The following is a 56,650-nucleotide window of genomic DNA, read 5'->3' on the forward strand; positions in this document are numbered from 1 at the left end:
CGACACCCCGATCCTGGTTCCGCCGCAGGCGGCCATGCTCGGCACCGGCGCGATCGTCAAGCGCCCGGTGGTGGTGACCGACGAGGCCGGTAGCGAGTCCATCGGCGTGCGCTCGATGGTGTACCTGCCGCTGACCTACGATCACCGGCTCATCGACGGTGCCGACGCGGGCCGCTTCCTCACCACCATCAAGAACCGGCTCGAAGACTCGGCGTTCGAGGCCGATCTCGGCCTGTAACCGGGGAATCCGACTCGATGAAGGTGGTGATCGCCGGTTCGTCCGGACTGATCGGGACGGCGCTCGTCGCGGCATTGCGCCGCGACGGGCACCAGGTCTCCCGGCTGGTGCGCCGCGCGGCCGCGGCACCGGACGAGTTCACCTGGGATCCCGCGCGCGCCCAGCTCGACGAGCGGGCGTTGCGCGGGGCCGACGCCGTGGTGAATCTGTGCGGCGCGAGCCTGGGCGGGCGCCGCTGGAACGGCGGCTACAAGCAGTTGCTGCGTGACAGCCGGATCACCCCCACCGATGTCCTCGCGGTCGCCGTGGCCGCCGCCGGAGTGCCGACGCTGGTCAACGCCAGCGGCTCGCACTACTACGGCGGCGGCACCGGCGACGCGATCGTCGACGAGACCGCCCCCGCCGGAACGGGTTTCCTGGCCACGCTGTGCCGCGACTGGGAAGCCGCCACCGAACCGGCCCGGGCCGCGGGCGCCCGGACAGTACTGATCCGCAGCGCGGTGGTGCTGGCCCGCAACGGCGGCATGCTGAGCATGCTGCATCCGCTCTACTGGCTCGGCCTGGGCGGACGCCTGGGCAGCGGCCGCCAGTACACGCCGTGGATCTCCCTCGACGACGAGGTCGGCGCCATCGTGTTCGCCTTGACCAACCCCGAGATCTCCGGCCCGGTCAACGCCGCGGGTCCCGCGCCTGTCACCAACGCGGAGTTCAACCGCGCCCTGGGCCGGGCCCTGCACCGGCCGACGCCGATCGTCGTCCCCGGTTTCGCGCTGCGCGCCCTGGTGGGCGAGCTCGCCGACGAGGCGCTGCTGCGCGGTCCCCGGGCCATCCCCGCCGCCCTGGAACAGGCGGGCTATTCCTTCCAGCACCCGACCATCGGTGCCGCCCTGGCCGCCGCCGTCGGCCGATCGTGAGGTCCGCCATGCTGATTCGCGAGGCCGACAAGGACGACCTGCCCGCCGTGCTGGTCATCCACAACACCAATATCGCCGAGTCGACCGCGATCTGGGACACCGACGAGGTCGACCTCGACGACCGCCTCACCTGGTTCGCCGACCGTGCCGCGGCGGACATGCCGATCCTGATCGCCGAGATCGACGGCGAGGTCGCCGGTTACGCCTCCTACGGCCGCTGGCGCCCCAAGTCCGGCTACCGCTTCACCGTCGAGAACTCCGTCTACGTCGACAGCCGCTTCCAGCGCCGCGGCGTCGCCACCGCCCTGCTCACCGCCCTGATCGAGCGCGCCGCCGAGTCCGGCCGCGTCCACGTCATGGTCGCCGCCATCGAATCCGGCAACACCGGCTCGATCACCCTGCACGAACGCTTCGGCTTCCACACCGTCGGCGAACTGCCCGAGGTCGGCCACAAGTTCGGCCGCTGGATGGACCTCACCCTCATGCAGCGCGTCTTCCCCCTGGAACCCTGATCCCGTCAGGCGGACAGTCCCGGCTCGCGGGCCAGGTCCTCGGGATGCCAGGGATTGATCAGCTCGGCCCCGACCCAGACCAGGTCGTCGCCGCGGTAGCCCAGGATCACCGCGTAGCGCTCGGTATCGGCCCCGGTGGCGATCCCGACCGTCAGCGCCCCGTCGGGTTCCTCGAGCACCTTCGCCCTCTCCCGCCGATCGAACCTCCCGCCGAGCCAGGCCCACTGCGCGCGCGAGTCGAAGGCGGGGTCGGCGATCATCGCGTCGACGGCGTGGGCGTCGGCGATCAGGACGGTGAGCGTCTCCATGCCGATCAGCGCCAACCGGCCGTCGGGACGGGTCACGTATTCCGCGCGGTCCGGATCGCGACCGGACAGGGCGATACCGAAGTGGCACTGCCGCTCGTCGTTGTTTATCAGCAGCAGATCGTGCACGCCCGGCGGCACATCGACCTCGACGATCGCCGTGTCGCCGCGCACGATCACGCCGTCCCGGAAGGTGACCCGCCCGTGCGGAACCGGCAGCTTGCCCACCTCGTGCACGGTCGCGCCCGGCCAGAGCAGCGCGAAATGGGCGGCGGATCGAGTCACGGTGGGCACCTTCCGGTCGGTCGTCACGAGTTCTGCGTGTCCGGGTCAGCATCCCACCACCTACCGACACGTTCGCTGCGGCCGTCTGCGCTCGCGCCGCCGTCTGGGCGTAACGTCAGGACCGTGAACACCACGCGCCGCACCGCGTCCGCACGGTTCGATTCGACCCCGATCGTGGTCGAGAACCTGGGACTCATCGATTACCACGCCGCCTGGGAGCTGCAGCGGCAGATCGCCGAGGAGCGGGCCGGGGGCACCGGCAACGACCGGCTGCTGCTGCTCGAGCATCCCTCGGTCTACACCGCCGGCCGCCGCACCGAGGAGACGGACCTGCCGGTCGACGGCACGCCGGTGGTGCAGGTCGACCGGGGCGGCAAGATCACCTGGCACGGGCCGGGACAGCTGGTGGGCTATCCGATCGTGCGGCTGGCCGAGCCGGTCGATGTCGTGCAGTACGTGCGCAGGCTGGAAGAGGCGCTGATCCAGGTGATCACCGGTCTCGGCGTCACCTGCGGACGCGTCGAGGGCCGCTCCGGCGTGTGGCTGCCGGCCACCGGGCTCCTCCCCGAACGCAAGGTCGCCGCGGTCGGGGTGCGCGTGCAGCGCGGGGTCGCCCTGCACGGCATCTCGCTGAACTGCAATTCCGCCCTCGACGGCTTCGACGCGATCGTGCCGTGCGGCATCCGCGACGCCGGTGTCACCACCCTGACCCGCGAACTCGGCCGCGAGGTCACCGTCGCCGAGGTGGAGCCGCTCGTCGCGGCCGCCATCATCGCCGCCCTGGACGGGGAAATTCCCGTCCGCGAACATGACATTGATCGCACCACCGGCCCGGCGAACGCGCAGGCCCCGAGCGTAGAGTCGGTCCAGTGAGCCCCGTAGACGCCTCTGCCCCCGCCGGACGCAAGCTGCTGCGCATCGAGGCGCGCAACGCCGAGACCCCGATCGAGCGCAAACCCAAGTGGATTCGCACCCGCGCCACCATGGGCCCCGAATACACCGAGCTCAAGGGCCTGGTGAAACGCGAAGGCCTGCACACGGTCTGCGAGGAAGCCGGATGCCCCAACATCTTCGAATGCTGGGAAGACCGCGAGGCCACCTTCCTCATCGGCGGTGAACAGTGCACGCGGCGCTGCGACTTCTGCCAGATCGACACCGGCAAGCCCGCCGCCCTCGACCGCGACGAGCCCCGCCGCGTGGCCGAGAGCGTCCAGGCCATGGGCCTGCGCTACTCCACCATCACCGGCGTGGCCCGCGACGACCTCGACGACGGCGGCGCCTGGCTCTACGCCGAGACGGTCAACGCGATCAAGCGGCTCAATCCGAACACCGGCGTCGAACTGCTCATCCCCGACTTCAACGCCGACCCCGATCAGCTCGCCGAGGTCTTCGCCGCGCGCCCCGAGGTGCTGGCGCACAACCTGGAGACGGTGCCGCGCATCTTCAAGCGCATCCGCCCCGCCTTCCGCTACGAGCGCTCGCTGGCCGTCATCACGGCCGCCCGCGAGGCCGGCCTGGTCACCAAGTCCAACCTCATCCTGGGCATGGGCGAGACCCCCGAGGAAGTCACCGAGGCCATGCGCGACCTGCACGAGGCGGGCTGCGACATCCTCACCATCACCCAGTACCTGCGCCCCTCCCCCCGCCACCACCCCGTCGACCGCTGGGTCAAGCCCGAGGAGTTCGTCGAACACTCCAAGTTCGCCGAGAACCTCGGCTTCGCCGGCGTCATGGCAGGCCCACTGGTCCGCTCCTCCTACCGCGCCGGCCGCCTCTACGCCCAGGCCATGACCCACCACGGCCGCGAAATCCCCGAAGCCATGACCCACCTGGCCCAGGAAGGCACCGCCTCCCAGGAAGCCAGCTCCGTCCTGGCCCGCTTCGGCAGCTGAGGCGCCCGCTAGACTCGGAAGCAGTCGTACCCTCGAGGAGGCGAGATGGCGATCGATTTCGACACCCTGATGCCGAGGTTGCGGGCGCTGTGCGAGAAGTACGACGTCATCGAGCTCTCGGTGTTCGGATCGGTCGCCCGCGGCTCGGATGGACCGGACAGCGACGTCGACCTGCTCTACCTGCTGAAGCCGGGCACCGACATCGGCCTGGAGTTCTTCGGGTTCCAGGAAGAGCTGGAGGAACTGCTGGGCAGAAAAGTCGATGTCGTACCGAAGAAGTACCTGCATTGGTTCATTCGCGACGCTGTTCTGGCGGAAGCGAAGGACCTGCATGTCGCGGCGTGAAGACCTGTACCTCGCCGATATCGTGCTCGCTCACTACCGCATCGCCTCCTACCTCCAGAACCTGACCTTCGCCGATTTCGGCGAAGACGATCTGCGCCAAGACGGGGTGATCCGCCAACTGTCGATCATCGGCGAAGCGGCGTCGTCACTGGCGCCCGAGACCCGGGACGCGCAGCCGGAGATTCCGTGGAAGCTGATCCGGGGTATGCGGAACATGCTGGTCCATCAATATTTCGAAGCGGACTTGACCATCGTCTTCAACGCCGCGACGAAGAGCGTGCCGGAGCTCGCCGCCCGCGTCCTCGCGACCCTGGCACAGCGCGACCCCGCCGAAGCCGACCGTGTACGCGTGCACAAACCTGCCTGGCTAGACTGAGCCTTCCCTAACATCGTGGAAGGACCCATGTCGAAGTTCGAGAATGTCTCCGTCACCAAGCAGGCCAATGTCTACTTCGACGGGAAGTGTGTCAGCTACAGCCTGGAGCTGGCCGACGGGACCAAGAAGTCGGTCGGTGTCATCCAGCCGTCGAGCCTGACCTTCGGCACCGCCGCGCCCGAGGTCATGGAGCTGGTCGCCGGCGAAGCCAAGGTGACGCTGGCCGGGTCGGCCGAGACCGTCACCTACCGCGCGGGCGAGTCGTTCTCGATCCCCGGTGACAGCTCCTTCGACATCGAGGTCGTCGACACCGTGCACTACATCTGCCACTACGGCTGATCGCCGCGACCGGGGCGCACCGCGCCCCGGTCGACGCCCCCGGCAACCACCGAACGTTCTGCGTTACGACGATTCGCGCCGAGCGACCAGTCTGAGCTCACCTGCACGCGGATCCAGGCTGGGAAGGCACTCGACCCAGGGAGTTCGCGATCGATGCGCGTCCCGTACGAAGTCTGGTTCAAACCCGAGCACCTCGACACGCCGCTTCTTCCCACTTCCGCGGACGAACTGATCGACGCCGTCGACGAGATGGCGACCTCGGAAGATATCTGCCTGAAGTACATGTATGTGCTGCCGAGGGAACCGAATACCTCCGCGCTGTTCGTGGGTGTCTCCGGGACGCAGGGCGTAGGCAGCCTGTACTACGCCAGTCCGGTTGAAGCCCGGTACAGCAAAGGCGACCGATGCTGTGGCCAGCCGGTCTGCTACCTCGACTTCGGCAATCCCCGCTATTTTCCGTCGGATTCGATGGTTCCGCTCGAGATCCTGAAGTCGGCCGTCGGGTCCTTCTACGACACCAGGGGGAAGCGACCAGACGTCATCGAGTGGCAGGAGTGGTCGGACGAGGGCGCCGACGAGACCGACCGGTCGTGTCTCGACCCGTGGGGAGAATGAACAAGGTCTCCGTCTTCAGGCCGTGCGCGCGAGGCGTTGCAAGCAGCTGTGGCCAGTTCTACAGGAACGCCGACAGATACGCGCCGATCAGGGCCCAGGCCGCGCCCAGGATGCCGACGGTGGCGATCACGGCCAGTATCCAGTAGGCGATTTCGCGGGCGGTGATCGGTTCGCGGGGTTCGGTCGTGGTGGCCACCACCGTGTCGGCTTCGCGCTCGCGGGCGGGCATCGTGAGCGCGGGTGAGGTGCGGGGGCCGGGCGGGGTGGGGGCCTGCGGGGTGACCGGGGGTAGCGGGCGGAGCGAGAAGCGGGCCGCCGTGGCGAAGTCGTTGCAGTTCGGGTAGCGGTCGGCGGCGTTCTTGGCGGCTGCCCGGGCGAGCACCTCGTCGAGTTCCCTGGGCAGGTCGGCGCGCTGCTCGGTGATGCGCGGCATCGGCTGGCTGATGTGCCCGGTGATCACCCGCCCGGGATGGGTGGCGCGGTAGGGCGGCGAACCGGCCAGCAGCGAGTACAGCGTGCAGGCCAGGGAGTACTGGTCGCTGCGTTCGTCGACGGTGTCGCCGAGCAGTTGTTCCGGAGACGCGTAGGCCAGCGTCGCCGACACGGTGCCCGCCGGGGTGAGCCGCGAGGAGTCGACGACCCGGGCGATGCCGAAGTCGGTCAGGACCGCGCGTTCGGGGCGGCCGTCGCCCGCCGCGGTGAGCAGGATATTGGCGGGCTTCACGTCCCGATGCAGGACGCCGTGGCGGTGGGCGTAGTCGAGCGCGTCACCGATCTCGGTGATGATCCGGGTGGCCCGCTGGGCGGAGACCTCGTCCGCGCGCAATCTGCTCGCGTCGGTGCCGCGGATGAACGGCATCGAGATCCACAGCTGATCGTCGTCTGTGCCGCGATCCAGAATCCCGACGATGCTCGGATGTTCCAGTCCGGCAACGATATCGGCTTCGCGTTCGAAGCGGCGCCGCACGTCGGGGTCGGCGGAGAGTTCACGGTGCAGCAGTTTGAGCGCGATCGAGCGCGGCAACCGGGGATGCTTGGCCAGGTACACCGTGCCCATCCCGCCGTGGCCGAGCACTCGTTCGATGACGTGACCGGCAAACGAGTCGCCGACTGCGACCATCTGTGTCCCCCTCTGAAACGCGCCGAACAGCGGACAGCAGTGTTCAGCACGCCCACACGATCGAATTTCTACCGAGCCACGGCGTCTACTGCAACCCGGGCTCCCGGGCCAGGCGCGTGACCTGGGCTGATCGCCGAAATGTCCACTATGGTGGGATGTTTCGGCTCACGGCATCTCGGGGGCACCGAATCGCCGAGGTAAACGATGCGCAATCGTTTCATCCAATCACCGGGAGAGCTACAGTCGAGAGATGGGCATCGACTGTTCGATCGTTGTCTCCGCACCCCGCGACGAGGTGTTCGCCTGGTTCGCGCGCCCCGGGGCCTTCACCCGGCTCGCGCCACCGTGGCAGCCCGTCCGGCTGCTGAGCGAGTCCGACGACCTGGCCCGGGGCAGCGCCGTACTCGGCCTGCCGGGCGGTCTGCGCTGGGTCGCGCGGCACGACCCGGCCGCCTACGACCCACCACACCGTTTCGCCGACGCCGTCGCCGCCGACGGACTCGCCTCGGCGCCGGTCGGCCGCCTGCTCCCCTGGCGGCACACCCACGAGTTCACCGCCGTCGACGCCGAGCACACCCGCGTCGCCGACCGCGTCGACACCCCGCTGCCCACCCGCGTGCTGCGCCCGATGTTCGACTACCGCCATCGCCAGCTCACCGACGACCTGGCCGCCCACCGGCGCGCGGCCGAGCACGGATTCACCGCGCGCACCATCGCGGTCAGCGGCGCGTCCGGGATGGTGGGCACGGCACTGTGCGCGTTCCTGTCCACCGGCGGGCACCGGGTCATCCGGCTCGTGCGGCATGCGCCGACCGGTCCGGACGAACGTCGCTGGGACCCCGACGATCCCGCTCCCGACCTGCTGACCGGCGTCGACGCGGTCGTCCACCTGGCGGGCGCGTCGATCGCGGGCCGGTTCACCGAGGACCACCGCCGCGCCGTCGCCGACAGCCGCATCGGCCCCACCCGCGCCCTCGCCCAGCTGGCCGGCGGTGTCGCCACCTTCGTGTCCGCCTCGGCCATCGGCTACTACGGCTACGACCGCGGCGACGAGATCCTCACCGAGACCGCCGACCCCGGTGCCGGTTTCCTGGCCGAGGTGGTGACCGCCTGGGAAGACGCCGCCGCGGCCGCCGACACCCGCGTCGTGCAGGTGCGCACCGGCATCGTCCAGTCCCCCGCGGGCGGCACCCTGCGCCTGCTGCGCCCCTTGTTCGCGGCCGGGCTCGGTGGCCGGATCGGCGACGGCGACCAGTGGCAGTCCTGGATCGGTCTCGACGACCTCGTCGACGTGTATCACCGTGCACTCTGGGACGATTCGCTCGCCGGACCGGTCAACGCGGTCGCACCGGATCCGGTGCGCAATGCCGAGTACACCGCGACGCTCGCGCACGTGCTGCACCGCCCCGCGCTGCTCCCGGTCCCGTCCTTCGGCCCCGCGCTGCTGCTGGGCCGTCAGGGGGCGCGGGAGCTGGCCGAAGCGAGTCAGCGGGTGTCCCCGCACCGCCTGTCCACGGCCGATCACGTCTTCCGGACTCCGGATCTGGAGCAGACGCTGCGTCATCTGCTCGGCCGTTGAGCTCAAACGAGGCACAAACGATGCAAATCGTCGCGAAAGCTGTCACAATCGATACGTGAACGCAGAGCACGCGACAGCGCGGCAGCCCTACACCTCACCCCTGGGTGACGAGCGGTCCGCCCGATTCACCCGATGGCTCACGCGCACGCAGATGTCGGTGCGTGATCATGTCGGTGAATTCGTCCGCGACCGCTGCCGGGCCGAACTCGACCCGCGGGGCTTCTCCCTGCCCGGGCAGCTGATGCTGGACTTCGCCTCCGGCGGCAAGGGTGTGCGGTCGGTGTTCGTCTACCTCGGCTGGTTGTGTGGCGGCACAGGCGAATCCGAGCCGGCCTTGCGCGCGGCCGCCAGTGCCGAACTCCTGCACGCCTTCGCCCTGCTCCAAGACGACGTGATGGACGAGTCACCGCTGCGGCGGGGACGGCCGTCGACGCACCGGCGCCTCGCCGCCTGGCACCGGGACCGGGGGTTGTCGGGTTCCTCGGATCGGTTCGGCGAGTCCGCGGCGATCCTGCTCGCCGACCTGTATCTGGTGTGGGCCGAGCGCATGCTGCGCGAGAGCGGCGTCGGCGCGGCCGCACTGGAACGCGCGTGGCCCCGCTACGACGCGATGCGCAGTGAATTGGCGGTCGGTCAGCTCGCCGATCTGACCAACGACGCGGCCCTCGTCCCCACCGTGGACGCGGTGCTCGACATCGCGCGCCGCAAATCGGGCAACTACACGGTGCGCCGCCCCCTCGAGCTGGGGGCCGCGCTGGCGGGCTGCGACGACACGGTGATGACCCTCCTCGGTGAGTACGGCGAAGCCATCGGGGAAGCGTTCCAGCTGCGTGACGACCTGCTCGGCGTCTTCGGCGACCCGGCGACCACCGGCAAACCCCTCGGCGACGACATCCGGGAACGCAAGGCCACCACCGTGATCGCCCTGGCCGATCAGCTCGCCGGGCCGTCGGACCGCGCACGGCTGCGCGCGCTGTGGGCCGCCGAGTCCATCGACGACCGTGGCGTCGCGCTGGCGCAGACGGTCATCGCCGACAGCGGCGCGCGGCAACACGCCGAGCAGATGATCCAGGCCCGCGTCGAACAAGCGCATCGGTCGCTCGACAGCGCCGATCTCGACTCCTCGGTCGCCGACGCGCTGCGCCGGATGGCCCTGTTGTGCACCCACCGACGGCACTGAGCCGCCGTCTCATCCGATGATCCGAGCGTGAGGAACAGATGCGAGCGATAGCGGGAAAGACCGATGACGTGGTCGTGATCGGCGCGGGCCTGGCCGGTCTGGCGGCCGCGCTGCACCTGGCGGGACGTGGCCGCACGGTCACCGTCGTCGAACGGGAGACCGTCCCCGGTGGCCGTGCCGGACGACGCGATGTCGCGGGCTACCGGCTCGACACCGGGCCCTCGGTCCTGACCATGCCCGACATCGTCGCCGAGACGCTCGGCGCGGTCGGCGACAGCCTCGACGCGCGGCTGGAACTGCTGCCGGTCGTCCCGGCCTATCGGGCGCACTTCGCCGACGGCAGCGGATTGGACATCCACAGCGACGCCGCGGCGATGGAGGAATCGATCGCGGCTTTCGCCGGCCCCGCGCAGGTCGAGGGGTATCGGCGGCTGCGAGCGTGGCTGAGCGAGCTGTACCGCGTCGAGTTCGACAAGTTCGTCGCCGCGAACTTCGATTCCCCGCTCTCACTGCTGACCCCGGCGCTGGCCCGCCTGATCGCCCTGGGTGGATTCCGGCGGCTGGACCGGGCGGTCGGATCGTTCCTGTCCGACGAACGCCTCCGCAGGGTGTTCACCTTCCAATCCCTCTACGCGGGTGTGGCACCGCAGCGGGCGCTGGCGCTGTACGCGGTGATCTCCTACATGGACACCGTCGGCGGGGTCTACTTCCCGCGCGGCGGAATGCGCGCGCTCCCTGACGCTCTCGCCGCCTCGGCCGCCGACGCCGGGGTGAGCTTCTGCTACGGCGAGACAGTCGAGGAACTGGAACGGCGCGGCTCCACCATCACCGCGGTGCGCACCGCGAGCGGACGGCGAATCCCGTGTGACGCGGTCGTCGTGGCGACCGAGCTGCCGACCGCCTACGCGTTGCTCGATCGCGCCCCGCGCCGTCCGGCGACCTGGCGGCCCGCGCCGTCCGCCGTCGTCATGCACGTCGGATTCCCCGCCACCGCGCCGACCGCCCACCACAATCTCGTCTTCGGCGCCGCGTGGAAACAGACCTTCGACGAACTGATCCATACCGGGAAAAGGATGACGGACCCCTCACTGCTGGTAACCCGCCCGACCGCCACCGACCCCACCCTGGCGCCACCCGGCCACGACCTGTTCACCGTCCTCGCGCCCGTCCCCAACCTCCAGCACGGCGACCCGGACTGGGACCGTCACGCCGCCGCCTACAGCGCCGAGCTCACCGCGCGGGTGCAGGACCGGCTGGTACCGAGCTTCGTCGCGGACTCTCACCTCGTGCACCTGGACACCCCCGCCGACTGGGCACGTCAGGGCCTGCTCGCCGGAACCCCGTTCTCGCTGGCGCACACCTTCGCCCAGACCGGGCCGTTCCGTCCCTCGAACCTGCCCCGCGGCACCAGCAACGCGGTGCTGGCCGGCTGCGGCACCGTCCCCGGTGTCGGTGTGCCGACCGCGCTGCTCTCGGGGCGCCTCGCCGCCGACCGCGTCACCGGCGCCCTGACCGGAACACGACGATCGGTCATCGCCCAGGAGGTCCGGCCATGATCCGCGGAGAACTCGACGCCGCGGGCATCCACGACGCGCAACTGCGCGCGGCCTACCAGCGCTGCCGGGAGCTCAACGCGCGACACGGACGCACGTTCTTCCTCGCCACCCGGCTGCTCGCCCCCGCCCAGCGACCGGCGATCCACGCCCTCTACGGCTTCGCCCGCTGGGCCGACGACATCGTCGACGAACCCGCCGAGGTGGCCGAGAGCGCCGCGACACGGCTGGCGGCGGTGACACGGGACCTGCGCGTCAGCCTGTCCGACCCACCGGGAACCGACCCGATCCTGGCCGCGCTGGCCGACACCGTCACCCGGTACCGCATCGACACCGTCCTGTTCGACGAGTTCCTCTACTCGATGCGCATGGATCTGACGGTGACCGACTATCCCGACCGCGCCGCGCTGGATCGCTATGTGCGCGGGTCGGCCGATGTCATCGGCCTGCAGGTGCTGCCCGTTCTCGGCACGGTCGGCCCCCTGGACGAGGCCGCCCCCTACGCCGCGGCCCTGGGAAAGGCGTTCCAGCTCACCAACTTCCTGCGCGATATCGCCGAAGACCTCGACCGCGGCCGGGTGTATCTGCCCGCCGACGAACTCGCCGCCTTCGGCGTGGATCGCGACCGGCTGCGGTGGTGTCGCGAGCACCGTCGCGTCGACACGGAGGTCCGCGCCGCGCTGGCCGCTCAGCACGCCGTCGCCCGCGACTGGTACCGCTTCGCCGAGACCGGCATCGCGCTGCTGGATCCGGTGTCGCGACCGTGCGTCGCCACGGCCGCCGTTCTCTACTCGGAGATTCTCGACCGCATCGAGGACAGCGATTTCGCCGTCTTCGAGACCCGCGCCACCGTCGGTAACGCCCGCCGCGCCCGGGTCGCCGGGTCGGCATTGGCGCGTGCGTGGTGGGCGCGGCGTGGTGGCCACGCCGACCGGCTCACCCCTGCCCGCGAGCCGGGATGACTCGCCGACAATGCATCAATTATGCATCGCTTGCTGCCGTTCACTCGCCTCCCTCCTAAAATCGAATACACCTTTCCCGATCCCGCGACCGTGAGACGAGGCCGCCTGGAACCCGACGAACCCGCACGAGGAGCGCATGATGAACAGTCACTACAGGCAAGCGGCAGGTGCCGGAATCGGCGCGGCCCTGGCGATCGCGGGCATGATCGCGCTCGCGCCGGCCGCCGGGGCGGCGCCGGTGGAGTGCCGCGCACCCGGTGCCGCCACGGCCGACAATTCGTCGGATACCGCGCAGTGCTCCGCGACGAGCGTCGACGGGAGCGCCGCCGCCGCGTTCGGCGTCGAGGGTTCCGCCTCCTCCGCCGCCGGGCAGCAGGCCCTCGCGCTGGCGATCGCCGTCGGTGGCGGTACGGCTTCGTCACAGGCACAGGGCCTTTCGGGCCCCGCCGCGCTGGCGCTGGGCCCGGGATCGGTGGTCGATGCCACCGGCGTGCGCCCAGGCCTGTCGCTCGGCATCGCCGGTCCCGGCGCGGCCGTCACCATCGACGGGGTGAGTACGCCGACCTGCACCGGCGGCCCCTCTTTCGCCGGTGACTTCCAGACGCTGCAAGGGTGCGTCGCACTCGGCTGACGCGGCCCGGAATCAGGTCTGCTCGGCGGTCCGGACGATATTGCGGACCATCCCGCCGAAGACCGCGTTGTGGAACGGCGCGATCGACTTCCAGTAGAGATGCCCGGCGAGGCCGTGCGGCTGGAAGATCGCCCGCTGCCGATAGCGCGAGCCCCCGGCGGGCTCGGGTTCCACGGCCAGCTCCAGCCAGGCCAGCCCCGGCACCCGCATCTCGGCGCGCAGCCGGAGCAGGCGCGGACGCTCGAGGTATTCCACCCGCCACCAGTCCAGGGCCTCGCCGGCCTGCAGGCGGTGCGGGTGCTTGCGACCGCGCCGCAGACCCACTCCGCCGCTGACCCGGTCGATCCAGCCGCGCAGCGACCAGGCCAGCGGAAACGAGTACCAGCCGTTCTCGCCGCCGATGGATTCGATGACCGCCCACAGGGTTTCGGGGTCGGCCTCGGTCCGGCTGACCCGGACGTCCTCGTAGAGGGAACCGCCGGACCAGTCGGGGTCGGTGGGCAGCGGGTCCGAGGGCGCGCCGTAGGTGCTCGCATCGGACCAGCGGGTCGGCACCTCCGCATTGCGGATGCGGGTCAGCGCCAGCTCCACGGCCCGCCGGTACCCGGTGAGGCCACCGTCGGGGTCGGGAATGTGCGCGGCGATATCGTGTTCGCCGCACACCACCTCGTGGACCAGCGACTCGATCAGCGGCACCGCGAGCGCGCGCGGCACCGGCGTCACCAGGTTGACCCACTGCGCCGACAACCACGGCGTGAGCACCGGGACCGGGAGCACGACCCGCCGGTTCAGCCCGGCGACCACGGCGTACTCGCGCATCATCGCCAGATAGGACAGGACGTCGGGACCGCCGATGTCGAACGCCCGGTCCACCTCGGCGGGCAGTTCCGCCGCGCGCACCAGGTAATACAGGACATCGCGGACGGCGATCGGCTGAATCCTGTTGTGCACCCAGCGCGGAGTGATCATCGCGGGCAGCCGTTCGGACAGATAGCGCAGCATCTCGAAGCTCGCCGACCCCGACCCGATGATCACCGCCGCGCGCAGTTCGACGGTGGGCACACCGGATCGCCGGAAGATCTCGCCGACCTCGGCGCGCGAGGCGAGGTGCCGCGAGAGCGTGGCGTCGGGCGGGACGATCCCGCCGAGATAGACGATCCGCGCGACTCCGGCCGCCTCGGCCGCCGCCGCGACGATCCGCGCCGCGTTCCGGTCGATGCCGGAGAAATCGCCGCGGGTCAGCGAGTGGACCAGATAGTAGACGACCTCCTGATCCGCCACGGCGGCCCGGACCTGCTCTTCCTCGGTGACATCACCGCGCACCAGTTCCACCCGGTCGTGCCAGGGAGCGTCGGCCGTCTTGGCCGGGGTGCGGGCCACCACCCGGACCTGATGACCGGCCTCGAGCAGGGCGGGAACCAGGCGACCGCCGATGTAGCCGGTCGCGCCGAAGACCACACAGCGCATCGCAATCAGCTCGCTTCCTGTCGTCGATGTCAGGACAACGCGTCGACCGCCTCGGTGAGCGAGCCGATCCGTGTCACCTCCGCGGGCAACGTCACCCAGTCCCAGCCGGGTCCCCCGACGAACACCTGGGCGCCCGCGTCCACGCCGGCCAGCACCGCCGAGGTCAACGCGCTCGATTCCCGCTGCGACCACAGCAGCAGCGAGACCGGCCCCGCCGCGCGCGCCATGGCGCCGGCCAGGGCCACGGTCGGCACATCGGCGCCGAGCATCCGGGCCCCCGTGCCCTGTTCGGCGAGCGCCGCGCGCAGCACTTCCAAAGGGAGCGCGTGGGTTTCACCGCCGGTACAGGCCAGCACGATGGTGTGACCCGCGACCACGGGCGCGGTCCGTACCCGCTGCATCACCGCGGCGATCGACCACGACAGCAGGTGCTCGACATCGATGCAGTTCTCGCCCACGCCCTGGCGCGCCACGATGTCGGCGAACGCGGGCCTGCACAGTTCCTCCCAGGTGCGGACCACGCCGTAGGCGCGCACGTGCGCCTCGATCCGCTCGACCGTGCCCGAGGAGTCGAGAGCGAAAGCGGCCTCCAGCAGGGCCGCGCGGTCACCGGCGGGCACGGCCGACCCACGCACCGCCGCCGCCGCTCCTGCCGGGCCGGCGCCGTCGCGGATCAAAGTGAGCATGCGTTCCAGCAGGGCGATATCGGCCTCGGTGTAGAGACGGTGCTTGCCGGGGCGTGCCTGCGTGGGACCGATGGCGTAGCGGCGATTCCAGCTACGCAGGGTGGCGGTCGGGATTCCCAGACGATCCGCCACCGCGCGCACCGTGTATCCGGCCGTATCGGAGGCAGGGGCGGGACCGGCGAGCATCGTTCCATTCTGACCGATCGCGCCGCGCCCGCGTGTCATAGCCATGCCCTCACGGAACTCCTCTCGCCGACTGCATCAATTATGCATCGTTTACTGCTAGCATGTCAGTATCACCGACCGAGGAGGACCAGTGCGTTTCCCCTGTTCCGCTGCTTCGTTCCGCGTGGCGCTGGCCACCTGTGCCACCGTCGGTGCCGCCGCGGTGGCCTCCGCGACCGCCTACGCCGCACCCCCGGCCCCCGTGCCGTCCCTCGACCTCGCGAGCTATCTGGGTGCCTGGCACCAGCTCGCCGCCGTCCCGGCCCCGTTCAGCCTGAACTGTGCCGGCGACACCACCGCCACCTACACCCTCGAGGAATCCGGTGACGTCGGCGTCTACAACCGCTGCCGCACCTGGTCCGGCGGTGTCGACGAGATCCGCGGCAGCGCGACGGTCACCGATCCGGCCACCGATGCCCAGCTGCACGTGTCGTTCCCGGGCGTCCCCGGCCAGGACCAGCGCACCGGCGCGCCCAACTACATCGTCACCGCGCTGGGCCCGGACTATTCCTGGGCCGTCGTCACCGATCCGAGCCGCCTGTCCGGCTTCGTCCTGTCCCGCACCCCGGCCGTCGACGCCGCCACCTGGAACGACATCGACGCCGCCATCACCGCCGCGGGCCAGAACACCTGCGTCTACCTGACCACTCCCACCACCGGCGGCCGCACCGACATCACCCCGCTCTGCGCGCGATGAGCACCGCGATCGCCCTGTTCACCCGCGATCTGCGCCTCACCGACAACCCGGTCCTCACCGCCGCGCACCGCGACAGCGACAGCGTCGTCCCGCTGTTCGTCATCGACGACCACATCGTCCCCGACCGCTGCCCACCCAACCGCGCAGCCTTCCTGGCCGCCGCCCTGGCCGAACTGGACGAGCGCCTGCGCGGCATCGGCGGCCGACTCGTCGTGCGCCGCGGCGACCCTGCTGCCGAGGTTGCCCGCGTGGTCACCGAAACCGGCGCCGACGCAGTGCATCTCGCCGAGGACGTCAGCGCCTACGCCACCCGCCGCACCGATTCCCTACGCGAGCGCCTGGCCGACACCGGCTGCGCGGTGCACACCCACAGCGCGGTCGTCACCGCCGCCGACCCCGCCGTCCTCACGCCCGCGACCGGCCGTGATCACTACGCGGTGTTCACCCCCTACTTCCGCCGCTGGCTCGACGCCCACCAGCGCACGCCCTTCCGCGCGCCGCGCGCCCTGCACGTCCCCGACATCGGCGGCGACCCCCTACCTGCCCCGGCCGACCTGTCCTCCGGCGAAGCGTCCCCGAACTGCCCGACCGGCGGCGAGATCAGCGCCCGTGCCCTGCTGCGGAAGTGGCTCGCGGGACCGATCGAGGACTACGCCGAGCACAACGACGACCTCACCGCCGACGCCACCTCACACCTGTCCCCGCACCTGCACTTCGGCTGCCTGTCCCCGGTCGAGATCGTCCACCGCACCGACCTGTCCACCGACGGTGGTCATGCCTTCGCCCGCCAGCTCGCCTGGCGCGACTTCCACCACCAGCTGCTCTCGGCCCGCCCCGACACCGCCTGGACCAGCTACCGTCCCGGCCCGTTCGCCGTCCGCGACGACCCCGACGCGGTGACCGCCTGGAAGCAGGGGCGCACTGGTTACCCGATCATCGACGCCGCCCAGCGCCAGCTCGTCACCGACGGCTGGCTCCCCGGCCGCGCCCGCCTGATCACCGCCTCCTTCTTCGCCAAATCCCTACGCCTGGACTGGCGCATCGGCGCCGCCCACTTCCTGCACTGGCTCGTCGACGCCGACCTGGCCAACAACCAGCTCAACTGGCAGTGGGCCGCGGGCACCGGCACCGACACCCGCCCCAACCGCACCCTCAACCCCCTCCGCCAAGCCGACCGCTACGACCCCGACGGCTCCTACACCCGCCACTGGCTCCCCGAACTCGCCCACCTCGAAGGCCCCACCATCCACCGCCCCTGGCGCGCCGAAATCCCCCACTCCACCTATCCCCCACCACTTCTCGACGTCCCGGGGATGTGAGCGGGCACCCGTTTGTCGGTGGGCCTTGCTAGTTTTCGCTCGTTCGAAAGACGCACGAGCTCAGCGAGGATCCATGACGACCGCCGAAACCACCTATCTGGAACTGTCCGACGACACCGGTTCCTCGCACAAGTTCTACGAGGTGATCGTCACCGGCACCCAGGTGAACATCCGTTACGGCCGCATCGGCGAGCAGGGCCAGGCCAAGGCCAGCTCGTTCGCGACCGAGGACAAGGCGAAGGCAGCCGCGCGGAAGAAGATCGGCGAGAAGGTTCGCAAGGGCTACGCGCCCGCGGTGATGGGGGCGCGGCAGCGTCGCTCGGTGACCCGCCGCGTCATCACCAGCCAGCGTTCCACCGCCAAGAGCGCCCCGGTGCTGTGGCGTTTCGATTCCGGCGCCGCCGCGTTCGGCATCTTCGTCGACGATCAGCGCTGCTGGGTCGGCAACGAGAGCGGCGAGGTCTTCACCCTCACCCCCGGCGGCGAGGTGACCAACCGCTACCAGCTGCCCGACGGCGTGAAATGCCTGGTGGCCGACGACTTCTGGATCTACGCGGGCTGCGACGACGGTCGCGTCTACGACCTCTCCGGCAAGGTCCCGCGCGCCGCCTACGACGTCTCGGCCACCGACGTCTACTGGCTCGACATCCACGACGGCATCCTCGCCGCCTCCGACGCCGCGGGCGGGCTGACCGTCATCGACCACGAGGAGGAATCCCTGTGGTCGGCGCGCAGCACCGGCAACGCCGGCTGGATGGTCCGCCTCGACCCCACCGGCGTCTACCACGGCCACAGCGGCGGCGTCACCAAGTACACCCTGGAAACCGGTGTCACCCAATGGCATGCACCGACTCGCGGCTCGGTCCTGTTCGGCTGGCAGGAGACCTCCGACGTCTACGCGGGCACCGCGGCCAACCGCGTCGAGGAGATCACCAAGCAGGGCAGCACCACCCGCGCCTACCAGTGCGACGCCGCCGTCTTCTCCTGCGCCGCCTCGCCCGACGGCCGCTACGTCTTCGCCGGTGACTCGCACTCCTCGGTCTACTGCTTCGACGCCACCGGCGCCCGCCTGTGGAAACTGGCCACCGGCTGCGGCTCGGCCTACTCCATGCAGTACCACGACGAAAAGCTCTACCTCGTCACCACTTCCGGCGCCCTGGCCTGCCTCGACGTGAGCGAATCCGCCATCCGCGACGCCGACCAGGGCGTGCTCCCCAGCACCGTCTCGGTCAAGGCGCCCGAGATCTCCGCCGTCGCTCCCTCCAGCACCGTCGAGGTCACCACCGACGCGGGCGACGGCATCATCGTCGAATGCGTCGAACACGGCGGCTCGCTGCGCGTGCACGTCGTCTCCCCCGGCTACGAACGCGGCTGGAACGTCCAGTTCCCCCGCGACATCCGCACGCCCGGCACCCGCTACGTCGTCGACGCCGTCACCGAATCCGCCCGCGGCGGCTTCTACCGGGTCCGCGGCGACATCCGCCGCCTCGACTGAGACGGCACCGGTCAGAAACTCTTGTGCGGCACCCCGACCGTGAGCCCACCGTCGATCACGAACTCCGCACCGGTCGAATACGACGACTCGTCCGAGGCGAGGTAGGCCACCAGCGCCGATACCTCGTCCGGATCGGCCGCGCGCTGCAGCGGGATCTGCAGGAAGTCGGCGGGAATCCCCTCGGTCATGGGCGTGCTGATCAGCCCGGGATGCACCGAGTTCACCCGGATGCCCTGCGCGGCGAGCTCGAGCGCGGCCGACTTCGTGAGCCCGCGCACCGCGAATTTCGTGGCGGTGTAGCCGTGCAGGCCGGGGCTGCCACGCATCCCCTCCACCGAGGAGATGTTGACGATCGACCCGCCGCCGGTCATGGCGGGCACCGCGGCCTGCATGCCGAGAAAGGTGCCAGTCAGGTTGATGTCGATGATCCGCTGCCATTCGTCGAGCGCGAAGTCCACCAGCCGGTTCCCGTTGACGATCCCCGCGTTGTTCACCAGCACGTGCAGCCCGCCGAAGGTCTCGACCGCCGCCGCCACGGTCGCGGCCCACTGCTCGGGCTCGCGCACATCCAGCCTGTGGTAGATCGCGGACTCGCCCAGTTCCTTCGCGACCAGCGCGCCCTCGTCGTCGAGCACGTCGCCGAGCACCACCGAGGCGCCCTCGGCGACGAACCGGCGCGCGTGCGCGGCCCCCATTCCGCGCGCGCCACCACTGATCACCGCGACCTTGCCGGTCAACCGTCCCATGTCACTTACCTCCTCGAAAGACTGCCGATCACCTCACCGTAGGAGGGCGTCCGGTTTCCCGAGGCGATATGCCTGAACGGAATATGTCAGCAGAGCAGGTCGGTGGCGGCGGAGGCAGCGAACGAGACGTGCACGTGGTCGTAGTGGTTGGCGGTCGTGCTGCCGCGATCCTCCATGTAGGACCAGCCGTTGCCGTCGTTGTAGCGCTGCTGCCAGATCACGTAGGTCACGCCGAAGCGCGCCTTGTTGGCCAGCACGAACGCGGCGATCGCGTCGCCCTGGCCCTGGTTGGAGGTCATGATGTCGAGGGCCAGACCGGCACCGTGGTCGCCGTCGTAGCGGCCGTGCGCGCCGCCGATGTCGGAGAGCCCGAACATCTTCTGCACCATGTGCGAGACCTGCGCGACGTGCGGACGGGTGCCCTTCCACTCCGTGGAGCACGACAGCTTCAGCTTCTGTGCCGAGAGCATCGCCGTCTCGTCGTCGGCGGAGACCGGCGCGAGGGTCGGTTCGGCGGGCGCGTCGTGGGTGAGCGCGGGCAGCGGGTCCAGCTCGATCGCCGACGGCGTCTGCGGCGTCACCGCGCTGACCTGTTGCACCTGGGACTCGGCGGGCCGCAATGCCATCCAGATCATGGCGGGCACGGTGGCCGCCAGGCTGCAGACAGCCAGGGACGTGCGCCCGGTAGGCGGCGCCGGGGTGCGATGTTGACCAGGCACGTTATCTATCACCAGCTACTGTCGAGAACAAGTCTCTGACACATTACGAAATGGTCGCGAAAATGTCACGCTCGTGCGGCGGGTCGCGCACGATGACTCAGTATCCCGCACCGACGGCGATCCTGTGTGCCTTCTCGTTCCGTCTGCGCGACCCGGCGCCCTCCCGCACCCGCCGCTATCGTGTAATCGTCACTGCCGCAACATCATCGAAGGAGCACGTCGGTGCCGGATCGACTAGCCCAGCTCACCGCGACCCTCGGCGCGCCGCCGCCCGCGGAGTTCGCGACGCTCGACAGCGCCGACCTGGCCCGCCTCGACGCGTTCGCCGCGTCGGCCCTGGCCGCCCGCAAGGCCGCGATGGACGACGCGCTCGGCGCAGGCATGCACCTGATCCCGCGACTGGCCCGCCCCGCCGTGCGAAAGGTGCTCGGACTGTGAGCAGCATCCGCCACACCGTGGCCGAGATCGCCAAGCTGGCCCGTGTCCTCGGCGTCGACCCCGCTGAGCTGGACTTTCTCTCCGCACAACCGCCTTCGGCGATCAAGGCCTTCCGCGATCAGGTCAGCGACGAGATGTCGGGCCGCGATGTGCTGCGCATGCAACGCGTGGCCGCCGCGGTGAAACTGGTGCCGAAGCCGGTCGCCGCGCTGGTCGCGGAGAAAGCCCTGGGCCCGGCCCTGGCCGCGGCCGTCGCCGGTGCCGTCGAACCCGCCCGCGCGGTCGCCATCGCCGAGAACCTGTCCCCCAAGTTCCTCGCCGACGCCACCGTCCTGCTCGACCCCAAACGCGCCGCCGAGGTCATCGCCCGCGTCCCCGACACGATGGCCGCCGAGGTCGCCAAGGAACTGATCGACCGCGGCGACTACCTCACCATGGGCCGCCTCGCTGGCGCCATGCCCGACTCCATCCTTTTCGCCGCGCTCCCCCAGGCCGCCGACCGCGACATCCTCCAGGTCGGCCTGCACCTCGAGGACAGCTCCCAGGCCGAACGCCTGCTCAACATGGTCACCGACCGCGTCCCCGGCATGGTCACCGCCATGTACGCCGAGGAGAAATGGGCCGACGCCATCTCGCTGCTCGACATCATCGGCCCCGAGGAACGCGCCCGCATGGCCGACATCGTCGCCGAGCAGGACGACGAGGTCCTCGACGGACTCCTCACCGCCGTCACCGAACTCGACGCCTGGGACGCCCTGCTCCCCGTCGCCGCGGGCATGGCCATCACCGGCCTGCAACGCCTGGCCCAGCGCCCGGTCATGCACGATCCCGTCACCCTCGCCCGCGTCTCCGACATCTCCCTCGCCGAGGGCCTGTGGCTCGACCTGCTCCCCCTGGTCCGCCACCTCGACACCGCCCAGCAGCGCCACATCGCCGAACGCGTCCTCGCCGAGGACGACGACTCCCTGCGCGACCTGATCGTCCTGGCCAGCCCCGAAGCCCCCACCATGCTCCCGCTGGCCCTGTCCGTCGACGGCGAACCCCGCGCCCGCGTTCTGGCCCTGCTCGAGGGCATGCCCGAACTCGACACCCTCGTCGACCTGCTCGGCAGCACCGACCACCCCGCCTGGGAAACCCTCGTCGCCCTGCGCGCCGAACTCCCCGACCGCGTCCGCAAACTCCTGGTCGTCCGGGCCGGAGCCTGCGGCCTCGACGAGGTGGCGGCGGCCCTGTCCGGCGCGGACACGCCCGCGTAGCGCCCGCCCGCTGCCGCGGCACCGTCCGGACCGCGGCAGCGTCACCGGCGCAGCCGCTCCCGAACAGACCGCCGCCACCACCCCTCCCGCATCGGCGAATAGCGCTCCCGCAGCAGCGGGTCCGCCTCGATCCGGGCGACGATGTCCGCCTCCGGCGGATACGGCCGCGCCCCCACCACCCACTCCCGCCGCAACTCCGGCACACACACCTGGATCTCGTCGAACTCCCAGGTCTTGCGTCCCGACCAGTCCATCCGCTCGGGCTGATCCTGAAACCCCGTCGCGTACCCCAGGTACTCGTTCCACACCGCGTACGATGTCGCCAGCGTCACCTCGTCGGGCACATCCAACCGCAGCAACCACCGCCCGTGCGCCCACTCGTGATCACCGAGCAGCATCCGCGCCGAGGTCCGCACCGCCCCCCGCCGCCACGCCCGCCCCGGCCAGCACCACACCGGCGCCGCCCCACCACAGTCGATCCCCCGCCGCCCCATCTCCGCCACCATCTCCCCATAGGCCCCCCGCCAATTCCCCACCACCAACTCCCACCCCGCCCGATAACACCCGTCCCCCCGCACCGCCGCCACCACCTCCGGCGCCTGCAACGTCCAAAGCCTCACCCACCCAACGATATCGGCGCGGCGCGGGTCCGCTGCCGGCCGATGCCGTGTGACTACGCTCGCCCTGTGCACATCATCGGCAGCAGAAAGCGGAATCAACCGGCCCCACCCCACGCCGTCTTCGCCGCGCTCACCGACCCGGATCGCGACCCGACCCGGTCCTGGCTGATCCTGCTGTCCGACGAGCAACGCCCGGCCGTCCTGGAGCGATCGCATCCCGACCTGGTCGTCTGGAGTTCGTTGTGGCCGAAACATCCCACCGCCCGGATCCGCTTCGACCTGCCCTCCGACGGCGGCTGCGGCACCGATCTGCGCTGGACCCTGTCGGTCGACACGCCGGAGCTGGACGACTCGACGGTCGGCCACCTCCGCTTCCGCATGAACACACTGATCAACGCGAAACTCAGGCGCTCGTTCGGACAATGACCGGAATGTCCTGTGCCGGAGGATAATCTGGCCCGGGCGGACGAACAGTCGGGGGGCGACGGATGACGCAGCTGGACCGAAGACAGACCTCGGTCATGACACTGATCGCCGCGACGACCCTGTGGGGGTTCTTCTCAGCGGGACTGGCGCTGTTCGGATCGGGCACTGTCGGCCCGACGGTGGCCCTTGGCGCTGCCGTGCCCTTGCTCGTCCTCGCTGTCGCCGCAGGCCACGGACCGCTGCGAGATCTCCGGTCGCATCCGAAAACCTTTCTCGTACTGGGTTTTCTGGAGGCGGTCAACATCACGCTCTATGCCGCGGCACTGGCGATCGGACCGACCCCGGTCGTCGTGGCCCTGCACCTGACCTCACCCATCATCCTGCTCCTGGGCGCTCTGCTCGGACGGCGCCGACCGCTCGATGCCAGGGCGATCACCGAGATCGCGCTCGTTCTCGCGGCGATCGTCCTGGTGTCCATGCGCCCTGGCACCACTGTGTCGACAGCGCAGGCGATCGCCGGGTGCGCGCTCGCGTTCGGCAGCGCGGTCTCGGTCGCGGCGCTGATCACACTCGTCGCGCGTGCATCCGCGCGGCGCGGAGACCCGACCGTGGCGGCCGGTCTCCAGCTGGGTGTCGCGGGTGTCCTGACACTGCCCTACCTGCTCGTCGGCACCGCGAACCCCGGTCAGCTCCTGATCGAGTTCGGGCTCGGCGCCCTTCTGCTCGGACCGGGATTCGCGCTCTACTGGCGCGCGATGCGTACCACGGACGCCGCCACCGCGGGCGTCATCGGATTGAACGAAGCCATCGTCGCCTGGACCGTGATCGCGGCGCTGGACCACGCGAGCATGTCGATCTGGCTACTGGCGGCGGGCGGTCTGATCGTCATTGCCATCGTCCTCGAGCAGGCTGCGCGGCTATAGTTGCGGCACAGAGTTTTTGGCCCTGGGGGGGCATCGTGTCGGATTTCGAGCACCGCATCATCCGGGCCTGCGACTGGCTCCGCCGAACCATCGTGCGCCCCGGAGACGGCTATGCCGGCTGGGGTTGGTCGGCCGACGTCGCCCCCAACCCGCAGGACACGGCGGAGGTGGTCTGCGCGCTCGCCGCGGCCCGGCGTCCGGTCCCGGATGCCCCCGCCGTGCTGACCATGATGCGACGCACTTCGGTAGCCCATCACACCCAGGGCGAATGGGTGTTCCAGGCTCCGGTCGACGCTGCCTGGCGCCTGCGGGCGCTGCGCCGCCTCGGTGAACCGTTGACCGCCGAAGAGATCGTCGCGTCCCGGCACACGCTGCTCACGACCCAGGATCCCGAAACCGGCGGTTGGGCGCTGTCGGACGGCATCGCCCCGATCTCGGTGACGGCGACCACCGCCGCGGTCCGTTCGCTGCTCGAGTTCCCCGATTCCGACGACGCGACCACCCAGGCGACCGCCCGCGGTGTCTCGTTCCTGGTCACCGCCGTGCTCGACGACGACTCCCGCGCGGCCTCGAACCACGCCGCCGCCCAGATCGCGCACCTGCTGGGCGATCCCGCGATCGCCGCGCTCGGCGGTGCCCGGCTCGCCCGCGCCCACACGCTCACCGTCGACCGGATTATCGCCCACCTGGAATCCGCCCCGGGCACCCTCGAAGAGGAACAGATCCATCGCGGCGCGGTGGCCCAGACCTGGTATCACTCCACGCTGCAGCAATCCGTCGCCGCCCTGGCGACCGCGGGCGATCGGCTGATCTTCCATCCGACCTTCCGCACCGCGCTCGTGCAGCTGCTCGACTTCCAGCAGTCCGTGCGAACCCATCGTGATCACGGCGGTTTCCGGACATCCCGCGAGGGCATCATCACCTCCTATTCGACCGCGCAGGCCGTGCAGGCACTGACCGAGGTCCATTCCGGCGTCCGCCAATGGGTCAACCCCGGCACCGTCTTCGACATGCTCTGCCGCGAATCCGGCGCGCACCACACCGACCCGCAGGACATCGCGCAAACACCGCGGGCGCCGGTCACCATGAACAGTTCCGCGGGAGCCGCGGTGTTCGGCGCGGCCGCGGCGGCGGGCGTCACCATCATCACGCTCGCCCTCGCGTTCGACAAAGGCACGGTCCAACCGCTCGGTGAAGAATCCAGCCGGGCCCTCGTCGTCTGGGGTTCCCTGCTCATCTCGTTCGGCATCTACTGCTGGGCGGCGACGGTGTTCAACAGACATCGGTCTGGCCGCGTCGGGACCATCGTCTTCGCCGCCGCCACGACCATCGTCTTCCCCACCGTGGCGTTCTTGCTCGGCTGATCCGCGGGAGTACGCTCGATGCCATCCGCGTCGGCGCGACGACCTGGAGGTCGGCAATGGACGTACTTCTCGGCATCGGAACCCGCAAAGGCCTGTTCCTGGCCCGCAGCACGGACGGCCGGGCGAGCTGGACAGTCAGCCCGCCCCAATTCCCCGTGGCCGATGTCAAAGCCTTCGCCATCGACACCCGCCGCCCCACCCCACGTCTGCTCGCCGGTGTCCTCAACAGCCACTTCGGCCCCACCCTCGTCTCCAGCGACGACCTCGGCGCCACCTGGACCGAACCCGACGACGCGCCCCTGGCCTTCCCCGACGACACCGAGTCCGCCCTGCAGGGTGTCTGGCAGATCACCCCCGCCACCGATGCCGAACCCGATGTCGTCTACGCGGGTGTCGAACCGTCGGCCCTGTTCCGCTCCACCGACGGCGGCCGCAACTTCACCCTGGTCAGAGGCCTGTGGGACCACCCGCACCGCCCGCAATGGGAACCCGGTGGCGGTGGCCTGGCCCTGCACACCGTCCTGCCCCACCCCACCGACACGCGCCGCCTCGCCGTGGCGATGTCGACCGGCGGCGTCTACCAGACCGCCGACGCGGGCGCCTCCTGGCAGCCCACCAACCACGGCGTCACCGCCGACTTCCTCCCCGGCGAACTCCCCGACTGGGGCCAGTGCGTGCACAAGGTCGCCCGCGACGCCGAAACCCCCAGCACCCTCTACCTGCAGAACCACGGCGGCGTCTTCCGCAGCACCGACGACGGCACCACCTGGCAGTCGATCGACGCCGACCTCCCACCCGACAACTTCGGCTTCCCCATCCTGGCCCACCCCCGCCGCCCCGGCGTCGTCTACACCTTCCCCCTCGACGCCGACATGGACCGCTTCCGCTTCCCCCCGAACGCCACCTGCGCCGTCTACCGCAGCGAAGACGCCGGGAGCACCTGGTCGGCCAGCACCGACGGCCTCCCCGAAGTCCCCTTCTGGGCCTCGGTCCTGCGCGACGCCATGACCGCCGACAACGCCGACCCCACCGGCATCTACTTCGGCACCCGCAACGGCGAGGTCTACTGCAGCCCCGACGAAGGCACCCACTGGCATCTGGTCGCCGACAAACTCCCCGACGTCCTGTGCGTGCGCGCCGCCGTCATCGCCTGACCATGGCCCGCGTCATCCTCCCCTCCGCCCTGCGCCCCTACGCCGACGGCGCCCACGAACTCACCATCGACGCCCCCACCCTCGGCCAGGCCCTCGATGCCCTGCGCGCCACCTCCCCCGCCCTCGAACGCCGCCTCCGTGACGAAAGAGGCACCCTCCGCCGCTACGTCAACTTCTACATCGACGGCGACGAATGCCGCACCCTAGCCGGCCCCGACACACCCCTGACCACGAACTCCGAGCTGATGATCATCCCCGCCGTAGCGGGCGGATAACCCCCTCGAACCGGCCGCGTCATCACCTCGCGATCAGCGGCGCGATCAGACCCATCACGTCGACCGACGACGGCAGATCACTGACCTGCCCGTCCCCGACTTCGATCACCCGCCACTCGCCGTCCGCCGACGGGCGAGGTCGGTCGTCACGAAGCGGCACCCCAGAGCCGACACCGCCCGCGCCACCACCCCACCGGCCAAGGACTCGCCTTGAAGCTCGACGAACCGCTCGACGATGCGCCGTAGCGCGGGAGTATCGCGCAGATCGGGCACGTAACAAGCACTGTCCCATTCGTGCTTGCGCGACTTCACATAGTCCTTGACGATCCCCGCCCCCGCACCGAGCGACCCGGCCACCTCCGCCAGCACTGACTCGCCCGGCACCTCTCCCGGTTCCCCCGCCAACCACCGCGACCGGATCCCCGGCAACGAGCGCCTCGTGATCCAGCAACGCGACCGTCCCGCCCGCCGCCGACACCGCCTCGGACTGGGCGGCGAAATGGTCGTCGACCTGCCGGGGATTCAACGGATCGGAGCAGAACAGCAGCGTCGCGGGCACCGCCGAACTCTAGTGTCCCGAGCAGGTCCGGCGCGAAGACCGTCAGCCACTCATCCCGGAGACGAACATCGGAACCTTCGCCAACTGTTGTCCAGGCGAGACAGCCATCGACTCGCCCGTGCAGTCAGAATTCTCCCAGAGCGTTTGCGACACCGTGGTCGCGTTCGAAATCGATGACGCGTTACGCGGCCCCAGCGTGGCGACGCCCAATGCGAGACAGTTCCCCGGCGCAACCGGTCCGACCTCGCCGTGCGGTATCGAATGCAGGATGTTCTTGAAATCAGGAGAATCCCACCAGCACACTATGCCAGCCGAACAGTACTGTGCGAGCGCCGAAGTCGGCACCAACGAGGATGCCGCCTGGGTGGTCGGGACACTTCTCGCCAACGCCGTCGTCGATGGAACCGTCGTGCTCGGCTCGGCGGACAGGCCCGCAGCGGACGCCGGCACCGCGATGCCGGCCTGGTCCCCACCCGCACCGTGATTCGAGACGATGTACACCCCCACCGCGCCGACCAATCCGGCGATCAGAAACCCACCGGCCACCACGAGTTTCACCGTGCGGTTACGGACACGTGTGCCTGTACGACTCAGCTCGGTCTCACGCCGCCAGACACCGAGATTGGTCGAAGACTGCACCCGACGTGAGTACGACTCGTCCTGACGACTCTGCTTCGACGCCCAGACTGGCACGCCCCTCGAGGTGCGCCCGCGGCTCCCGATCCCCGAATGGGGCCTCTCCGTTCACGAGCACAGGCTATCGGCCGGAAAACCGGTCCCGTGGCGCAACCGCGACACCGCTTACCGGAAAATCAGGGTCGCTGAACGCCCGCCATCTCCCGTTCCCCCGCGGCAGGACGCGCACTGAACGGGCACTGCCAATCAGCGGGCTTGGGCCGCCCCGAATACCGCCGAGCCTCCGACAACTGTTCGTACTCCATCAGATTCGGATTGATATCCCCCTGCAACCCGATGTCCTGTTTCCGGATCTTGTCCGCCAGCCGATCCCACATCCCCTCGGCCTTGATCCGCGCGAACTGCTCATGCGAATTGAACGCCAACATCGGAAACGGCGGCCGCCGCCCGAACCGCCGATGCGTCTCGTGCAACCCGATCACGAAGAACGGATGCCCCGCCACGCTGTACCGAAACTCCCCCGACTGCGGATCCGAAGAACACCCCGCCGCCCACCCATACCGCTCCGCGTCCACCTCGTGCAGCAGCTGCAAGTGCTCCCACAACAACTCCTCGAACCGCAGCTCGTCGACCCCCCGAGGCTCCTCGAAGGTCGCCACGAAACTCGTGAACTTCCGAGCCCCCCAATCCGCCCCATCGACGAACTCCGCCAGATCCCCCGCCATCCGCCGAGCCGACTCCACCCCACCCATCACGTCGTAATGCCGATGCGCGATCCCACCCTGCCGCCACGCCGACCGCCCCGCCAGACAGGCGAACCGATCCCCGAGCAGGAACTTCTCCACCTCAGCCCGCGCGTCCGTCGTCAACCCCGGCGTTCCTTTCCAACCACATCCGAACTCGAGCGGGCGCCTGGCGATCGACTCGGCGCACAGCCACCTCGCCCACACTGCGAGGCGATCCTGACAGCCCACCGCCCGGGTACGCGAATCGATCGAACCCCCGCCCGCGATCATCCGGCCCGCTCGAGCGCCGAATCGGCAACACGAACGTGTCGCGGATCACGTCTCCTGCACCCGGCCGCGCGAACCATCGAACGCCCACGATCCCCCCTCGAACCGTGAACGAGCGGATCGGATCGCCACCCTGGTACGAAGCACCTCACCTTCGGTCAGCTCCACCGGCCGATGCGTGAACGAGTTGTCCTCCACCCGCACCGCCTCCCCGCCGACAGACCGCAACGCCTGTTCGATCCAGCCGGTCGCGTTCAGCAGCACCGCCGCGAGTTCGGTGCCGGTGTCCAGAACCTGATGTTTGTCGAACGCCTCCGACAGTTCCGTGAGGGCCACCGCCATCCGCGACGGCGCCGGCCGCTCCAATCCCGCCTCGGCCTCCAGCCGCTGCCGCCAGTCTTCCCAGTTCCACTCGCCCCACCCCGCCGGCGCAACGTCGATATCGTCGGCGCTCCCGTCGAAGGCCCAGTGCGCACCGACCCGGTCGGCCGGGGCGAGCAGCAGGCCGTGCCTCGGCATCGCCTCCGGTTTGTCGGAGCACGGCCACCCGGGGATCTGTTCGAGTACCGCCGGTCCGGCTGCTATCAACGCACGGACCGGCAATGGCGACGCGTAGACGCGTGGCCGATCGTTCTCCACGATGAAGACGGAGCACATCGGCCGGCAGCCCTCGCAATAGCGAATCAGCTCGCCGTCCGCGCCCTGAGCCCAGTGCACGGTCCAGCCGGCCCAGGTTTCTCGCATAGCCTCCAGCACCGCATACATCGCCGCTGTCTCACCGAACGACCTCGAGTACCACAGCAGCACGCGCCGACCCACGTCGATCACCGCCGCCGCGACCAGATCGGCCACCCACCGTTGCTCCCGCCGCTGCGCGGCCGCGAAACGAACGGCGGCGTCAGGCCCCGCCAGAAGGTCGAGGTGCATCGCCTCCCCACTCCAGTGGGAATAGTAGATTTCCTCCGCACCAACATCTTTGACGACAATCACGCACCGTGATCCCATGCCGGGCAGCGTACGCGCCCCGTCAGACAACTCCGACCTCGACTGATAGCGACCTCCTCTCAAAGCCCACGCCGCGACCGCCCACGAGCAGGCAGAGGTAACGAAAGAGTTGCCGAAAGCGACAGCAGTGGGGTTGTCGTCAGCGGTCCAGCGGTTGGGCGCGGCAACAGATGGAACGGAGCCGAGGTGCATCAGATGAACTGCCGATCGGTCGCGATCTCCGCCTGCGGCCTACTGAGCGGCGCCATCTTGGGATACAGCGTCCACCGCACCGTAGGAACCGGATGGACCACCACGGCGAGCGAACAGCTTTTCGGCACACCCGCGGCCACCACCGCGGTCATCGCCGCCCTGGTCGGCATGACCGCGGCCTGGTTGCTGGCTTGGGGCCGCTTCAGCTGTGCGGCCGCCTTCGCTACCGGCCTCGCCGGCCTGGCTGTTGTCGGCGCCCTCCACGCGCTACCCGCACCCCAGGAATGGAACGAACTGCCGCTCGCCCTGGGCATCGGCCTCGGCCTGCTCATCGTCCCCGCCGTCACCCTCCCGACCGCCCAGCGGTGGTTCTTCGGCGGTGTGATCGCAGGCGGCGTTCTCGGATTCCAGCTCGACACCCTCCTCGACCCCAGCCGATATCTCTACGGAGACTTCCCGTCATCGACCGTGGTCGCCGAACAGCCGTGGCAATTCATCGTGGCCGGCCTGGCGCTCCTCGCACTGCTGGCAGCCCTGTGGTTGTCGCGCGCCGACCGGATCGACAGCGAACCATCCATCACCCCAGTCGCTTTCGGCGCCACACTGGCGATCGCGGCGGGACTCGTCGTGCGATTCTGGTCGGAGTCCGAGTGGCTGCCCGCGGCGGCGATCGTCCTGATCCTGGGCACATTCGCGGCAGCCCAGCGAATTCTGCCTCCCGACCAGGCGAACTCGCTCGCCGCGGCAATGGCGGCGGCTGCCATCCTGGTCGCGCTTCCAGGGTTCGACCGCACTCCTTCGACAGTCACCCTGTTTGTCGGTGCCGTGGCGTTGATCGGCGGCGCCCTCTACGGCCTACGGGTCAGCAGCCCGGCCCTCGCCGTCGGCTTGTGCGCGGCCGCCGGCCTGATCGCAACCCTGTCGTTCGTCTCCGAGACGAACTGGGTGCGATTGCTCGCGGGCGCACTGCTGCTCTTCGCGGTGGCCGCGACCGGCACCTCATGCTTGCCCATGCGACCCGCACTCCTGGCAGGCTGGTCGGTCCTGCCCACCGTGGCAGCACTCACCACCGCACAACTCCCCACAGCGACCGACGCCACCTCGATCCCGCGCTACGGCGACTGGCTGGAAGGCGAGTACATCCCCTGGTCCGGCGTGGCCCGTGGGCGAGCCGAACTGATGCTTACCGATACCTCACAACAACTCGCGCTCGCCCGCCCCGACATGATCGTGCCCGGCCTGATCGCCACGGGCCTGTGTGCTGTCTGCGCGGTCTGGCTGACCCGCCGCGGCAACGCTTCGATCAACGAGCCGACCACAGACCCCACCTGAGGCCACATCGGCCGAACGCCGCGAACCCGTCGCGCCCTTCAACTATATTGTCCAGCAACGGATTAGCGTTGCCAGCAAGCTTCAGGTGGCGACCACCGACCAGGTTCGAGGGGGAAACCATGGCCAATATCCGACGTGAGCGGCGCCTGCGCGCGGCCGAGCAGGCGCTAGCCGAACAGACCCACCTGAGCTCGCCGGAACGACGGGTGCTCACGGGAGTTCTCGCCGCCGAAGGCTGGCATCTGCTGGTCCGCACCACCCCGTTCCGGCCGGGCAGGCCCACTGCTTTCGCGATCGGCCCGACGGGAGTGTTCGCGATCGTCTTCGCCGCCACCGCGCCCGACACTTCCGAATTCGGCGAGCTGCGCAAGCACGCCGAAGAACCCCTCACCTGTCTCGCCGTCGGCGACTTCCGGTTCGTCCCACACATGGCCGAAATCGTCGTCGTGCTGCCCGGCCGATTCCGCGCCGAATCCGACGGCCGTGTCCACATCGTCGACGAACCCGGCTTCCTCGACACCCTCACCCGACGCGACCGGCAGTACAAGCCCGCACGCGCTGCCCAACTCGCGTCCACCGGCATCGACCGCTATACCCACCTGCGTCTCGAACTCGCCGTCGAAACCGACACTGCTGCGGAACTTTTCACCGCGACCGACCTCAACGAGTCCGAACGTGCCGCCGCGCTGTCCCGCCCGTTCAGCGACTGGATGACCTTTCTCGATCCCGCTCAGCTCAGCCTGGTTCAGGCGAACTTCAACGGTCCGGCCCGCATCAGTGGCCCGGCCGGCACCGGCAAATCCGTAGTCGCCTTGCACCGTATGGCGCACTGGGCCAAACGCAATCCCGGCCGCCTGATGTTCACCACCTTCGTCAAGACACTTCCCACATTCCACGAACGCGGCTTCGCCCGTCTGGCGCCCCGGGCTGTCGACCGCGCGGTCTTCACCGGCCTGCATGCCTGGACGCTCCGGTTCCTCAAAGACCGAGACGTGCCGTTCAATGTCGACGAGGCGGCCGTCAACGCCGCACTCGCCGATGCGTAGCGCCGAATCCGCGGTACCCTCACCGCCGTCGACGGCACCGACTTCGGGTACTGGCACGATGAAATCGACCGCATCATCAAGGGCCGTGGGATCGCGAGCCTGGACGAATACCTCAGTGTGCAGCGCAGTGGACGCGAGGGCATCACTCTCAGAAACGACATCCGAAAGACCGTCTGGTACGACTGGTTTCAGCCGTACCAGCGAGGTCTCACAGCGCGCGGCGCACACGACTTCAACGATCTGATCGCCCTCGCCGTCGACGAACTGCGCGCCCGCCCCCTCAGCGACGAAGACAGCTTCGGACTGGTCGTCGTCGACGAGGTCCAGGACTTCACCCTCCGGCAACTCCAGCTCGTCTACGAAATCGCCGGCGCCCGCGAGGATTCCCAGCTTCTCCTGGTCGGCGACAGCCAACAGCGCGTCTACGTCGGTGGCTGCACCCTGGCCGAGGCGGGCATCCCGGTCCCCGGCGGCCGCGGCCGCATCCTGCGCACCAACTACCGCAACCGCGCCGCGGTCCTGTCCTATGTCCAGCGCATCGAAACCCCCGACTCCGTCGACGACCTCGACGGCGGCACCGGCGCCGTCATCCGCGACAGCACCCCCACGCTGCCCGACGGTGACGTCGTCGAAGCCCGCCTCACCCGCCGCGAATCACTCACCGCCCTCCCCCAGGCCATCCGCGACGCGAACCTGGCCGCCGACGCGGACATCGCCGTCATCGTCTCCACCAGAAGCGACATCGACCGCTACCTCACCGCCCTGCGCAAAGCCGGGCTCCGCGCCATGCCCCTGGAACACTACGACGGCACCCAACCCAGCGACATCAAGGTCGGCACCGTCCACCGCGCCAAGGGCATGGACTTCACCGCCGTCTTCCTCCTCCTCACACCCCCACCCCCCACCCGCCCCGCCCGCGACGCCGAAGCCCTCCGCACCCGCCAACACCTGGTAGCCGCCAGCCGAGCCCGCGACTACCTGTGGGTATGCACCCTGACCGACTGAGCAGAGCCGAGCGGCGATCGATGGCAGATCGTCGGCGGGAAGTGTCAACCGCAGCGGCACGCACCGCTGAGTTTGTCCGGCACCACGTCACAGGAAGGGCAACGATCCGCTGCTCCGACGACCTGCCGCGATCGTGGCCGGTCGCTGGACCCGCGCTGTCGCGGCTGGTCGGCTCGTCTCAGCTTCGATGCGTCGGCAGACGACCGGCCAGCACGGTTCCTGGCCGCGACTCGCTGGAAAATCGCCCTGACCTCGACACGGTCGATCTCTCCGCCAAGGGTACTTCGCGACGACCCCGCGCCGACGTTCGGGCAGTACCAGCGGGCCGTCCGCGCGGCGGGCTACGGATTCGACGAACAACATGTGCGAACCACGGCGCGGCGAGTACCCAACCCGCTCACTGCGGCGCGCCGGTCCCGGCGTTGCGCCATGCGGTCCGACAAGCCTTCATACTCGGGCAAGGGGTTCAGCGCCATCGGCCTTCGCGTAATTCAGCGTCCCGTCAAGAGTGAACACGACCCCGTGCGACGTCGAGCAGATCTTCCGGATTCCAGACCTGCTTGGCGATGGCGTTGTACAGCTCGCCACGTTCGACCAGGTCAGCTGCCTTGAACTCCTCGTAGGGCTTGAACGGCAGGCCCGTCTTCTTGATGAAGGCAAGGAAACCGGGATTCTTCTCGTAGGCCATCGGGTGCAGGCTTGCGGCAAGGAGGTTCTGCCTGTAGTAGTGCGGCAGTTTCGCCTCATACGGGTCGTCGTTGTAGCTGGCGTTGAACTGCTTGGGCAGCAACAGCAGTCCACCGACCCGGTTGCGGTGGCGACCGAAATCGGCGGCGTGCGCGAACTCGTCGGTGTAGCGGTGCGCGTGGTCCGCCCAAATGTGCTCGACCTCGTATTTCACCTTCGTGCCGTTGGTCGACTCGAGGTAGTTCGATGCCTGCCCGGAGCCAACGGTGATGAAATCGGTGAGTCGAGCCAGGAGTTTGTGCAACTGGCCTCGGTTCTGTTGATGCACGTAGAGGCCGTCGAAATCGAAGGACTCGTCGATCTTGAGTAGGTAGTCGCGCAGCAGTGTCGCTAGCTCGAGCGGGGCTTTGCCTCGGATCTCACGCATCACGGTGAACATCGCGTACTGCATCGTCGAGTAGGCCGTCGATCGGAAGTTCCAGATGCGACGGGCGAGCAGAATATCGGTGAATCGGCCCACCAGTTCCAATTTCAGGTCGACCACATCCGCAGGATCGCCGACAACGAGCGGGGCGAGAAGCAGCTGGTTTTGCAGGGTGAACCCCAGGTCAGCGTTGTAGCGGATGAACCGGAGCGGGCTGTCGGGCTGAAATGGCCCGTTGGTCGCCTCGAGGATGCGTCCGTACTGGCGGCTGTAGAAGTCAAGATCACGCACGATGAATTCGTAGAACGCCGCCTGCGAGGTGAGTCCGACCTGGGTGTGCGCACCACGAAGCCAGCGGTGGAATTCCGTGCCGATCCGGTCCCAGTCCTCGGGCCTGGCGCCCTTCTTACGTTCGCGGATCTTGGTGGAGTACTGGCTGCGCAGCCACGTCTTGAGGAAGTCGGAGCTGGCGACCTCGCCTCGCTCGTCCAGAATGCGCAGTCGTTCGCGCCACAGCTCGTTGGCCTTGGTGCGCGGCGCGCCGTCGGCCACATTCGCCAGCAGATAGCCCTTGAGCATGTCCGCTGGGGTGAGCTTGAGACCCCGGTCGTTCATGGTCTCGAAGATCGCGTAAGCATCATCGTCGCTGTAGGCGGTGATCTGCACGAGCTGGACTCGGTCCTTGAGCCAGTCGATGAAATAGGGAAGCGCGTTGTCCCGCAGCTCGTCCGGGAACAACCCGTCGAGTTCGGCGTAACGAGCGACCAAGGTGTGCACCGATTCGGGTGCGTCGGCTGGTGGCTCGTACTCTCCGCAATCGAACAGCGCCTTCATGCAATCGTTGCGATCGGGAACGTCAAGGTTGAAGGATTTCTCGCCGAACTTCTCCGAGTAGATGAGCTCATCGACGCTGACCACCTCGTCACCATCGGCTTGGAGCCGTCGTAGATAGGTCAGGAACAGAGTGAGGCTGGTGAGGCGCTGCTGACCATCGACGACGAAGGGCTGACTTCCCTTCTGGGAGATGATGATCGAGCCAAGGAAGTAGCCGGGGTACTTACCGACATCTCGGCGGGCGTGGTCTGGTCCGTACAGCGCGAGGAACTTCCCAGTGAGATCGGAGACCAGCTCAGCGAGTTGCTTTCCCTCCCACTTGTATTCGCGCTGGTAGTAATCGATGGAGTACTTCTTCTTCTCCAACACCTCCGAGACCGTCTTGGCAACGCCATCGATGTTGCGATCCACGTCGTTCACGCCTCACCCCTCTCGATCACGGCGAGCATGCTCGCGCTCCCGCACCTGTTGTACAGCAATGGGCCGACAGCATCGCATCGGCACCACACCTGACTCATTTCCTGTTCATCGCGTCGAGGACGACGACCAGGATCCACACCGGCGCCCACAACCCACAACTGATGATCGTGAGCAGCAGGTGCAGGCCGTGGCTGGGCCCCCGCCGCATCGCCACGAACCCGCCACCCATGTTGTTCTGGGTAACGTTCACCACCGGAACATGCTGCGGCACAGCATGATACATCTGCTGCGTGGGATACACGGGCCGGACGTACCCGGCCGCAGGCGGAACAGGGTGCAGGTAGCGCGGGTCCGCGTGGGGCTGGACAGGGGGCCGCGGCACCGGCACGCCGAACTCCGTGACACCCGGAACTGGCGCGTGGTGCGGGTCAAGCGGCGTCGGTGTGTGATGCGAGTCGAGCGGGGCCGGGCAATCGGGGTAGGCGGGCAACTTCTCGGGCTGATACGGCTCGGTCATCGTGGACTCCTGAATGGATAGGGATCGGGATCAGGCGACATCGGTCGTGGCAACGGTCAAGGCAGCGCTCGTACCGATCGCGAGTGCGGTAATCGCCTCGGCGAGAACGAGTTCGACATCGGTGACGAAGTCGGTCACCGTCTTGTCGATCTTGGTGGCCTCGCGGCGGATCGCGTCGGCCGACTTCTTGGTGAGGGTGAGCTTCTCCAGCTTGGCCAGCGCCGCCTCGACCTTTTCCTTCGCTGTGGCCAACTGCTCATCACCGCCGCGCGCGGCGACCATCAGACTGGCGGTCCGCAGCAACAACAAGCAGGTGCGCAGCAGGTCGGGATCATCGGTCTCGGGATCGAAGGCCAGCACGAACCGACGCGGTCCGAGCACCCGCAGGGTTTCGCGGCCGTTCTGCTCGGGCGTGCGGACGATGCCGAGCGAGGCTGCTGCCTGCCGGTTGCGTTCGGCCTCGTCGAGATAGTCGGTCCAACCTTTACGGTCGGAGTCGGTCATCTCGATCACCACGCGCGCGCCGTCGGCGGTGGTCAACAGCCCGTCGCCCTTCTTGCAACGCGGCAACACCCCGACGATCGCACCCGTGTCGTAGTACTCGTCGCCGAGCCCGGCCGCGATCGGCGCGAGGAACCCGTGCACGCCGTCGGCGAAGGTGTCGCCTTTGCGCGGGGTCAGCTGAATCACCGCGGCCCGCGCGTCACGCACCTTCAACGCGGCGGTCACCTCCTCGAGCCGCTTGGTGAGGTCGGCATGGTTGGCCATCAGCAGGTCACTCATGGCGAGCTGACGCATGTCGAGGGCCGCGGTGTGTTTGGCGATCGGCGAGGTCGGATCGTTGAGGTCGAACTGTTTGGTAGCGGTCGCGATCAGTTCCTGTGTGCTGGCGATGGCCTTGCTGGTCAGGTCGGCGCTGAACCGCGCGAGGACCGGCTGCAAGCGCGCGACCAACTCCGGGTCGGTTCCGCTGAAGAGGCGATTGACCTGGTCGGTGATGTGAGTGGTCGCGGCGGCGACCGTGGCCTGCATTTCCTTGCGGTAGGTGGCGTCGGCGTCGATGAGGGCCTTCTTGGCCGAGTCGACTGTCTCGGTCATCGCCGCCGATGCGTCCTTGGCCGCCTGACCGGTCAGCTCGGCGGCCCGGTGCGCCGATTCGGCGGCTTTGCGGCCGACTTCGGCGACCATCCGGTCGAGCTCCTTGGCTTCGGTGGCCTGGCCGGTCGCGGCGAACGCGACAGCACCGCATTTGATCACCTCGGTGATGAACGCGGACAGATCCGCGGCGGCCAGGATTTCGCCGTCGTCCACGATCGGGCCGCGGCGCCCTGCGGTCCAGCGCTGCGCTTCCCGTACGACATCGCGGTCGCGCAGGGTGAGGCTGCTGATGGTCAGTGCGGTGTTGTTGTCGGTGAAGTGCGCGTTGGTGTGCATGGTGCTCCTAGGAGGACATGACTGGGCGGCGGCACCACAAAGGGGGCCGGGCCGCTGATGAGCGGGTTTCTCGATCAGGAGTGGATCGGGGCGAAAGATGTTCTTGGACTGACTGTTCCGTGCTCACCGTTGGTCACCGTTCGGCTTGACTGGTGAGGTGCCAGCCCTGGCATAGCGGGCAGAGGTACACCCGCTGCTCGCGCCGTCGGGGATCGGTGGTGTCGATCCCGGCGAGCGCGAGGTCGGCATCGGCGCAGCTGAAGTACTTCAACTTCCCTGATCCACATCGAGCGACGCGAACCAGCGGCGGCAGATCGGCCAGATCCCGGCCGGTGTGCCAAGTCAGCTCGCGTCGAACCGCCGCCAAGCGCGGCCGGTACCGACGACAGCGACTGTGGGTGCGATGTCCGCTCATGGTGATCCTCCTCGCTCGGTGGCGACCCGATACGGCGACAGTAACGGATCGTGTGAACGTTGACAACGCATGTCAACACATCTACTCAAGTTGGCGCGACTAACTTGTGTACACGAAGCTGGATGTGTACGGTCGTCGACATGAGCTTCGACGAACCCGACGCATTGACAGCGGCCGCCATCGCGCGGCTGGCCGGCGTCGGCCGTGCCGCGGTGTCGAACTGGCGCAAGCGCTACCCCGACTTCCCGCAGCCGAACGGCGGAACCTCGGCAAGCCCGACGTTCTCGCGCACCGAAGTCGAGGCATGGCTGACCGCGACGGGGAAGGCCGAGCAGCTCGCGACAGCCGGTCGTACCGACACCGGCACCCACCTCCTCGATGCCCCGGAACCTGAGACCATCGAGACCACCCGGCTGTCCCCGGAACAACTTTTGGCCAGGGTCATCGCGTCACTGCTACCGCGCGCGACAGCCGCGGCACAACCCGTGAACGCCGGAGACGTCGACGTACCCGTCGTCATCGACCCGGCGCCCGGTTCGGGCCCCTTGTTGGCGGCTGTCGCCGACAGGTTCGGCAATCGGGTCCACGCGGTCGGTCTCAGCCCGCTCGGCGTGGCCGCCGGAGCGGTCTGCGTCCCGCCTCTCGACCCGCCGACACTGGCATCCGAGCGGGCGGACGCCGGGACGAGCTGGGAGTTCGGCGCGCCCACCGGTCGCGACAGCGAGCTGGCCTGGGTGCAGCAGTCCTATGCCTACCTGCGTCCGCATGGTGTCGCCGTTGTCGCCGTTTCCGCCCGGGTCTGCTTCCAAGCCTCGGGTCAGCACATTCGCGCCGCCCTGGTCCGCTCCGGTGTATTGCGTGAGGTGATCGCGCTACCGAAGGGCATGGGACCCGTGCCGGACGCCGAGCTCTGTCTCTGGGTGCTTCGCCGCTCCTACGGCACGCCCGACTACGCCCCGGTACGCATGGTCAACCTGTCCGGGGTCGCCGACCTGCGCGATGTGCCGTACCAGAACGCGGCGTGGCAGCAGCTCCGCACCGACGCCGCACCGGAAATTTCCCGGTCGGTCGCGCGGGTGGAGTTGCTCGACGGCGATACGAATCTGCTTCCGTCGCGCCATGTCGTGGCCCGAGTCGACGCCGCGGAAATCGACAAAGTGACCGAGCATCTACAGGCCCTCTACGCGAAGGTTGGGCAGGGCCTGCCCCGATTCGCCGCTGACGCCTCTCCACCGCGACACTCCACGGTGACCATCGCCGAATTGGAACGGATCGGCGCGCTCACCATCCGTACCAGGGAAACCACCCCGCGTGCCGGTGACGTGCTCATCCGCACCCTCGGTCGACCGCCGATCGTCGCCACCGGGGACCGATCGGACGAGGTGGGTCTGTCCCAAGTCATCGAGGTCGACCTGGCTCGGATGGACCCGCACTTCGTCGCGACGTTCCTTCAGGCCGACGCCAATACCCTGCCCACGTCCAATACAATCGGCGTCCTCAGCCGCGACGATCTGCGGCGCTGCCGCATTCCTCGACTGCCGCCGGCGGAGCAGGGCCGCTACGGCGCGGCGTTTCGGCAGCTACTGGAGCTGCGCGACGCGCTATCCGCGCTCGCTGCGGTGAGCGCGAACGTGATCGACCAAACCCTCCATGGCCTGACTATCGGCACTTTGGCTCCAAATTCGTTACTTATCAACAAAACTGACAATATCAATCCGAACCGAAGGTGACACGAGGCATGACCTCAGGACCCACACATAAGCAGATGGCGGACGACATCTGGAAGGTCGCCGACCTGCTGCGCGGCGACTACAAGCGCCACGAGTACGGACAGGTGATCCTGCCGCTCACGGTGCTGCGTCGGCTCGACGCGGTAATGGCCTCCACCCGTGACGCCGTCCGTGAACGTGACACGAAACTGGAGGCGAGCGGCGTCCAGAACAAGGGAAAGGTGCTTGAGCGAACGGCGAAGCTGCCGTTCTTCAACACCTCCCAGCAGAACTTCGACACCATCGCGTCCGACTCGACGAGCGTGGCGAAAAACCTGCGCGACTATGTCAACGGCTTCTCCCCGAACGTGCGCCAGCTCCTCGAGCGGTTCGACTTCGACAACCAGATCACCAAGTTGGCGAGCGCGAAACTGCTGTATCAGGTAATCGGGCGGTTCGCGGCAATGAAGGACCTCGACAAGCTCGACAGCCATGGCATGGGCTACGTCTTCGAGCATCTGATCCGGCTGTTCGCGGAAGCCTCCAACGAGACCGCCGGTGAGCACTTCACTCCGCGCGAAGTCATCGAGCTGATGGTGAACCTGCTCATCGCCCCCGACGCGGATACCGTCGCCGGTGAGGGCCAGGTCATCAACATCCTCGACCCGGCCTGCGGCACCGGCGGCATGCTCACCACTGCCGAGGAACACATCAAGAAGATCAACCCCAAGGCCGAGGTATACCTGTACGGCCAGGAGATCAACCCCGGCTCATGGGCGACCTGCCAGTCGGAGATGCTGATCCGCAGCCAGCCCGGTGAGGTTGTGTTCGGCAACTCGTTCAGCGAGGACGGTTTCAAGGACCGCAAGTTCGACTACATGTTGTCCAACCCGCCGTTCGGCGTCGAATGGAAGAAGGTCAAGGACTCCATCGAAGCCGAGGCCGAACTCGGCTTCGCCGGCCGCTTCGGCGCGGGCACCCCCCGCATCAACGACGGCTCGTTCCTGTTCCTCCAGAACATGATCGACAAGATGGAGCCGGTCGAAGGCAAGGGCTCCCGCCTCGCGATCGTCTTCAACGGCTCCCCGCTGTTCACCGGCGCCGCCGAATCCGGCGAATCCCGTATCCGCCAATGGATCCTGGAAAACGACCTCCTCGAAGGCATCGTCGCGCTCCCGGACCAGTTGTTCTATAACACCGGCATCTCCACCTACTTCTGGGTGCTGTCGAACCGTAAGTCGAAGCGCCTGCGTCACAAGGTGATCCTGCTCGACGCCCGCGACCAGTGGGAGAAGATGACCAAGTCGTTGGGCGACAAGCGCAAAAAGATCAGCGACGCCCAAATCGGCCACATCACGAAGATGTACGTCGCCGCCGTCGACATCGCCGCCGACCCGACGCACCCAGACCACGCCAAGGTGAAGATCTTCCGTACCCGCGACTTCGGCTACCACCGCATCACCGTCGAACGCCCGCTGAAACAGCGCTTCGAAATCACCGAAGACACCCTCGCCGCACTCGAAGACGCGAAACCGCTGGCGAAATGGGCCGACCGCGACGACCTGGTCGCTGCCCTGCGTGAGCTGACCGGCTCGGTGTGGTGGACCAAGCACGAAGCAGCCGACGCCATGAAAGCTGCCATCAAAGCCGCTGACGCGACCTGGCCGAGTACCGCCGCGCTACAGAAGGGTTTGTGGGCGGCGGTGTCGATCTCCGACCCCGACGGCGAGGTGCAGAAGGCGAAGGATGGCTCGATCCTTCCTGACCCCGACCTGCGCGATTACGAGAACATCCCGCTGGACGAGGACATCAACGAGTACTTCGCCCGCGAAGTGACGCCGCATGTTCCGGACGCGTGGATCGACTACGACAAGACCAAGGTCGGCTACGAGATCCCGTTCACGCGGCACTTCTACGCCTACACCCCGCCGAGGCCGCTGGCAGAGATCGACGCGGAACTGCAGGAGCTGGAGGAGCAGATCCAGAAACTGCTGGGAGAGGTGACGCGGTGAGTACTGGGTTCGGCGTTGCGCTGCCGGAATCCTGGAACTGGTGCCCGCTCAAATTCACGACAACATTCCTGAACCGTGGAACTGCACCTACGTATGTTGATGACGGACCGGTGCGGACCGTTAGTCAGGCCGTGAATCAACTGGGATACCTCGACTGGGGACGTGCGCGCTTCCACCACCACGAGGGGGATCCCTATATTCTCAAGGGTCACCTTTTGCCTAATGACATACTGGTCAACTCGACGGGTACCGGAACTCTCGGGCGCGTGGGGTATTTTGTCGAGGGGCCCGACGCCTTGCCATGCGTCGCAGACGGCCACATCACCGTCGTTCGCGCAGACGAGCAGGCAGCGGATCCTAGGTACTTGTACTACTGGTTGAGTGCCACCCCATTTCAGGACTACATCTATTCGGCCCTGACTGTCGGTGCAACCAACCAGATCGAATTGAATCGGGAGCGGCTTGCTGGCGCACCTGTCGCCTTGCCTCCTCTTGGTGAACAGCGCCACATCGCCGACTTCCTCGACGCCGAGACAAGTAAGATTGACCTCTTGGTTGAGACGTCGGCTAGGCAATCAGAATTGCTAGCCGAGAGCCTTCATGAGGCGATTCGCGTCGCAACAACGACGCATTCTGGTCCTACTTTGTCGACTGGAATCGACTGGATGCCCTATATCAACACGGCTTGGCGGTTGGCGAAAGTCAGTCATGTTTTCATGACAGGAAGCGGAACGACGCCGAGTTCAGAGGTTGAGAACTATTTCAACGGCGACATTCCGTGGGTAAACAGCGCCGATCTGAACGACCGTGACATCAGGTCGACAATCCGCAATGTATCGTATGAAGCCCTGCGTGATTATCCTGCTCTAAAAATTCATCCGGCAGGGTCGCTTATAGTTGCAATGTATGGTCAGGGTGAAACCAAAGGCCGGGTCGGCCTGCTTGGTTTCGATGCCTGCGTCAACCAGGCGTGTTGCGTACTGACGCCGCTGGATGGGATAAACGCTCAGTTTGCGTCGTACTGGTTCCGCGCTCACAAAAATGGTGTGGTAGCGCTCGCTGTAGGCGCAGGGCAGCCCAACTTGAGTCAGGAACTCATAAGACAGCTGAGGATCCCCATTCCCGACGTTCAATGGCAAGATCGGATTGTGGCAGAACTCCAGGAATTAGAGAATTCAATCGCAACAAGATACGCCTACTTGGATAGCCGGTCTCGTCTTCTCACCGAACGCCGCCAAGCTCTGATCACCGCCGCCGTCACCGGCCAGATCGACGTCACCACTGCCCGCCGCTTCACGCCGTCCGAAAGTGTGTCCGTATGACCCCAGGTGCTCACACCGAGCTGGCATTCGAAATGCGTGTCGAGGCGGAGCTTCTCGACCGTGGGTGGTCGCGTGCGCAGGGGACGTTCGACGTCGAGCTCGGCATCGATACCGGCGAGATGTTCCGGTTCATTGGTGCCACGCAAGGCGATGCGTGGAACAAGCTCGTGGACCGGGCAGGCGACGCGAACACCGCGCAGCGGGAGTTCGCGCGCTTGGTCGCGGCCGAGATCGATGCGCGCGGTGTGTTGGATGTGCTGCGGCAGGGGGTGCGCACCAAGGGCATCTTGATCAACCTCGCGTATTTCCGGCCGGGTCACACCCTCGCCGCAGACGCGTTGCGTGAGTATCGCCGGAATGTGCTGACGGTCGCTCGGCAGCTGCATTACAGCAAGCGCCATCCGGACAAGTCGTTGGACATGGCGTTGTTCGTCAACGGGCTGCCGGTGGCGACGGTGGAACTGAAGAACCCGAACACGGGCCAGAACGCCGACCATGCCATCGCGCAGTACCGGGATGATCGCGATCCGAAGGAGCCGTTCTTCGCGAAGCGCACGCTGGTGCATTTCGCGGTGGACCCCGATCGGGCGTTCATCGCTACGCGGTTGCAGGGCAAGGACACTCGGTTCCTGCCGTTCAACGTCGGCTCCAATGGGCCGGGGGTGTCCGGCGGCGCCGGGAACCCGCCGGTGGAGCCGGGTTCGAAGACCTACGCGGTCGCCTATCTGTGGGAGCAGATCTGGGACTTCGACAATTGGCTTGAGCTGCTGCAGCGGTTCATTCACGTCCAGGCGCCCGATCGCAAGGGCGTCAAGGCCAATCCGCACACCGATCCGCGGATCTTCCCGCGCTACCACCAGTGGGACGCGGTGCAGAAGATGGTGGCCGACGCGCGGGAAAACGGCGCGGGGCACAACTACCTGATTCAGCATTCGGCTGGCTCGGGGAAGTCGAATACGATCGCGTGGCTCGGGCATCGGCTGTCGAACCTGTTCGACGCGGCGAATCAGCCGGTGTTCCACAAGGTTATCGTGATCACCGACCGTGTGGTGTTGGACCGGCAGTTGCAGAAGACGATCTTCCAATTCGATCACACGCCGGGCGTAGTGAAGAAGATCGACGAGGACTCGACGCAGTTGGCGGCGGCGCTGGCCGATAGCACGTCGAAGATCATCATCTCCACGCTGCAGATGTATCCCTTCGTGCTAGGGAAGATCGCGGACATGGATCTCGCGGGGATGCGGTACGCGGTCATCATCGACGAGGCGCATTCATCGCAGGGCGGCGAGTCGGCGATCCGGCTCAAGCAGGCGCTGGGCGCCAACGCGGTGCCCCGTGAGGAGGACGAGGACGACGCGGAGTACATGACGCGGGTGCGGGGCAAGCAGCCGAACCTGTCGTACTTCGCGTTCACGGCCACGCCGAAGTCGCCGACGCTGAAGCTGTTCGGGCGGTTCGACCCGGACAGGGTGCATCCGCGCACCGGCGAGCAGGGCATGTACGTGCCGTTCCATATCTACTCGATGCGGCAGGCGATCGCCGAGGGCTACATCCTCGATGTGCTGGCCAACTACATCACCTGGGACACGAAGTGGCGGCTGAACAATGTCGCCGTGGGTCAACAGGAGTCGGGCCTGGGGAACCCGGAGGTCGACAAGGCGAAGGCGAAGGCCAAGCTGGTTCGGCTGGCCGAAGGGCACCCGGCGGCGGTGGATCAGCGGGCCCGGCATATCGTCGACGATTTCCGGGAGCACGTCGCCGGGAAGCTCGGCGGCCGGTCGAAGGCGATGGTGGTCACGCCGAGCCGCATGCAAGCACACGATCTCTACCAGGCGATGCGCCGGTACATCGAGCTGTGCGGACTCACCGACTGCGGAACGCTGGTCGCCTTCTCGGGGCAGCTGGAGATCGAGGTGGGACTCGAAGTCAGCGAGGCCCAACTCAACGGATTCCCGGAGAGTCAGCTCCCCGACAAGTTCGGCTACGTCAAGGCCGACGATCCGCAAGCCGTGGCGCGCAACCAGAACGAATATCGTCTGCTCGTGGTCGCGGAGAAATATCAGACCGGCTTCGACCAGCCGCTGCTGTGCGGCATGTATGTGGACAAGCCGCTGACCGGTGTCACCGCGGTGCAGACGTTGTCGCGGCTCAACCGGATCCACCCGTTGAAATCCCAGGATGACATCCACATCCTCGACTTCGTCAACGACGCCGAGGACATCAAGAAGTCATTCGAGGACTGGTTCGAGGCCACCATCACCGAACCACCTCAGCCGGACATGCTCTACACCAAGCAGCGTGAGGTGATGGAGTTCGGCGTGCTCGTCGCGTCGGAGATGGACATGTTCGTTACCTTGCTGAAGGCCGCGTCGCCGGGCCGGATGTCGGACACCGCCGAAGGCAAACTGCACGCCGACCTGCACGAAGCGCTGAAGCCGGCGCTCGATCGTTTCGTCGACCTGGAGACCGACGACGAGCGGGAAGGGTTCCGCACGGCGTTGAAGAACTTCGTGCGCGCCTACAATCTGCTCGCGCAGATCGTCGACTGGCCTGATGCTGAGCTGGAACGGCTGTACCAGTTCGGTCGGATTCTGTTGATTCGGCTGCCCGGCAGGCCCTCCACCGCTGTCGACATCGGCGACGCCGACTTGAGCCACTACCGGCTCGAATTCACGGGGCGGCACAACGTGTCGCTTGCCCCGGTCGGCGACCGCGATGTTCGAGGCCACGCCGCCGACGGCGGTGGATACAAGGAGCCGGATGTCACCCCCCTGTCGGAGATCATCGACGAGCTCAATCAGCGGTTCGGTCTCGACCTGGGCACCAGCGACGAAATCCTGGTGAACCAGCAGGTGGCCGGGCTTGTCGCGGATACTGGCATGCAGCAGATCGGTCTCATGAACGACGAGGCTCGTTTCGCCCAGGTGGCGAGCGACCGGCTCGACGACATCGTGGTCGAGAACGCCGAGCGCAATACCGAGTTCATGAAACTGTATTTCGACAACGACGAGTTTCAGCAGGCAATCAAACAAGCCGCCGCGAAGCGGGCATACCGCATCATCAACGCGCCTGCCCGCGACGAGGCCCTCGCGAGGTTGCGTGCCGAGATGGACCGCGCCACTGTGGATCGCATGCGGGAAGTGTGAAACCGAATCGGGGTAGGTCGCGATGACAGACGAACTCGTGGCGGGCAAGCGGCTGCTGGCGGGCCGGTACCGGATCGACGGGCTGCTGGGCAGCGGCGGCATGAGCGAGGTGTTCTACGGATGGGACGAGCGGCTTGATCGCAAAGTCGCGATCAAGCTGCTCAAATCGCCGTCCGGGGATGTGCCGTCGGGGCCGGTCAGCCCGGAAGCCGTGGAGATTCTCGAGGCCCTGGAACGGGATCGGAAGCGGTTCGTCCGAGAGATCCGCACCACCGCGCGGCTGGAACTGACGGGAACACCGGCGGTGTATGACACCGGAGTCGAGACGCGGGCCGACGGCACCACGCAGTTGTGGCTGGTCATGCAGCTGCTGCGCGGCAAGACGCTGCAGACGATGCTCGACCACACCGATTTCGTGGACAGTCAGCCGAGTATCGCGTGGGCCGCGTCCATCGCGGCCCAGATCGCGGCGGTGTTGTCCGAGGTGCACCAGGTCGACATCGTGCATCGGGACATCAAGCCCGCCAATGTGATGATCGTCGACGGCGGGCTGGTCAAGCTACTCGACTTCGGCATCGCGATCCTGCACGGTAGCGGGGCATTGCCGCGGCTCACCCAGATCGACCGCACCGTGGGAACGCCGCCGTATATGTCGCCGGAGCAGTGGCTCGGTCAGATGGTGACTTCCGCGTCGGACATCTACTCGCTCGGCTGCCTGCTCTTCGAACTCCTGACCGGAGACCTCCCGTTCCTGGGCGTCGACGGGGCCGTGCGATCGCAACATCTGCAGTCCAGTGTGCCGTCGGTGCGTTCGCGGCGCCCCGATACACCGTCGGACCTGGATGTCCTCGTGACGGCGATGCTCGATAAGGACGCGACGAAGCGGCCCGCCGCGCTGACGGTATACGACACGCTGCTGCCATTCGCCATGGTCACCGACAATGGCCGAGCCGCAAGCCGGGACCCCGACCCCACCGGCCCTTTTCGACGCCCGCTGGTGAACTCGATCACAGTAGCGGCGTCGACCGATGGCGGTGCCGAGCTGACCGACAGCGAGGTGCGTCAGCTGTGGGACGACATCGATCTGGCACTGAAGGAAGACCGTCCGTCCGAAGCGGTCAGCCTGCTGGAAGACGGTCTCGCGCGTGCGGGCCACGACCCCGCGTTGGCGCTGATGCTACGGAAGGAGTTGGCCGCGGCCCTGTATGTCTGCGGCGAATTCGGTCGAGCAGCGGCGCGGTTCGACGAAGCCGGAGAACAGTACCGCAGACTTCGTCCGCCTTCCGATCCCGACGTTCTCAGCTGTGCCCTGCAAGCGGGCCACGCCTATGCCCAGATCGGCAAGGCCGAGAAAGCCTTGCCCCAGCTACTTTTCTTCGTCCACAATGCCGCAACCGGGGATAGCGACCAGCTCCATGTGGTGCTCGAAACGCGGTTCGTCATCGCCCAACTACGCGCCGCGACCGGACGTGTCGACGAGGCTCTGGGTGACTTCGATACGTTGCGACCTGATCTGGTCAGCGCTTTCGGCGCCGCGTCGACGCACGTGCGCAACCTGGACAAGCAAGCTAAGCGGTTCCGGCAGGCGGGAAACAGGACTTTGTGAAGGAAGCTGAATCATGCTCGCCGAACTTGAGATCCGAGACTGCAACCTCCTTGACGTCCGCGTCAAGCCGCCTGCTTGGATCGCAACCGCACACGGCATGCGGAAGCCAGCCTGACACGCAGATTCTCGTACGCGAGAGCAGAGTGACAGGAAGCTGGGTGCGTCCTACCCTCGTATCGGTAGGCGTTAGCCAGGGCGATCGGGGGCATCGTGACGGTAGGAGCTTGGACTGGCGTCGAGGTTCGCGCGATTCGAACCGCCGCGCTTCGGCTGACTCAGGCCGAGCTCGCCGATCGGCTCGGCTTCACAGAAGCCGTCGTCCGTAAGTGGGAGAAGCGTGGCACAACAATCACTCTCACCAATCAGCATGCAGCGGCGATGGATACGCTGCTTCAGCGTCTCGATGCGGAACAACGCAGCAGGTTTGACAGCGCATGTACTGACATCCGGTACGCGGCGCCAACCTCACCAGTGGCTCGATTCGACCAGCCCGATGCGATCGTTGGTCAGCTTCAAGATCTCACCGGGCTCCGCGGAGACGGCGAGCTCGTCGAAGGGTTCCGCCTCGCGCTCGACGACATCGTCGACCGGTACGAAGCGGAGGGACCACGTGAGCTCGCGATCGAGGCTAGCGAGATTCGGCAGCGTGCCAATCTCCTTCTTCAGCAAAGGCGTCACCCAGCCCACGTCGAGAGTCTCTACCGGATAGCATCCCGAATCTCCGGCGTCCTCGCGTACATGGCGGTCAACTGTGGTCGGTTCGGCACCGCGCGGATGTACTGCCGCGAGGCTCAAGTGATGGCCTCGTTCACCGATGACCACGAAATGCTGACCTGGGTCAAGTCCACCGAGAGTTTCTGCGCTTACTACGCAGGAGATTTCGCGGAAGCCGCAGCGATGGCGGAGCAAGGAATCGCCATGGCCAAGACAGGCTCTCAGACGATCCGGTTGTACTCCAACGGGTTGGCTCGCGCACAGGGAAAACTGGGCGACACCGCCGACGTCGAGCGCTCGGTCGAGCAGGCAATGGCGCTGGCTGATCGTATGAACGTCACGCCCGGTCTGACTCCGGCACTCACCTTCGGTTCGTACGGCAAGGCCCGCCTGCTGGCCAACGCCGCGACGGCATTCCTCTCCGCCGGGCGATTCGACAAAGCACTCGAGTACGGGAGCTTGGTCAACGAGTATGTGTCGCAGTCGGACTCGGTTTGGAGCCGCGCATTGGTGAGCTTGGATGTGGCGACTGCGCTCACTCTCCAGCGTTCCCCAGAAATCGAACAGGCGGTTTATTTCGGGATCGAGGCGCTCGACGCTTCGGCGGCGCGGCCGATCCGGTCAGTGTGGCAGCGAGCGAACGAGCTCGGCGCTCTCCTTGAGGCCAACTATCCCAAACCGTCGCAGGACTACATCGAACGATTGACGCAATGGCGGCGAGCCTCGCGACCGCTCATTGCCCCAGAGAGCGTTCGTTAGCCGCCCAGCGCGAGGGCAGCACGTGTGTCCCACCGATAGCAGCGCCCCTCTCGCCGGAGAACGACGAGGTCAACAGTGTCGACCCGCACAGAAACTCGCTCGGGTCCCCGCAGAGCCGCGACCGCGGCGATGACCTCTGCCGCGGCGCGGTCAGTGTTGTTGTACGCGATGCCCAGGTGCGGCCGGAACCGCGCCGACCAACCTGATACATCGCGAGGCGCCTGTTCCGGCGAAGACTCGTTGGAACATGCCGACAGAACTCGATGCAGGTCGAGCAGCGGATCCCACGGCGCCACCGAGAATCGAATCGCGCTTCGAGATCCACTGAGCGGACCAATGGTCAGATCGAACGGCTTCACATCCGAAAGTCGTTCGCGAGCAGTCGAGACCAGGGCTTCTATCTGTTCACCGGCGACGGTGGTTGTATCGCCGACGCTGCTGATCGTGAGGTGCAAACCGTCCGATGGCACCGGGTCGATACCCGCGATGCCGAGACTGTTCTGACATTCCGCGGCGAAGTCAACCAGGTCCGGGTCATCGAACGTCAAGTACCAGTAGTACCCGGTGCGCCCGGGCGACCACTGCTTCACGCTCCAGTGGTCGCGCAGATGTTCGAGCTCGGCGAAGGCCGCCCAGTCGTTCCGGAAGATGGCCTCGGGATCCGCGGTCGAGTCCGGCAGATGCCGGGGAAATGGACCATTGGAAGTCATCCCTGGTCGGCCTACCTCTCGATATCGAACTCCCTGGCTGGGAGTGTACGGCTCCGCCGGCCGGAGACAACTCCACGACGGTGTGCGTCCGGCCGACAGCTCACATTCGTTGCGGCGCGGCGATGCCCAGCTGCCCCAAACCGAGCTCGAGGGTTCGAGCTGTCAACTGGCACAGCGCGATTCGGTTCGAACGGATCGACCCCTCAGCGGAGATCACCGGGCACGAATCGTAGAACGTGGTATACGTGCGAGCGAGATCGTAGAGGTATCCGGCCAGCCGGTGCGGTTCCAGTGCCTCGGCTACCTCCCCCAGGACTGTCCCGTACCCATCGAGGACCAACGCGAGTTCGCGCTCGGCCGGTTCCAACGGGCCGTTCGTGTCGACCGCGGCAGGACCCGCGATGTCAGCCTTGCGGAGGATCGAGCAAACCCGAGCGTGGGCGTACTGCAGGTAGACGCCGGTGTTGCCGTTGAGCGACGTCATTCGAACGGGGTCGAAGGTGTAGTCCTTGACTCGGGAGGTCGACAGATCCGCGTACTTGACCGCCCCGATGCCCGCCTGCTCGGCGATGGTGTCGAGGTCGGCTGACGCGAGTTCCGGGTTCTTCTCGGCGACCACGGCGCGGACGCGCGCGACCGCCTCGTCGAGGAGATCCATCAGCCGGACCGTACCGCCCGCACGAGTCTTGAACGGCTTGCCGTCCGGTCCGAGAATCGTTCCGTAAGCGACGTGGTCGACCTGGATCGTGTCGGTCAGCCAACCTACCCGCCTGGCGGCCTCGAAGATCATTTGAAAGTGCAGGGCCTGGCGCGAGTCGGTGACATACAGCAACCGATCCGCGTGCAGTGCGGCGATCCGGTACCGGATGGTCGCCAGATCGGTGCTGTCGTAGCCGTAGCCGCCGTCACGCTTGCGAGCCATCAACACGGCGGGCTTGTCGTCCGGGCCATTGACCTGCTCGGACAGGACGACGACGGCACCGTCGCTGTCGACCGCCACACCCTTGTCGACGAGCTCGGCCACCGTCACGGCCAGCTGGTCGTTGTAGAACGACTCCCCGACGTAGTCATCGGGAGTCAGCAGGACACCGAGGCGCTCATAAATGGCGCCGAACGCCTTCTCCGACTCCGCGACGATCTCCCGCCACCGAGCGACGGTGTCGGGGTCGCCGGCCTGCAGTGCGACCACTCGGGCTCGCGCCCGATCGGCGAACTCCGAGTCGGCGTCGAACTGAGCGCGTGCGGCCTTGTACAACGTGTCCAGCGCCGACACCGAACTGGTGTGTGCGTCGAGCTCCTCCGTGTGCCAAGGCGATTCGGGATGCTCGTCGATGTACTGGATGAGCATGCCGAACTGCGTGCCCCAGTCACCGAGGTGGTTGGCGCGCACCACATCGGCGCCGAGGAATCCGAAGATCCGGGCGAGGCTGTCGCCGATGATGGTGGTGCGGAGGTGTCCGACGTGCATCTCTTTCGCCACGTTCGGGGCCGAGTAGTCGATGACCACTCGACGTCCGTCCTCCGTGGCCGGGATACCCAGCCGGTCGTCTGCCAGTCGGACTGCCACGGATTCCCACACTGTGGAGTCGGCCAGGGTGATGTTCAGAAATCCCGGGCCCGACACCTCCACGTCGGCGATGACGCCCCCCGTCCGATCGATGGAGGAAGCAAGCTCGCCTCCGAGTTGCGCGGGCGACACTCCCACTCGCTTGGCCAGCGGCAACGCGGCGTTGGATTGAAAATCGGCGCGGTCGGATCGTCGCACTACCGGGTCCGCATCCGCCGTTTCCGGACGGACTCGGGCGATCGCCTCCGACACAGCGGTAGCGACACGTCCGAGCAGCGGTACAACACCGGCAGAGCTCACCTTCGATTCCTTTCGAATGGGGATAGTGCGGCTATTGTCGCAGGTTTCTCATGCGGCCTGGATTGGGCCGACCACACCACCCAGTTCACGGCATCTCCGGAATCTCGCACCGTCGACGAATTCGATCACGTTCGCCGCGGCCAGCGCGGCGAAGCCGGACTGGATCGTCGAATATAAGCGGGCAGTCGGTTGGTAGCCGAGGAAGTCCTTGCCCCGCGCGCCCTCGGGAGATCGAGTGAGTACCGCGACAGCGTCCTGGATGGTGACCTCGGGCTTGGCCACCATGGCCAGCGCCAACGACGCGACAGCCCGCTCCGCTCGCGATCGGTCGGCGCGGTAGCGCTGCACGTCTCCACCCAGGAAGACATGTTCGCTGGTCAGCGCATTGAGCACTAGACGTTGCGCGAACTCCGAGGAGTTCAACCAGTCGGGCTCGGCAACCACGGGAGCTGGGTTCAGCACTCCTTGTCTACGTGGAAAGCACCGCAGTTCGACCGCGCGACAGACATCCGCGTGGGTCGCGAAGAGCTTCGTCTCATAGTCGACTTCGGTGTCCGTGAGAAGGTCGAATTCCACATGGAGCCCGCACACCGCGGCAACGAGATCGGTCATGTGGTGACACCCTGGGCGGGAGCGTCCGACGATGACAAGGTCGAGGTCCGACCGGGACTCGCCGGTTGCGGCTTGCGAGCCGTAGACCAGCCCGTAGCCGCGCGGTGGCGCGAATTTGCGGCATACCTCCGCCGCCGCGGCGAAGAGTTCCGGGGTCATGAATCGATACCGATCGGAAGTGACGCGTACGGGTGGGCGACCGCGTGGAAGTCGATGAAGTGGACTCCACTCGGAATCGCGACACCGCCACTCGCCATCTCGTAGCGTTCGAGAAAGATCTCGACCTCCCGCGCTACCTCACGATCTTCCAGCAGTTGGGGATGGTGTTTGAAATGCACTCCGAAGAACCACTCACGGGCAGCCTCCCGGTCAGGCGCCCATGCCACTCCCCCGAGCCGGAGGTGGGACAGAGTTCCCTCCCCACGGCTCTCGGCGGCACGGAGCGCGTCGATCAGAACGTGGCGCGTGTACGCGCGCCCGCCCCGCGGGAACGGCGCGACCTTCTCCCACGCCCTGGTAACCAACTGCTGTTCAGGGCTCTCCGCATCGAACAACATCGCCAACAGGTGTCCACCCGGCGCGACCAGCCGAACAAGGTCGTGCACGAACTCGCCAGCCTGGTCAGCGGCACCCGCTTGATCGTTCCGAAGTCGGACGCCCCCGGATGAGAGCTCCTCGAAGAACTCGCCAATCGGATAGCTCAACGACCAGAACGCGGAGACCAGGTCGAAGGCACCTGCCTGCCCGGCTGTGAGAAGCCGCGCAACAGCGTCACTGGTATCCGCGCACATCGTTTCGGCATCGGCAAACTTCTGGGTGACAGCGGACACCATGATTTCGCTGTAGTCGGCGAGGACCATTCTGGCGGCGTACGGCGCGACGGCGTCGGTGATTCGGCCTGTACCGCAGCCGAATTCGGCCACGTTCAAGGTAGCGGCCGGTGCGGCGTAGTGCTCGGTCAGCCAGTCCGCGACAAGGTCCACGTCCTCGGTGCCACCGTAGTAGTGCCGCAAGAGCAGTTTGTCGTAGGTGCCGACCGTCTCGTAGACAGCACGGAAGGTCTTGTCGGTCATGCCGTTTCCTCCAGTTCGATTGCGAGGTGGTCGAGGTAGGCGAGGACTTCACGCATGTGGGCCTCGGTGAGCTGAGGATTGTTCGCCATGAACCGCAGCGGGTGCACGATCGCGCCTTTTCGGAGACGTCCCAGGTCGTCGGGCAGGGTGAACTGATGTAGGTGCCACTGTCCTTCCGCGAGCATTCGCTGGTGAATCGCTATGTTGAAATCGTTGACATCGCGAAGCCCTTCATCGTCGATAGCGCCGGGACTGATTCCGGATGGCAGGTACGCGAACACGACCGCCGCGAGGTCTGGATCATTGAGACGAACCAGGCGGGGATGGTCGTCTACGAGGGCAGCGAAGCGTCGCGCCAAGTTCGCTCGATGGTCGGCCAGCGCGGCCAACCCGGTTCTGCCGCGGCCGAGCATCATCATCCACAACTTCAACGACATCCAACCCTTGGTGCCGATGAATGGAGTGACCTGCCCGAAGGCGAAGTCTTCCTGCATGATCAGATCCGAGTACGTCGAGATCGTCCGGATGACATCTGGTTGACGAACCAACAGTGCGCTGAGCCCGTAGGGGACGGCCATGATCTTGTGAGGGTCGACCGTGATGCTGTCGAATTCGGCTATGCCGTCGATCTTCTCCCGCATGCCCGCGCTGAAAGCTGCCAGCAGCCCCCAGCAGGCATCGGCGTGCAACCAGATCTCGGGGCCGATCTCCCGGACGATCTCGTTCACCGAGCGCAGGTCGTCGATCGTTTGTGTCCTGCTGTCGCCGGCGTAGGCGACCACCGCCATCACGTGCTCTCGGTGGCGGCGAAGTGTCCGAGCGAGTTCGCGCTTGTCGTAACGGAACCCGTCGGTGCCGACCTCGATGACGTGCGCTCCGCATCCGATCCATGTCAGCGCCGCCTTCACGCTGTAGTGCCCGATGCCTTTCGGGACAACCACCGCCATTCGGCGCGGATCGGTGACACCAGCCCGCATCGTCTCCGGCGCCTTGGCTTCCCGTGCGAGCATCATCGCCGCCGTGTTGCTGGTGGTCCCGCCCGGAGTGACCATGCCGCCGACGTCCCACACGGTGCGCACATCGCTCACCGCCGGGTTCGGATATCCGAGTAGATCACGCAGCCAGCGCAATACCGCGATCTCGATGAATGTCGCGCTCGGGCTGTCGAACGACTGGTTGATCATGTTCTGCTGCGTCAGCGCCGCGAGCATCGTGCCCGCGAGAGCGAGCGGATCGTCGCCGGTGTCGCCGAAGCCCATGAACCGTGGTGATGCCTCGTTCTTGCAGAGCGGGAGAACCCGGCCCACGAAGTCCGCCATCACTGCGTCGTCTGTCAGCGGTTGGGCGGGCAACTCCGTCAGCAGCAGATCGGGGATCTCGTGCGGGCTGCTGCGCCTACCGAAGATCTCTGTCCTCGACTTGAACCGCAACCCGACGTCGACGGCGTGGTGAAGTAGTGCATCTCGCTCGTGAACCGGATTCTCCGGCACAGAGTGAATAGTCAACTGGTGCAAGGTGGTTGCCTTCCATGGGCAGATATCCATTGCCGATCACGATCCCGGTCACCGGGAGGATTCAGAAGACACGCCACCGCTACGCGATCGATACGCAACCGCACTTGGGGCTGCTTGTCCTGGGCAGACAGGGTTGGCGTTGGATAAAGCATTTTCACGTAATGCATTGACGTAATCATTACGTCAATGCGTCGCCGCTCCCTGATCTGCACCGACATCGTCACGGTGGCGGGCGAGGCGGTGCACGACATCGGGCGGATAGCATTCGTTGACCGCCGCGAATCCGACCGCGTAGCGAATCAACGGCGCGCGACTGGTCCGTCTCGCCAAACGGTTTCGCCGATCTCGTCGCCGCCGCCCTGGCGCACGAATGCCAGATCCTGCTCCGCGACGGACTACGCCGGGACTATGTCCGGAACCATCAGTTCGCCCCGGTGCTGCGCGGCCGGTTCGACGCTGTCACCCAAGCCACCCGGCGCTACGGGCTCCTCGATCAGCTCCATCACGACACCTTCGACCGCAGCCCGTCCATCTGGGAGAACGAGGTCTGCGGCCATGCCCTCCACGTCGCTCGGGCGATGGTCTCCGATCCCGCACTCGCACAACGGCTGTCGAATCTGGCAACCAGCTTTCCCGCGGCCGGCCGAGTGTCCGGGGCCATCGGCGCCCTGTCGCGGGCCACCTACAACCGGCTCAACCGCCGCTACCGCCCCGCCCACATCTGGGCGGGTCTGATCCTGCGCGCCGGTGGTGTCACCGACCTGCTCACCGATACCGGCGCCGCCGCGGAAAGCCTTCTCCTGCACCTCCCCGGAGTATGGGAGAAGGCGGTTGCCCGGCTCATCGCCGATTCGGCACCACCTGGCACGAGTACCGCCACTGCCACCACCGCCGCCAAGATCACGGTGTCCGGTGACCTGTCCCCTCGCACATTCCGCCCGGACATCGTGGTCACCTTCGCGCCCTCAGCCACACCACGACGCTTTCCGATCGACGCGAAATACAAACGCTACGAGGACAACTCCGTCTCCGCAGCCGACACCCATCAGCTGTTCACCTATATCAGTGGGTACTCCCCCGACGACTCCCGCGCGGCCGCGATCGTGCATCCGCGCACGCACCGGCACTCGCGTCGAGTACTGCGGGTCCGCGCTAGCGATCGTCAACTGGGCACCATCCACGTCATCGGCATCGATGTCGACCAGGACCCCGCCCAAGCAGCTTCCTGGCTGGGTACCGAACTGTGGGCGAATGTCGATGCCGACGTATGAGATGGCAGGGTGGCTGACGGCACTCCGATCACGGTGATCGCACTCGTGCATGGCTGAACGGAGACTCATCCGGCGGGCTGCGGCTCAGCGTGCCTTCGATCGGCGATCCCCGGGCGCCTTCGTCGACTACCTCGGTACTTGTCGGATGGTCCTCGTACAT

The 56,650-nt window shown here is 67.3% G+C and carries 55 protein-coding genes (1 of these 55 only partly in view); 34 read left to right on the forward strand and 21 right to left on the reverse strand.

From position 1 onward, the window contains the following. The 3 genes in view from sucB to ACWEMY_RS07900 are tightly spaced (at most 17 nt apart) and all read left to right on the forward strand, a layout consistent with a single transcriptional unit that may run on beyond the window. A protein-coding gene (gene sucB, locus ACWEMY_RS07890; protein WP_452389353.1) for a 2-oxoglutarate dehydrogenase, E2 component, dihydrolipoamide succinyltransferase crosses the window boundary here: on the forward strand, positions 1–238 show its final stretch. 1,511 nt of this gene lie to the left of the window's left edge; only the last 238 of its 1,749 coding nucleotides appear in the window; its start codon lies beyond the left edge, outside the window; the stop codon is at positions 236–238. 17 nt (positions 239–255) lie between these two features. Further along, on the forward strand, positions 256–1,152 hold the full coding sequence (locus ACWEMY_RS07895) for a TIGR01777 family oxidoreductase (RefSeq protein ID WP_452389354.1): 897 nt from the start codon (positions 256–258) through the stop codon (positions 1,150–1,152). An 8-nt stretch (positions 1,153–1,160) separates the two neighbouring features. After that, positions 1,161–1,664, forward strand: coding sequence for a GNAT family N-acetyltransferase (locus ACWEMY_RS07900; protein WP_375937526.1), 504 nt, complete (start codon positions 1,161–1,163; stop codon positions 1,662–1,664). A gap of 5 nt (positions 1,665–1,669) precedes the next feature. Here ACWEMY_RS07900 and ACWEMY_RS07905 read toward each other — a convergent pair whose 3' ends face one another. Beyond that, positions 1,670–2,254, reverse strand: a complete 585-nt coding sequence (locus ACWEMY_RS07905; protein ID WP_452389355.1) for a hypothetical protein — start codon at positions 2,252–2,254, stop codon at positions 1,670–1,672. A gap of 123 nt (positions 2,255–2,377) precedes the next feature. Between ACWEMY_RS07905 and lipB the strand changes: the two genes are divergently transcribed. The 6 genes from lipB (at position 2,378) to ACWEMY_RS07935 (ending at position 5,821) form a co-directional block, all read left to right on the forward strand. After that, the gene (gene lipB, locus ACWEMY_RS07910; protein WP_452389356.1) at positions 2,378–3,127 is read left to right on the forward strand and encodes a lipoyl(octanoyl) transferase LipB; all 750 of its coding nucleotides are present in this window, start codon (positions 2,378–2,380) and stop codon (positions 3,125–3,127) included. Then, positions 3,124–4,146, forward strand: coding sequence for a lipoyl synthase (lipA, locus tag ACWEMY_RS07915; RefSeq protein ID WP_452389357.1), 1,023 nt, complete (start codon positions 3,124–3,126; stop codon positions 4,144–4,146). The genes lipB and lipA overlap by 4 nt, the downstream gene beginning before the upstream one ends. 45 nt (positions 4,147–4,191) lie before the next feature. Further along, a complete protein-coding gene (locus tag ACWEMY_RS07920; protein ID WP_375937515.1) occupies positions 4,192–4,491 on the forward strand; it encodes a nucleotidyltransferase family protein in 300 nt (99 codons plus the stop codon). Then, on the forward strand, positions 4,478–4,867 hold the full coding sequence (locus ACWEMY_RS07925) for a HepT-like ribonuclease domain-containing protein (RefSeq protein ID WP_452389358.1): 390 nt from the start codon (positions 4,478–4,480) through the stop codon (positions 4,865–4,867). Before ACWEMY_RS07920 ends, ACWEMY_RS07925 begins: the two co-directional genes overlap by 14 nt. 27 nt (positions 4,868–4,894) lie before the next feature. Beyond that, positions 4,895–5,206: a pyrimidine/purine nucleoside phosphorylase gene (gene ppnP, locus ACWEMY_RS07930; protein ID WP_452389359.1), complete on the forward strand. Its 312-nt coding sequence runs from the start codon at positions 4,895–4,897 to the stop codon at positions 5,204–5,206. A 153-nt stretch (positions 5,207–5,359) separates the two neighbouring features. Further along, positions 5,360–5,821 carry an Imm1 family immunity protein gene (locus ACWEMY_RS07935; RefSeq protein WP_452389360.1) on the forward strand — a complete coding sequence of 154 codons (462 nt, stop codon included), beginning with the start codon at positions 5,360–5,362 and terminating at the stop codon, positions 5,819–5,821. Positions 5,822–5,879: 58 nt separating this feature from the next. Here the strand turns inward: ACWEMY_RS07935 and ACWEMY_RS07940 are convergent, their stop codons facing one another. Continuing rightward, positions 5,880–6,941, reverse strand: a complete 1,062-nt coding sequence (locus ACWEMY_RS07940) for a serine/threonine-protein kinase (protein WP_452389361.1) — start codon at positions 6,939–6,941, stop codon at positions 5,880–5,882. Positions 6,942–7,191: 250 nt separating this feature from the next. Between ACWEMY_RS07940 and ACWEMY_RS07945 the strand changes: the two genes are divergently transcribed. From ACWEMY_RS07945 to ACWEMY_RS07965, 5 genes are all read left to right on the forward strand, one after another. Further along, on the forward strand, positions 7,192–8,520 hold the full coding sequence (locus ACWEMY_RS07945; protein ID WP_452389362.1) for a TIGR01777 family oxidoreductase: 1,329 nt from the start codon (positions 7,192–7,194) through the stop codon (positions 8,518–8,520). Positions 8,521–8,575: 55 nt separating this feature from the next. Further along, complete coding sequence (locus ACWEMY_RS07950) at positions 8,576–9,700, forward strand: polyprenyl synthetase family protein (RefSeq protein WP_452389363.1); 1,125 nt, start codon at positions 8,576–8,578, stop codon at positions 9,698–9,700. A 38-nt stretch (positions 9,701–9,738) separates the two neighbouring features. Then, the gene (gene crtI / locus ACWEMY_RS07955) at positions 9,739–11,256 is read left to right on the forward strand and encodes a phytoene desaturase family protein (protein WP_452389364.1); all 1,518 of its coding nucleotides are present in this window, start codon (positions 9,739–9,741) and stop codon (positions 11,254–11,256) included. Further along, positions 11,253–12,215, forward strand: coding sequence for a phytoene/squalene synthase family protein (locus tag ACWEMY_RS07960; protein ID WP_452389365.1), 963 nt, complete (start codon positions 11,253–11,255; stop codon positions 12,213–12,215). The genes crtI and ACWEMY_RS07960 overlap by 4 nt, the downstream gene beginning before the upstream one ends. A gap of 139 nt (positions 12,216–12,354) precedes the next feature. Beyond that, entirely contained in the window at positions 12,355–12,846 is a 492-nt protein-coding gene (locus tag ACWEMY_RS07965) for a DUF6764 family protein (RefSeq protein ID WP_452389366.1), read from the forward strand. A 12-nt stretch (positions 12,847–12,858) separates the two neighbouring features. Here the strand turns inward: ACWEMY_RS07965 and ACWEMY_RS07970 are convergent, their stop codons facing one another. Beyond that, positions 12,859–14,313 carry an SDR family oxidoreductase gene (locus tag ACWEMY_RS07970; protein WP_452389367.1) on the reverse strand — a complete coding sequence of 485 codons (1,455 nt, stop codon included), beginning with the start codon at positions 14,311–14,313 and terminating at the stop codon, positions 12,859–12,861. Positions 14,314–14,342: 29 nt separating this feature from the next. Beyond that, positions 14,343–15,185, reverse strand: a complete 843-nt coding sequence (locus ACWEMY_RS07975; protein ID WP_452389368.1) for a MerR family transcriptional regulator — start codon at positions 15,183–15,185, stop codon at positions 14,343–14,345. A gap of 130 nt (positions 15,186–15,315) precedes the next feature. Here ACWEMY_RS07975 and ACWEMY_RS07980 point away from each other — a divergent pair, with 130 nt between their 5' ends. The 3 genes from ACWEMY_RS07980 (at position 15,316) to ACWEMY_RS07990 (ending at position 18,735) form a co-directional block, all read left to right on the forward strand. Beyond that, positions 15,316–15,921, forward strand: coding sequence for a lipocalin family protein (locus tag ACWEMY_RS07980; RefSeq protein ID WP_452389369.1), 606 nt, complete (start codon positions 15,316–15,318; stop codon positions 15,919–15,921). Further along, the gene (locus tag ACWEMY_RS07985) at positions 15,918–17,240 is read left to right on the forward strand and encodes a cryptochrome/photolyase family protein (RefSeq protein WP_452389370.1); all 1,323 of its coding nucleotides are present in this window, start codon (positions 15,918–15,920) and stop codon (positions 17,238–17,240) included. The genes ACWEMY_RS07980 and ACWEMY_RS07985 overlap by 4 nt, the downstream gene beginning before the upstream one ends. 73 nt (positions 17,241–17,313) lie before the next feature. Beyond that, a complete protein-coding gene (locus tag ACWEMY_RS07990; RefSeq protein WP_452389371.1) occupies positions 17,314–18,735 on the forward strand; it encodes a WGR domain-containing protein in 1,422 nt (473 codons plus the stop codon). A gap of 11 nt (positions 18,736–18,746) precedes the next feature. Here the strand turns inward: ACWEMY_RS07990 and ACWEMY_RS07995 are convergent, their stop codons facing one another. Beyond that, positions 18,747–19,481, reverse strand: coding sequence for a glucose 1-dehydrogenase (locus ACWEMY_RS07995; protein ID WP_452389372.1), 735 nt, complete (start codon positions 19,479–19,481; stop codon positions 18,747–18,749). A gap of 86 nt (positions 19,482–19,567) precedes the next feature. After that, positions 19,568–20,116: a hypothetical protein gene (locus ACWEMY_RS08000; protein ID WP_375937467.1), complete on the reverse strand. Its 549-nt coding sequence runs from the start codon at positions 20,114–20,116 to the stop codon at positions 19,568–19,570. Between the two features lie 306 nt (positions 20,117–20,422). On the opposite strand from ACWEMY_RS08000, the gene ACWEMY_RS08005 reads away from it, so the two are divergent. Further along, positions 20,423–20,638, forward strand: coding sequence for a hypothetical protein (locus tag ACWEMY_RS08005; RefSeq protein ID WP_452389373.1), 216 nt, complete (start codon positions 20,423–20,425; stop codon positions 20,636–20,638). Further along, positions 20,635–21,894, forward strand: a complete 1,260-nt coding sequence (locus ACWEMY_RS08010; RefSeq protein ID WP_452389374.1) for a hypothetical protein — start codon at positions 20,635–20,637, stop codon at positions 21,892–21,894. Before ACWEMY_RS08005 ends, ACWEMY_RS08010 begins: the two co-directional genes overlap by 4 nt. A gap of 41 nt (positions 21,895–21,935) precedes the next feature. Here the strand turns inward: ACWEMY_RS08010 and ACWEMY_RS08015 are convergent, their stop codons facing one another. Then, a complete protein-coding gene (locus ACWEMY_RS08015; RefSeq protein ID WP_452389375.1) occupies positions 21,936–22,310 on the reverse strand; it encodes a hypothetical protein in 375 nt (124 codons plus the stop codon). A gap of 270 nt (positions 22,311–22,580) precedes the next feature. Between ACWEMY_RS08015 and ACWEMY_RS08020 the strand changes: the two genes are divergently transcribed. From ACWEMY_RS08020 to ACWEMY_RS08040, 5 genes are all read left to right on the forward strand, one after another. Then, on the forward strand, positions 22,581–22,940 hold the full coding sequence (locus tag ACWEMY_RS08020) for a hypothetical protein (RefSeq protein WP_452389376.1): 360 nt from the start codon (positions 22,581–22,583) through the stop codon (positions 22,938–22,940). Between the two features lie 95 nt (positions 22,941–23,035). Continuing rightward, complete coding sequence (locus ACWEMY_RS08025) at positions 23,036–23,863, forward strand: EamA family transporter (protein ID WP_452389377.1); 828 nt, start codon at positions 23,036–23,038, stop codon at positions 23,861–23,863. 35 nt (positions 23,864–23,898) lie between these two features. Beyond that, positions 23,899–25,227 (forward strand): hypothetical protein, encoded by a 1,329-nt coding sequence (locus ACWEMY_RS08030; RefSeq protein WP_452389378.1) that lies wholly within the window; start codon positions 23,899–23,901, stop codon positions 25,225–25,227. Positions 25,228–25,283: 56 nt separating this feature from the next. Then, positions 25,284–26,381, forward strand: coding sequence for a WD40/YVTN/BNR-like repeat-containing protein (locus ACWEMY_RS08035; RefSeq protein ID WP_452389379.1), 1,098 nt, complete (start codon positions 25,284–25,286; stop codon positions 26,379–26,381). A 2-nt stretch (positions 26,382–26,383) separates the two neighbouring features. Continuing rightward, the gene (locus tag ACWEMY_RS08040; RefSeq protein ID WP_452389380.1) at positions 26,384–26,656 is read left to right on the forward strand and encodes a MoaD/ThiS family protein; all 273 of its coding nucleotides are present in this window, start codon (positions 26,384–26,386) and stop codon (positions 26,654–26,656) included. 22 nt (positions 26,657–26,678) lie between these two features. Here the strand turns inward: ACWEMY_RS08040 and ACWEMY_RS08045 are convergent, their stop codons facing one another. The 5 genes from ACWEMY_RS08045 to ACWEMY_RS08065 all read right to left on the reverse strand — a co-directional run bounded on the left by ACWEMY_RS08045 (position 26,679) and on the right by ACWEMY_RS08065 (position 29,854). After that, the gene (locus ACWEMY_RS08045) at positions 26,679–26,816 is read right to left on the reverse strand and encodes an ATP-grasp domain-containing protein (protein WP_452389381.1); all 138 of its coding nucleotides are present in this window, start codon (positions 26,814–26,816) and stop codon (positions 26,679–26,681) included. After that, the gene (locus ACWEMY_RS08050; protein WP_452389382.1) at positions 26,762–27,040 is read right to left on the reverse strand and encodes an ATP-grasp domain-containing protein; all 279 of its coding nucleotides are present in this window, start codon (positions 27,038–27,040) and stop codon (positions 26,762–26,764) included. Before ACWEMY_RS08050 ends, ACWEMY_RS08045 begins: the two co-directional genes overlap by 55 nt. A gap of 217 nt (positions 27,041–27,257) precedes the next feature. Beyond that, a complete protein-coding gene (locus tag ACWEMY_RS08055) occupies positions 27,258–27,854 on the reverse strand; it encodes a hypothetical protein (protein ID WP_452389383.1) in 597 nt (198 codons plus the stop codon). Between the two features lie 173 nt (positions 27,855–28,027). After that, complete coding sequence (gene gntA, locus ACWEMY_RS08060; RefSeq protein WP_375937435.1) at positions 28,028–28,720, reverse strand: guanitoxin biosynthesis heme-dependent pre-guanitoxin N-hydroxylase GntA; 693 nt, start codon at positions 28,718–28,720, stop codon at positions 28,028–28,030. A gap of 192 nt (positions 28,721–28,912) precedes the next feature. Further along, positions 28,913–29,854 (reverse strand): hypothetical protein, encoded by a 942-nt coding sequence (locus ACWEMY_RS08065; RefSeq protein WP_452389384.1) that lies wholly within the window; start codon positions 29,852–29,854, stop codon positions 28,913–28,915. 210 nt (positions 29,855–30,064) lie between these two features. Here ACWEMY_RS08065 and ACWEMY_RS08070 point away from each other — a divergent pair, with 210 nt between their 5' ends. The 3 genes from ACWEMY_RS08070 to ACWEMY_RS08080 all read left to right on the forward strand — a co-directional run bounded on the left by ACWEMY_RS08070 (position 30,065) and on the right by ACWEMY_RS08080 (position 33,444). After that, positions 30,065–31,393: a hypothetical protein gene (locus ACWEMY_RS08070; protein WP_452389385.1), complete on the forward strand. Its 1,329-nt coding sequence runs from the start codon at positions 30,065–30,067 to the stop codon at positions 31,391–31,393. A gap of 119 nt (positions 31,394–31,512) precedes the next feature. Beyond that, positions 31,513–32,439 carry a hypothetical protein gene (locus tag ACWEMY_RS08075; RefSeq protein WP_452389386.1) on the forward strand — a complete coding sequence of 309 codons (927 nt, stop codon included), beginning with the start codon at positions 31,513–31,515 and terminating at the stop codon, positions 32,437–32,439. 117 nt (positions 32,440–32,556) lie between these two features. Further along, positions 32,557–33,444: a UvrD-helicase domain-containing protein gene (locus tag ACWEMY_RS08080; RefSeq protein WP_452389387.1), complete on the forward strand. Its 888-nt coding sequence runs from the start codon at positions 32,557–32,559 to the stop codon at positions 33,442–33,444. A gap of 502 nt (positions 33,445–33,946) precedes the next feature. On the opposite strand, the gene ACWEMY_RS08085 is transcribed toward ACWEMY_RS08080, so the two are convergent. The 4 genes from ACWEMY_RS08085 to ACWEMY_RS08100 form a co-directional block, all read right to left on the reverse strand. Continuing rightward, positions 33,947–35,809 carry a DUF262 domain-containing protein gene (locus ACWEMY_RS08085; protein ID WP_452389388.1) on the reverse strand — a complete coding sequence of 621 codons (1,863 nt, stop codon included), beginning with the start codon at positions 35,807–35,809 and terminating at the stop codon, positions 33,947–33,949. A gap of 94 nt (positions 35,810–35,903) precedes the next feature. Further along, positions 35,904–36,326: a hypothetical protein gene (locus ACWEMY_RS08090; RefSeq protein WP_452389389.1), complete on the reverse strand. Its 423-nt coding sequence runs from the start codon at positions 36,324–36,326 to the stop codon at positions 35,904–35,906. 30 nt (positions 36,327–36,356) lie between these two features. Then, entirely contained in the window at positions 36,357–37,760 is a 1,404-nt protein-coding gene (locus tag ACWEMY_RS08095) for a Fis family transcriptional regulator (protein ID WP_452389390.1), read from the reverse strand. A gap of 133 nt (positions 37,761–37,893) precedes the next feature. Continuing rightward, complete coding sequence (locus tag ACWEMY_RS08100) at positions 37,894–38,175, reverse strand: hypothetical protein (RefSeq protein ID WP_452389391.1); 282 nt, start codon at positions 38,173–38,175, stop codon at positions 37,894–37,896. Positions 38,176–38,315: 140 nt separating this feature from the next. On the opposite strand from ACWEMY_RS08100, the gene ACWEMY_RS08105 reads away from it, so the two are divergent. The 6 genes from ACWEMY_RS08105 to ACWEMY_RS08130 all read left to right on the forward strand — a co-directional run bounded on the left by ACWEMY_RS08105 (position 38,316) and on the right by ACWEMY_RS08130 (position 49,443). Then, positions 38,316–39,905 carry an N-6 DNA methylase gene (locus ACWEMY_RS08105; RefSeq protein ID WP_452389392.1) on the forward strand — a complete coding sequence of 530 codons (1,590 nt, stop codon included), beginning with the start codon at positions 38,316–38,318 and terminating at the stop codon, positions 39,903–39,905. Positions 39,906–39,940: 35 nt separating this feature from the next. Further along, complete coding sequence (locus tag ACWEMY_RS08110) at positions 39,941–41,896, forward strand: type I restriction-modification system subunit M (RefSeq protein ID WP_452389393.1); 1,956 nt, start codon at positions 39,941–39,943, stop codon at positions 41,894–41,896. Next, the gene (locus ACWEMY_RS08115; RefSeq protein WP_452389394.1) at positions 41,893–43,218 is read left to right on the forward strand and encodes a restriction endonuclease subunit S; all 1,326 of its coding nucleotides are present in this window, start codon (positions 41,893–41,895) and stop codon (positions 43,216–43,218) included. Before ACWEMY_RS08110 ends, ACWEMY_RS08115 begins: the two co-directional genes overlap by 4 nt. Further along, complete coding sequence (locus ACWEMY_RS08120; protein ID WP_452389395.1) at positions 43,215–46,364, forward strand: type I restriction endonuclease subunit R; 3,150 nt, start codon at positions 43,215–43,217, stop codon at positions 46,362–46,364. Before ACWEMY_RS08115 ends, ACWEMY_RS08120 begins: the two co-directional genes overlap by 4 nt. A gap of 22 nt (positions 46,365–46,386) precedes the next feature. Then, positions 46,387–47,970: a protein kinase domain-containing protein gene (locus ACWEMY_RS08125; RefSeq protein WP_452389396.1), complete on the forward strand. Its 1,584-nt coding sequence runs from the start codon at positions 46,387–46,389 to the stop codon at positions 47,968–47,970. Between the two features lie 210 nt (positions 47,971–48,180). Further along, entirely contained in the window at positions 48,181–49,443 is a 1,263-nt protein-coding gene (locus tag ACWEMY_RS08130) for a helix-turn-helix domain-containing protein (protein ID WP_452389397.1), read from the forward strand. Here the strand turns inward: ACWEMY_RS08130 and ACWEMY_RS08135 are convergent. The 5 genes from ACWEMY_RS08135 to ACWEMY_RS08155 form a co-directional block, all read right to left on the reverse strand. Further along, complete coding sequence (locus tag ACWEMY_RS08135; RefSeq protein WP_452389398.1) at positions 49,440–50,153, reverse strand: 2'-5' RNA ligase family protein; 714 nt, start codon at positions 50,151–50,153, stop codon at positions 49,440–49,442. The two genes, ACWEMY_RS08130 and ACWEMY_RS08135, sit on opposite strands and share 4 nt — an antisense overlap. A 100-nt stretch (positions 50,154–50,253) precedes the next feature. After that, entirely contained in the window at positions 50,254–52,020 is a 1,767-nt protein-coding gene (gene argS, locus ACWEMY_RS08140; RefSeq protein ID WP_452389399.1) for an arginine--tRNA ligase, read from the reverse strand. A gap of 48 nt (positions 52,021–52,068) precedes the next feature. Continuing rightward, the gene (locus ACWEMY_RS08145) at positions 52,069–52,791 is read right to left on the reverse strand and encodes a hypothetical protein (protein WP_452389400.1); all 723 of its coding nucleotides are present in this window, start codon (positions 52,789–52,791) and stop codon (positions 52,069–52,071) included. Next, positions 52,788–53,705, reverse strand: coding sequence for a methyltransferase (locus ACWEMY_RS08150; RefSeq protein ID WP_452389401.1), 918 nt, complete (start codon positions 53,703–53,705; stop codon positions 52,788–52,790). Before ACWEMY_RS08150 ends, ACWEMY_RS08145 begins: the two co-directional genes overlap by 4 nt. Next, the gene (locus ACWEMY_RS08155; protein ID WP_452389402.1) at positions 53,702–55,195 is read right to left on the reverse strand and encodes a pyridoxal phosphate-dependent decarboxylase family protein; all 1,494 of its coding nucleotides are present in this window, start codon (positions 55,193–55,195) and stop codon (positions 53,702–53,704) included. The genes ACWEMY_RS08150 and ACWEMY_RS08155 overlap by 4 nt, the downstream gene beginning before the upstream one ends. Before the next feature lie 305 nt (positions 55,196–55,500). Between ACWEMY_RS08155 and ACWEMY_RS08160 the strand changes: the two genes are divergently transcribed. Then, the gene (locus tag ACWEMY_RS08160; protein ID WP_452389414.1) at positions 55,501–56,490 is read left to right on the forward strand and encodes an McrC family protein; all 990 of its coding nucleotides are present in this window, start codon (positions 55,501–55,503) and stop codon (positions 56,488–56,490) included. Positions 56,491–56,650 lie beyond the last annotated feature (160 nt).

Source organism: Nocardia sp. NPDC004415 (genome assembly GCF_053602435.1).

Excerpts from the sequence above, each read along its gene's own strand:
- ACWEMY_RS07895 (WP_452389354.1), top strand. The coding sequence starts at position 256 with ATGAAGGTGGTGATCGCCGGTTCGTCCGGACTGATCGGGACGGCGCTC.
- ACWEMY_RS07900 (WP_375937526.1), top strand. The coding sequence starts at position 1,161 with ATGCTGATTCGCGAGGCCGACAAGGACGACCTGCCCGCCGTGCTGGTC.
- ACWEMY_RS07920 (WP_375937515.1), top strand. The coding sequence starts at position 4,192 with ATGGCGATCGATTTCGACACCCTGATGCCGAGGTTGCGGGCGCTGTGC.
- ACWEMY_RS07925 (WP_452389358.1), top strand. The coding sequence starts at position 4,478 with ATGTCGCGGCGTGAAGACCTGTACCTCGCCGATATCGTGCTCGCTCAC.
- ppnP (WP_452389359.1), top strand. The coding sequence starts at position 4,895 with ATGTCGAAGTTCGAGAATGTCTCCGTCACCAAGCAGGCCAATGTCTAC.
- ACWEMY_RS07935 (WP_452389360.1), top strand. The coding sequence starts at position 5,360 with ATGCGCGTCCCGTACGAAGTCTGGTTCAAACCCGAGCACCTCGACACG.
- ACWEMY_RS07940 (WP_452389361.1), bottom strand. The coding sequence starts at position 6,941 with ATGGTCGCAGTCGGCGACTCGTTTGCCGGTCACGTCATCGAACGAGTG.
- ACWEMY_RS07945 (WP_452389362.1), top strand. The coding sequence starts at position 7,192 with ATGGGCATCGACTGTTCGATCGTTGTCTCCGCACCCCGCGACGAGGTG.
- crtI (WP_452389364.1), top strand. The coding sequence starts at position 9,739 with ATGCGAGCGATAGCGGGAAAGACCGATGACGTGGTCGTGATCGGCGCG.
- ACWEMY_RS07960 (WP_452389365.1), top strand. The coding sequence starts at position 11,253 with ATGATCCGCGGAGAACTCGACGCCGCGGGCATCCACGACGCGCAACTG.
- ACWEMY_RS07965 (WP_452389366.1), top strand. The coding sequence starts at position 12,355 with ATGAACAGTCACTACAGGCAAGCGGCAGGTGCCGGAATCGGCGCGGCC.
- ACWEMY_RS07970 (WP_452389367.1), bottom strand. The coding sequence starts at position 14,313 with ATGCGCTGTGTGGTCTTCGGCGCGACCGGCTACATCGGCGGTCGCCTG.
- ACWEMY_RS07975 (WP_452389368.1), bottom strand. The coding sequence starts at position 15,185 with ATGCTCGCCGGTCCCGCCCCTGCCTCCGATACGGCCGGATACACGGTG.
- ACWEMY_RS07985 (WP_452389370.1), top strand. The coding sequence starts at position 15,918 with ATGAGCACCGCGATCGCCCTGTTCACCCGCGATCTGCGCCTCACCGAC.
- ACWEMY_RS07990 (WP_452389371.1), top strand. The coding sequence starts at position 17,314 with ATGACGACCGCCGAAACCACCTATCTGGAACTGTCCGACGACACCGGT.
- ACWEMY_RS07995 (WP_452389372.1), bottom strand. The coding sequence starts at position 19,481 with ATGGGACGGTTGACCGGCAAGGTCGCGGTGATCAGTGGTGGCGCGCGC.
- ACWEMY_RS08000 (WP_375937467.1), bottom strand. The coding sequence starts at position 20,116 with ATGATCTGGATGGCATTGCGGCCCGCCGAGTCCCAGGTGCAACAGGTC.
- ACWEMY_RS08025 (WP_452389377.1), top strand. The coding sequence starts at position 23,036 with ATGACACTGATCGCCGCGACGACCCTGTGGGGGTTCTTCTCAGCGGGA.
- ACWEMY_RS08035 (WP_452389379.1), top strand. The coding sequence starts at position 25,284 with ATGGACGTACTTCTCGGCATCGGAACCCGCAAAGGCCTGTTCCTGGCC.
- ACWEMY_RS08040 (WP_452389380.1), top strand. The coding sequence starts at position 26,384 with ATGGCCCGCGTCATCCTCCCCTCCGCCCTGCGCCCCTACGCCGACGGC.
- ACWEMY_RS08070 (WP_452389385.1), top strand. The coding sequence starts at position 30,065 with ATGAACTGCCGATCGGTCGCGATCTCCGCCTGCGGCCTACTGAGCGGC.
- ACWEMY_RS08075 (WP_452389386.1), top strand. The coding sequence starts at position 31,513 with ATGGCCAATATCCGACGTGAGCGGCGCCTGCGCGCGGCCGAGCAGGCG.
- ACWEMY_RS08090 (WP_452389389.1), bottom strand. The coding sequence starts at position 36,326 with ATGACCGAGCCGTATCAGCCCGAGAAGTTGCCCGCCTACCCCGATTGC.
- ACWEMY_RS08095 (WP_452389390.1), bottom strand. The coding sequence starts at position 37,760 with ATGCACACCAACGCGCACTTCACCGACAACAACACCGCACTGACCATC.
- ACWEMY_RS08100 (WP_452389391.1), bottom strand. The coding sequence starts at position 38,175 with ATGAGCGGACATCGCACCCACAGTCGCTGTCGTCGGTACCGGCCGCGC.
- ACWEMY_RS08105 (WP_452389392.1), top strand. The coding sequence starts at position 38,316 with ATGAGCTTCGACGAACCCGACGCATTGACAGCGGCCGCCATCGCGCGG.
- ACWEMY_RS08110 (WP_452389393.1), top strand. The coding sequence starts at position 39,941 with ATGGCGGACGACATCTGGAAGGTCGCCGACCTGCTGCGCGGCGACTAC.
- ACWEMY_RS08120 (WP_452389395.1), top strand. The coding sequence starts at position 43,215 with ATGACCCCAGGTGCTCACACCGAGCTGGCATTCGAAATGCGTGTCGAG.
- ACWEMY_RS08125 (WP_452389396.1), top strand. The coding sequence starts at position 46,387 with ATGACAGACGAACTCGTGGCGGGCAAGCGGCTGCTGGCGGGCCGGTAC.
- ACWEMY_RS08135 (WP_452389398.1), bottom strand. The coding sequence starts at position 50,153 with ATGACTTCCAATGGTCCATTTCCCCGGCATCTGCCGGACTCGACCGCG.
- ACWEMY_RS08145 (WP_452389400.1), bottom strand. The coding sequence starts at position 52,791 with ATGACCCCGGAACTCTTCGCCGCGGCGGCGGAGGTATGCCGCAAATTC.
- ACWEMY_RS08150 (WP_452389401.1), bottom strand. The coding sequence starts at position 53,705 with ATGACCGACAAGACCTTCCGTGCTGTCTACGAGACGGTCGGCACCTAC.